Genomic DNA, 57,671 nt, shown 5'->3' on the forward strand with positions numbered 1-57,671 from the left:
AGGTGTGTAGTAGGTACGATTCTGCAAAGCTCTGTTGATCGACACCACCTGGACCGGCCTGTCACCGGTCAGGGCAGGTGCGAACCGCGCGTCATCGGGCACACGCGCGTGTAGAAGCCTACTCCAGCGGCATTGTGCTGGGCAAATGGCTCGTCGCACGAGGCCGCCAGGACGTGCGGCCCGGCGGAAAATGAGACGATCCCCACGTGGCGCACTCACTCGAACTCCTCCTCGACGACTCGTCCGACCAGCAGGTTCGGGCCGAATGGGACGCCCTCGCCGCAGCCGGACTCCCCCATCAGGGTCGCGTCGCGTCGCCGACGAATCGGCCACACGTGACGCTGGTGGCCGCGTCCCGGATCGACGGGAACGCCGATGCGGCACTGGCCGCGGTCGCCATGCGTCTGCCGGTGGGCATGCGGCTCGGCGCTCCGATCGTCTTCGGCGGTGGCCGACGATCCACGCTCGCGCGGCTCGTGGTGCCGTCGAGCGAACTACTGTCGGTCCACGCCCAGGTCTCGCGGCTGTCCGCCGAGTTCGTCGACCCCGAGCCGGCCGACACGGCGACAGCCTCGACCGATGGTCGCCGAATGCCGTTCGCGCACACCACTCCCGGGCAGTGGACCCCGCACGTCACCCTCGCGCGGCGGATGGACGCCGAACAGCTCGTCCGCGCCTTCGACATCCTCGACATACGCGCCGAGATCGTCGGCGAGTTCACCGCACTGCGACGCTGGGACCCAGATGCGGGAACCGACGTCGTGCTCGCGGGGCGGGCCTGCTGATCGCGCTGCGGAGTCAGACGGAGGAGCCGCCGTTCCCCCGTCGGCCCGGCAACGCGCCGAGTAGCCGACGAAGCCGGGAGTCCGGACGGAACCGCGGGCAGGACCGCTCGCCGCAGAGCGCGCAATCCGTACCCGTCCGGTAGTGCTCGTGAGCCGATCGGTCGTGACCGCATCGGCAAGTCTGGTCGCCCACGGCGCTCAGGTTACCCAAGCAGGGTCTTCGGACCCGGGGTCGTCGAAGGTTGTGACCCACGTCGTCGCCACGGCGACGAGCGCGTCCCACCGGCACCGGGTGAAGAACTCCGAGATCACGATGAGAGTGACTTGAGAGCCCACGGCCCGATGATCTGGGCATGACCGAAACACTGAGATCCTCCACCGACCGACCAGCACCGAGCGCCGACGAGTTCGCCGAACGACTCTTCGGTTCGACGCTCGCCACCGCCGAGACCATGAGCGTGTACCTCGGCGAGCGCCTCGGGTGGTACCGATGCCTGGCCGAATCGGGACCCCTCACCGCCGACGGGTTGGCCGAACGAACCGACACCAACGCACGCTATGCCCGGGAATGGCTGGAGATGCAGAGCGCCTTCGGCATTCTCGACGCGGACCTGACCACCCGGCCGCACACCTTCGCGATCTCGCCGGGCGTCGCCGAGGTACTCACCGACACCACCAGCCTGTCGTACCTCGGCGCCCTCCCCCGCATGTTCGCAGCGTCGGCACGCCATCTGCCGGAGTTGCTCGATGCCTACCGGAACGGTGGGGGCGTGAGCTGGGAAACCCTGGGCGCCGACGCGCGAGAGTGCCAGGCCGATCTCAACCGGCCCTGGTTCGACGCACGCCTCGCGCCCGCGCTGGCGGGTGTCGAAGCCCTGCACGAGCGGTTGTCCCGGCCCGGGGCGCGGATCGCCGACGTCGGGTTCGGAGCGGGCCACTCGACCATCGCACTCGCGCGGGCCTACCCGGAGGCCACCTTCATCGGGCTCGACGTCGACGAGGCGTCGGTACGGATGGCCCGTGCGCATGCCGAGGCGGCGGGTGTCACCGACCGCGTGACGTTCCTCGTCGCCGACGGCGACGAGGCCGCGGCGCACGGCCCGTTCGACGCCGCCTTCGCGTTCGAGTGCCTACACGACATGCCGCGGCCGGTCGAGGTCCTCGCCGCGGTCCGGCGCGCACTGGCGCCCGGAGCTTCGCTGATCGTCATGGACGAAGCCGTATCCGACGAGTTCGACGGTCCCGCAGACGATCTCGACAAGATCATGTACGGGTTCTCGTTGCTGGTGTGTCTGCCGGACTCGATGAGTTCACCACCGTCCGCGGCCACCGGCACGGTGTTCCGACCGTCGACGCTGCGTCGGTACGCGCACGACGCGGGTTACGCGGGCGTGACGGTCCTACCCATCGAGGACTTCAGCTTCTTCCGCTTCTACGAGCTGACGACCTGACCCCGCCGGTGCGCGCCCGGCCCGCAACGAGGTGACGGCGACGTCGACGACATCGGACGGAGCCGTGGCGGCACCGGTCGCGACGAGATCGTCCGTCACCGCCTCGCCCAGCGCGGCTCGGATTCGATTCTCGACGGAACCAAGTCGCCCGACGTCGTTCCCGAACGGATCGGACCCGGCCACCTCGTGTGCTCGCCGGGTGGCACCGAGGATCAGAGCGGCCTGTTCGCACCGCCCGAGATCGACCAGGACGTCGATCACCGAGCGCAGGGTCACCCACTGATTCGTCCAGTTTCCCGCTTGCCGAAAATGCTCGAGCACCTCCACGTACGACCGGGCGGCGGCGTCGGTTGCGCCGGAACGGGCCTCGATCGACGCCCGCGACGCCATCGCCACCCCGAGCAGATACCGGTCACCGTGCCGGCGCGCGGACTCGATGGCACCCTCGAGGAGTTGCCGCGCCCGCCCGGGATCGGCGTCGAGCAGACACTCGCCGGACACGTAGCGACACCAGGCCGCGACAACGTCTTCACCCGCTGTGGCACAGGCGATCTCGAGGGACCGCGCAGCCGGGTACGCGTCCTCGCCGCGGTAGGCGCGGATGAGCAGTGCACTGATGTCGGCCATGTGCGCCGCCCCCGGCATCCCGGCCGCCAGTGCGAGTTCGCGGAACGTCCGCGCGTCGTCGAGCGCAGTGTCGAGATCCCCCTGAAACAGGCCGATGTCCACGAGCATCATGTGGAGGTAGACGCGGACCGACGGGTCTGGGCCGGCGTCGAGGCCCCGGCGCGTGCACCGCCGCGCGGTCGGCAGGTCGCCATCGAAGCGGGCACCGCCGGCCGACACCGCCCACACCGCGGACCCGAGCGACGAGTCGTCGTGACGGTCGATGAGCATCCGCGCCCATGCGGTGACCTCCGGACTCATGGTCAGTTCGAGGAAGGGGATCGACCCCTGCAGGATCGTGTCGGCGAGAGCGGGATCGTGAACACTCGCATGGTCGATCGCCTGCCGCACGTCATCGAGCCGTTCATCGATCAGGCGCGCGGCGTCGAGGTGTCCGCGACCGTAGACCTCGCACCCCAACGGACCGAGCCAATCCGCGACCCACGCGGTGTGCGCACACCGCGCACCGTCGAGGGCGTCCCGACTCGCCAGTGCATCGATACCGAAGGCACGCAACGTCTCCAAGAGGAGGTAGCCCCCCGGATCGACCGACACCATGCACGCGTCGACCAGTTCGGCCATCGCATCGGCCACGTCTTCGCGGTCCAGCACTCCCGTCGCCGCGGCCAGGAACTCCGCATCGTCGAGTCCGAACCGGGAGGGGAAGATGCTGAGGACGTCGAACAGACCACGCGCCGAGTCGCTCAGCAGTCCATAGGACCAGTCGACGAGTGCGTGCAGGCTCCGGTGCCGGGGCGCGATCCCGCGCGGACCGCGCAGGACCCGGAAACGCCAGTGCAGTCGGTCGACGAGCACTGCCGGCGGTATCGCGCGCGCCTTCGTCGCCGCGAGCTCGACGCCGAGCGGCAGGCCGTCGAGCCGTCGGCAGATCTCCGCGATCGCCGGCGCCGTTGCTTCGTTCAGCTCGAAGCGTGGATCGCGTGCCCGGGCACGGACACAGAACAGCCGGACGGCATCCGACGACTCGATGGCGGCGGGCGCCGCATCCACGTCCGGCACCGGAAGTGGATCAAGGGAGATGATCTGTTCGGCGGCAATTCCCAGCGGCACCCGCGAGGTCGCGAGCACCGTGACATCTGGGCACCGATCCTGCAGCGCGACAACGAGTTCGACCGCTGCCTCGAGGACGTGCTCACAATTGTCGAGCACGAGCAGTCCGCGTCGACCGGTCAGCGCGCCGGTGAGTGCGTCCAGGGCCGCGACATCGCGACGCATCGACAGGCCCGTCGCCGAAGCCACCAGGTGCACCACCGCGTCGCGGCTCGCGACCGCTGCCAGTTCGGCGAACCAGACGGGACGGTCACTCGCCGACCGGACATGGTGCCGGACAAGCGCCGTCTTGCCGACACCACCGGGGCCGAGGACCGTGAAGACCCCGCGTCCCCGCACGGTTGCCGTCAGGCCCGTCAGGTCGGCATCCCGGCCTATCAGCTGGCCCGAATCATGGCTCGCCGCGCCGATTTCGGTATGTGGTACCGCGCCTGTTCCGGCCGGCCGCCGATCCCCGCGGACGCGGCGCGGCGGCGGGGCCCCGTCGAGGATGCGGGCATGCAGTTCGCGGACCGACGGGGCCGGGTCCGTGCCGAGGTCCTCCGCGAGGCGTCGATGCAACCGTTGGTAGGCATCGAGCGCCTCGGCCGCGCGATCCGTCCGCCACAACGCCGCCATGACCCTGAGGTGGAGCCCCTCGCGATAGGGATGATCATCGGCGAAGGGCAGCAACCGGACATAGGCGTCTTCCGGACGGCCGAGGGTGACCAGGGCATCGGCAGCTGTCTCCGCGGCCAGGACACGCCGTTCGAGGAGCGCCCCGACCTCCGGCTGCGCCCAGGCACAGTCGGCGAACTCGCCGTATGGCGTTCCATGCCACAGACTCTCGGCCTGGTCGAGCAGATCGACAGCCAGCTGGGGCTCCACATCCACGACGGCGACGGCCCGTGCCACGGTGTCGTCGAAGAGCAGTGCGTCGACATCGGTCCGATCGACGAGGAGCGTGTACCCGGGCGCGGTCGTGACGACTCGCAGACGGCCGTCGACCTGACGTCGCCGCAAGGTGGTTCGTAGTCGGAAGACGAGGTTGTGCAGGGCCGACTCCGGGGTGGCCGGCGGCGCGTCGGCCCACAGGATGTCGGTCAGCCAGTCCACATCGGCCACCGCATTCGCGCGCAATGCCAGGGCGGCGAGCAGACAGCGGAGGCGAGGGGTGCCGAACTGCGGTCGGGACACACCCGCGTCATCCGGTGTGTCCACCGGACCCAGCAGAGTGAGACAGACCATGGCCTTATCATCGCAGGATGTCCCCCAACCAGGCGGAATCCGAACAAACCACATCGAACGGCCCGGGGTCGAGCCGTCCCCCGAGGATCCTCGGCGAGGTCGACTCCGCGACCAGTGACCGTGCCAGCCGGTGGTGGTGGGATCACGACGCGGAGAACTATCACGTCGAGCACGGCGACTTCCTCGGTGCCCATGCCGCGGGCGGAGATTTCGTGTGGTGTCCGGAGGGTCTACGCGAGGCCGATGTTCGGCTCCTGGGGGACATCGAGGACCAGGACATCCTCGAGATCGGCTGCGGTTCGGCGCCCTGCGCCCGATGGCTGGCCGCGCACGGCGCGCGCGCAGTCGGCGTCGACCTGTCGCGGCGGATGCTGGGCATCGGACTCGACGCGATGGCGGCGGAAGGCGTGCGTGTCCCGCTCGTCCAGGCGACCGCCGAGACCCTGCCCTTCGCGTCCGCGTCGTTCGACGCCGCGTGTTCGGCCTTCGGCGCTGTACCGTTCGTCGCCGACTCGGCCGGCGTGATGAGCGAGGTCGCACGGGTCCTGAAACCCGGGGGGCGTTGGGTTTTCGCCGTCAACCACCCGATGCGCTGGATGTTCCTCGACGATCCCGGGCCGGAGGGCCTGACCGTACGGATCCCCTATTTCAACCGCACGCCGTACACCGAGACCGATGCCGACGGAACGTTGACCTACGTCGAGCACCACCGCACCATCGGTGACCGTGTTCGCGAACTCCGGGCCGCCGGGTTCGTTCTCGACGACATCATCGAACCCGAGTGGCCGGACGGTTTCGACCGCACCTGGGGGCAATGGAGCCCGTTGCGCGGCAGCTACTTCCCGGGAACAGCCATCTTCTGCAGCCACAAGCCCGACTAGCGGCGCTCACAGCAGCTTCGACAAGAACTCCCGGGTGCGCTGTTCTCTCGGATCGGCGAGGACCTGACGAGGGTTCCCCTTCTCCACGACGACGCCGCCGTCCATGAACACGAGCTGGTCGGCGACCTCCCGGGCAAAACCCATCTCGTGCGTGACGACCAGCATGGTCATGCCCGACGCAGCCAGCTCACGCATCACCTTCAGTACATCGCCGACGAGTTCGGGGTCGAGCGCCGAGGTGGGTTCGTCGAACAACATGAGTTTGGGGTCCATCGCGAGCGCACGCGCGATGGCGACACGCTGCTGCTGGCCACCCGACAGCTGGGCCGGATAGGCGTCGGCCCGGTCGGACAGGCCGACCCGGTCCAGCAGGTAGCGGGCTTTGTCGACCGCCTCCGAACGCGACTGACGCTTCACCTGCATCGGCGCCTCGATCACGTTCTCGAGGGCCGTGCGGTGCGGGAACAGATTGAAATGCTGGAACACCATGCCGATGTCGCGTCGCTGGGTCGCCGCGTCCTTGGCACTCATCTCGTGGAGCTTGCCGTTGCGTTCCCGGTAGCCGATCAGATCACCGTCGACGTAGAGCCGGCCGGCGTTGACGACTTCGAGGTGGTTCACACAGCGGAGAAACGTGGACTTCCCCGATCCCGACGGACCGATGAGACACAGCACCTCGCCGCGCGCCACCTCCAGCGAGATCCCCTTGAGGACCTGGACCGAACCGAAGCTCTTGCAGACCCGGTCGGCCACCACCATCGGCGGCGGCGATCCGCCGGCGGCCGGTGCGGCCGTGTCTTCTGCGGGACTCATGCCTTCTCTCCCCCTGCCGGCCCGGCGGCGCCGCCGGGCGCCGTGGCCGCGCCGTCGGCCATCGTCTTGAGTTGCCGCGCCGTGAGCTGCCGGGTCGCGCCCTTCGCGTAGTAGCGCTCCACGTAGTACTGGCCCACCATCAGGACACTGGTGATGACGAGGTACCACGTGGACGCGACGAGAAGCAGCGGGATCGGCTCGAAGATCACGCCCGAGATGTCCCGCTGTCGTCCGTAGAGGTCGAGGGTGAGCGGCACCGCCGCCACCAGGCTCGTGGTCTTGAGCATGCTGATCAGCTCGTTGCCGGTGGGCGGGATGATCACCCGCATGGCCTGGGGCAGCACCGTTCGTCGCATGGTCTGCGCCCACGACATACCCAGTGCCACCGACGCCTCGGTCTGCCCCTCACCGAAACGGCGCTCGATGAAGAGATGTCAGAGCATCTCGGGTACGACAAGCACGACCAACGTGGTCGCGGGAGTGGCAACTCGCGCAACGGGTCTCGATCGAAGACCGTGCTGACCGATGCGTGTGGGCAGGTCGAGATCGATGTCCCCCGGGACCGGGCAGGCACCTTCGATCCGCAGATCGTGAAGAAGCGCCAACGCCGCTTGACTGATGTGGATGAGGTGGTGCTGTCGCTGTATGCCCGAGGGCTCACCACCGGTGAAATCAGCGCCCATTTCGCCGACATCTACGGTGCTGCGGTCTCCAAAGACACGATCAGCCGGATCACCGACCGGGTGCTCGAAGAGATGGCCACCTGGCATGCCCGTCCGCTCGAACGCGTCTACGCCGCGGTGTTCATCGACGCCATCCATGTCAAAATCCGCGATGGGCAGGTAGGGCCCCGGCCGATCTACGCCGCGATCGGGGTGGATCTGGCCGGGCATCGTGACGTGCTCGGGATGTGGGCAGGTGAAGGCGATGGTGAGTCGGCAAAGTACTGGCTGGCGGTGCTTACCGAGCTGAAGAACCGGGGTGTAGCCGACATCTTCTTCCTCGTCTGCGACGGGCTAAAAGGCCTGCCGCAATCGGTCGGGGCGGTCTTTCCCGACACGGTGGTGCAGACGTGTGTCATCCATCTGATCCGGGGCACATTCCGCTATGCCGGCCGCCAGCACCGCGATGCTATCGCCAAGGCGATCAAACCGATCTACACCGCCCCCACCGCTGCAGCCGCGGCCGAGGCGCTGGATGCGTTCGACGCCGAGTGGGGGCACCGGTACCCGGCAGCTATCCGGTTGTGGCGCAACGCATGGCAAGAATTCATACCGTTCCTCGACTACGACATCGAGGTCCGTAAGGTGATCTGCTCGACGAATGCGATCGAGTCACTCAACGCCCGCTACCGGCGCGCAGTGCGGGCTCGTGGGCATTTCCCGAACGAGCAATCGGCGCTAAAGTGCCTGTACCTGGTGACCCGGTCGCTCGACCCGACCGGCACCGGACAGAAACGATGGACAATGCGGTGGAAACCAGCACTCAACGCATTCGCCATCACCTTCGCCGACCGCATGCCGGCCAGCGAAGACAACTAACCGAAAACGCCACTTACACCGTTAATCTGATACTCCCCTTGCGGAGGCTGCGTCACCACCTGCTCCCTGAGGAGCGGCCGGAGCTTGCGGAGGCTGCGTCACGAAGGGTCCTGGTGAGACGGGTTGCGGGACCCTTCGTGGCTCGTCGCTTGCGCTCCTCGCACCTCAGTATCTGCGGCCTGGCGGCCGTCGTGGGGGTCGAAGAGTTCGTGCTGGTCACCGGCGCGTGGGGGGTTGATAGTGGAGGGGTGGGATGCGGTGACCTTGAATTCCTCCCTTGTGCCGAAGAGCCAGTACCTCAGTGTGAGGCGCGGGGCCTGCCACGGGAATCGTGGATTGTTGCTACGAGCACGCGGATTAGACTCCTGCATTTGTTTGCCCCGTCCGCAGCCCACTTCCGAGGACTCGAAAGGAAACCGAGATGGAAGTGCTGCATCCCCGATGCGCCGGGATGGATGTCTCCAAAAAGGATGTGAAAGTCTGTGTCCGCCTGGCTAGTCCGGGCCGAAAGACCGTGCAAGATACCACGACCTGGTCGTCGATGAGCGGCGACATTCTGCGGCTGCGGGACTATCTGATCGCCGAGCAGGTGACGTGTGTGGTCATGGAAGCCACCGGCGACTACTGGAAACCGTTCTACTACCTCCTCGAAGACGCCCCGTTCGAGGTGATGCTGGTCAACGCCCACGACGCCAAGAACCTCCCGGGCCGCAAAACCGATGTGTCGGATGCGGCGTGGCTGGCGCAGCTGGCCGCCCACGGGCTGTTGCGTGCCTCGTTCGTGCCGCCCGAACCGATCCGACGGTTACGCGATCTGACCCGCACCCGCACCGCGATCACCCGCGAACGCGGCCGCGAGATTCAACGGTTGGAGAAAGTCCTCGAAGACGCCGGCATCAAACTGTCGGTGGTGGTCTCCGATATCAACGGGGTCTCGTCACGATTCATGTTGCAGGCGCTGGTCAAGGGTGAACGCGATCCCGCCGTGTTGGCGGAGTTGTCGGTGAAACAACTCCGCCGCAAAATCCCCGCGTTGACCCAGGCGTTGCAGGGCCGCTTCACCGACCACCACGCGTTCCTGGTCGAGTTGCATCTGGATTTCATCACCGAACACACCACCCGGATCGACGCGTTGACCGAGCGCATCGAGAAGGTGATGGCGCCGTTTCAAGCCAAACGCGACCTGATCTGCACGATCCCGGGTATCTCCACCACCACCGCCGATGTGATCATCGCCGAGACCGGCGGCCAGATGGCCCAGTTCCCCACACCAGGCCATTTGGCCTCGTGGGCGGGAGTCTGCCCCGGCCAGCACCAATCCGCCGGACGGGTCAAAAACGTCAAAACCCGCCCCGGTAACCGTCACCTCAAAGGTGCTCTCGGTGCTACAGCGTTATCGATCGCCAGCCACAAAGGCACGTTCCTCAACGCCAAGTACCGGCGCCTGGTCCGCTCTCGCGGCAAACCCAAAGCGATCGTCGCCCTCGAGCACACCCTGCTCACCGTGGTCTGGATCATGCTCACCGACAACGTCGTCTACGACGAACCCGGCCCCGACTACCACCAGCAACGCCACCCCGAACGCACCAAGAACCGCGCCATTTACGACCTACACAAACTCGGATACGACGTCACCATCACACCCCACGGAGCGGCCTGAGCAGCCACCTCACCTAACTCTTCGGATTAGGGAGCAACGGGGGCGTCGCTTGCGCTCCTCGCACCTCAGGGAGCAACGGGGGCGTCACTTGCGCTCCTCGCACCTCAGGGAGCAACGGGGGTCGTCACTTGCGCTCCTCGCACCTCAGGGAGCAACGGGGGTCGTCACTTGCGCTCCTCGCACCTCCGGGAGCAACGAGGTGCCTACATTCCTCGACCTCAAAGAGCACTGGGCCCACGCGCTCGCAGAGCTCACCGCTCGACGATCCGCCGGACCACCTTGTCGGCGAACTCGGCGGTCGTCGCTTCGCCGCCCAGGTCGCGGGTCGCGGTGTGCGCGAGCGTCTCGGCAACCGCCGAGTCGATCCGGGCACCGGCCGCGACGAGGGCCGCGTCGTCGGTCATCTGCCCGTACCTCTGGAAACCCATGGCCACCGAGGCGATCATCGCGACCGGGTTCGCGATGCCGCGCCCGGCGATGTCGGGTGCGGCACCGTGCGACGCCTGCGCCATCACGCGGGACTCCGAGCTGTTGACCGAACCGGCGATGCCCAGCGAACCGGCAAGCTCGCCGGCGAGGTCGGACAGCACGTCGCCGAAGAGGTTCTCGGTGACGAGGACGTCGAAGTCCGCGGGACGCCGAACCAGCAGCGCCGCCATGGCATCGACGTGTTGCTCGGACACCTCGATCTCGGGGAACCCGGCGGCGATGTCGCGGCACGCATCCCGGAACAGGCCGGTGGTCATGCGCAGGACGTTCGCCTTGTGCACGATGGTCAACCGCGGCTGCCGGTCGGAACCCGCACGCTCGATCGCGGCGGCGCATGCGACTCGCGCGATTCGCTCCGACGCCGCGCGTGTGACGAGCCCGACCGCCAGTGCGACGTCGGGTGTCGGCATGAACTCGCCGCTGCCGACCGCCATGTTGCGATCGGCGTAGAAGCCCTCGGAATTCTCCCGCACGATCAGGACATCCATGTCCGACCGGAGCGCCGGAACACCCGGAAATGCCCGGGCGGGACGGAGATTCGCGAACAGGTCGTACCGGGTTCGCAGGACCGCTCCCGGCGTGCGGTCCCCATGACCCGGCGGGTACGCCGCCGAGTCGTGGGGACCGACGATCCAGAAGCCGAGCTCGTCGAGGGCCGTCAGCGTCTCCGCGGGCACCGGATCGCCGTGCGAGGTGATCGCAGACATCCCGAAAGGTAGGTGCTGCCAACTGATCTCGATCGACTCCGCACGAGCGGCAGCCTCGGCGACCGTCAGCGCCGCCGGCACGATCTCGGGTCCGATCCCGTCCCCGACGAGGACTCCGAACTCTCTGTCCCGGTCACCCATCAGTGAGCTGCGTCGTCCCAGGAGCGTCCGAACCCGACCGACACCTCCAGCGGGACGGACAAGGTGATGGCATTGCCCATCTCCTCCCGGACAACGGCTTCGACGGCCTCCCGCTCACCCGAGGCGACCTCGATCACGAGTTCGTCGTGGACCTGGAGAAGTGTTCGCGACGTGAGCCCTTCAGCTGCGAGGCGCTTGTGGACGTTGATCATCGCGACCTTGATGATGTCGGCGGCGGTGCCCTGGATGGGAGCGTTGAGCGCCATCCGTTCGGCGGACTGCCGGCGCTGCCAGTTGTCGCTGTTCAGATCGGGCAGATACCGCCGGCGACCGAACAGTGTTGCGGTGTACTCGTTTCGACGGGCCTCGGCAACCACGTCGTGCAGATAATCGCGCGCCCCGCCGAACCGCGCGAAGTACGCCTCCATCTGCTCCTTGGCCTCGTCGCGGCTGATCTTGAGCTGGGCGGCGAGCCCGAATGCGCTGAGCCCGTACGCGAGTCCGTACGACATGGCCTTCACCCGGTGACGCATCTCGGTGGTGACCTCGTCGATCGGCACCCCGAAGGCCCGTGACCCGACGAAGTTGTGGAGGTCTTCCCCGGTGTTGAAGGCCTCGATGAGGCCGGCGTCCTCCGACAGGTGTGCCATGATCCGCATCTCGATCTGGCTGTAGTCGGCGGTCATGAGGCAGTCGTAGGGCACACCGGTCGCGGTGTCGGCGCCGACGATGAAGCCCCGCCTGATCTCGCGGCCCGCCTCGGTACGCACCGGGATGTTCTGCAGATTCGGTTCGGTGGACGAGAGGCGTCCCGTCGCGGCGATCGTCTGATTGAACGTCGTGTGAATACGTCCGTCGTCCGCGACCGACTTCAGCAGCCCGTCGACAGTGACCTTCAGCCGCGTCGCGTCGCGGTGCTCGAGGAGGTGTGCGAGAAAGGGATGCTCGGTCTTCTCGTACAACGACTGCAACGCGTCGGCGTCGGTGGTGTAGCCGGTCTTGGTCTTCTTCGTCTTCGGCATGTCCAGCTTGTCGAAGAGAATGGTCTGCAACTGCTTCGGCGAACCGAGGTTGATCTGTTCTCCGATGACCTCGTAGGCCGCCTCGGCCGCGGCGCGGATCCGGTCGGCGAACATCCGCTCGAGGGCACCGAAATGGTCGACGTCGACGGCGATGCCCGCGGCCTCGGCATCGGCGAGCACGAACGACAGCGGCAGTTCCATCTCGGTGAGCAGCGGTTTGGAGTCGATCCGGTCCAGTTCCGTGTCGAGCGTGTCGGCGAGTTCCTGGACCGCCCGCGCCTCGAGCATGTGCTGTTCGGCCACCCGCCCGTCCGAATCGTCGTCGAGCAACGACATCTGGCCGTCGCCCGGGCCGCCGTCGGCGCGCAGTTCACGACGCAGGTAGCGCAGCGCGAGGTCGTCGAGGTTGAACGTCCGTTGTCCCGGTCGGACCAGGTAGGCCGCGAGCGAGGTGTCGCTGGTGACACCGTCGAGCTTCCAGCCGCGTGAGCGCAGCGCGTGTACGGCCCACTTCGCCTCGTGAACCGCCTTCGGCGCGGACGGGTCGGCGAACCAATCCCCCAGTGCCGCCTCGTCTTCGGGATTCAGCGCGGTCACATCGACATAGGCGGAGGTCCCATCGGCGGCCGCGATCGCCACCCCGGTCGGGTCCGCCCCGACCACGACATGCGGGGCGGTGACGGCGAGACCGACGCGACCGGTGCGCGCATGCTCGGTCAGCCATCCGGCGACCTCACCGGCACCCAGGACCGCGCCGTCGAGATCGAAACCTGCTTCCGCCTCGGGTTCGACCGAACTCAACGTCGAGAAGAGACGGTCCCGCAACACCCGGAATTCCAGGTCGTCGAACAGCTGGTGGATACGGTCCCGGTCCCACCCGACCATGGCCAGGTCGTCGGGGGACGTCGGCAGCTGCATGTCCCGGACGAGTTCGGTGAGCTGTCGGTTGGTCTGTACCGACGCCAGATGAGCGCGTAATGCGTCGCCGACCTTGCCCTTGACCTCGTCGACGTGATCGACGAGGGCCGCGAGCGACCCGTACTCGCGGATCCACTTCGAGGCGGTCTTCTCCCCGACTCCGGGGATACCCGGCAGGTTGTCGCTGGGGTCGCCGCGCAGCGCGGCGTAATCGGGGTACTGGGTGGGGGTGAGACCGTACTTCTTCTCGACCTCCTCTGGCGTGAACCGCGTGAGGTCCGAGACACCTTTGCGCGGATAGAGCACCGTGGTGGAGGCGTCGACGAGCTGCAGCGAGTCGCGGTCGCCGGTGACGATCAGGACCTTGTATCCGTCCTCCCGGGCCCGCGTCGCCAGGGTCGCGATGATGTCGTCGGCCTCGTAACCCTCGATGGCCAGCACCGAGACACCCAGCGCGTCCAGAACCTCTTTGGTGAGATCGACCTGGCCGTTGAACTCGTCCGGGGATTTGGACCGCTGCGCCTTGTACTCGGGATACATCTCCGACCGGAACGTCTTGCGTGAGACGTCGAAGGCCGCGGCGATGTGCGTGGGCTCCTCGTCGCGCAGCAGGTTGATCAGCATCGAGGTGAAGCCGTAGACGGCGTTGGTCGTCTGGCCCGAATGGGTTTTGAAGTTCTCCGCCGGGAGCGCGAAGAACGCCCGGTACGCCAGGGAGTGCCCGTCGAGCAGCATCAACACCGGCTGCTTGGTCTTGCCCTTGGCTCCGGGTGCCGCCTTGCCCGTCGATCCGGTGGCCTTGGCTGGGGTCGTTGCCGGGGAACTCTGCGCTGGACTCACAATCGCCGAGTCTAGTGACCGCCCCTGACACAGCCTGCCGGACTCCTCACACTCGGCCTCTCACGGGAGGGGCCGGTACATGGACCACACCTTGGGGCCGTCGAGCGGCAGTTCGAACTCCTCGGTCACGCCGAACCCGAATCGCTCGTAGAGGGGCACGTTGCGGACGTTCGAGCACTCGAGATAGGCGGGCCCGTCGATCTGCTCGAGTCGGTGCCCCAGCAGGGAGGTGCCCACTCCTATCCCGTGCACCGGCGCCCCGATCTGACCGAGGTACCAGTGCGGCTCCTTGGGACGTCGTTTGCCGAACTCCTCCTCGAGCTTCATCCCGCGGCTCATCCGCGAGCCCATCGCCCGGAAGAAGCCGACCATCGACACCATCTGCGACAGGGCCGAGACCTTGTGGCCCGGGGGATCCCAGGCGGCGGCACCGACCGGTTGCCCGTCACGCATCGCGAGATCGAGCGTCGAATTCGGGCCGTGGCTGTACTTGAGCAGGGTGCGGAACATGATGAGATGCCGCGCCGTGTCGGGCTGCATCCAGACCGTCACCGGGTCGTCGGCGAAGGCCTGTGCCAGCAACGAAGCGGCGAGTTCGACGTCTGTGGTGGTGGACACGCTGACCGGGACCATCGGACCAGCGTACGACCCGGATCGGGTCTCCGACAGCACATCGCGACTTCCCGACTGGGCAGCGTCGAGGAGAAGTTACCTCCGGGAAACGTCGTTGTCGCCACGTGGTGACGACGCTGGCGCTAATGTCCCGCAGGGTGACATCGCAACGCGCCGGCACCGCGCCGCAGACGCCGCCACGATGCGCTCTCGACGACCGTCCCGATCGCGAGAGCCATCCGCCTGGCCACCTTCCACCGATGCGCCGGTCGGCGATCGCGATGCTGGTGTTTCTCGCCGCGTCGATGCTGTTCGGGCTGTTCGGCGCCTCCCCGGCCGCGGCCGCGCCCGGCGACTCGGTCCGCGTCTTCGGCGTGCTGCGCAACGGTACGGACAAGGTCGCCGGCGTCGAACTCGAGGCCAAGGACGCATCCGGAACCGTTGTCGGCACCGCGACCTCGTCGGCCACGGGTGCGTGGTCCATCAACGTGCCACCCGGCCAGTACACGATCGTCATCAACACCGACTCACTCCCCGACGGCGTCGAGGTCCAGAAGGCGGAGCTGCCCGTCGACGTCAGCGGTGGCACCGCGCGACCGGTCATCTTCTCCTTCGGCGACGTCCGCACCGGCACCGAGGTGTCGGCGGTCTCCGAGCTGACACGGCTGGCCATCGACGGCATACGGTTCGGCCTGATCATCGCGATCACCGGCGTCGGTCTCAGCCTCATCTTCGGCACGACCGGGCTGACGAACTTCGCGCACGGCGAGTTGGTGACACTCGGCGCGGTGACCGCATGGGTGATCAACGTCAAGCTCGGCGTCCAGCTGATCCCGGCGACGATCCTGGCGGTGATCGTCGGTATCGGTATCGGCATCCTCAACGAGCTCGGTCTGTGGAGACCGTTGCGAAGACGACGAACCGGGCTGATCGCCATGCTCGTCGTGTCGATCGGCCTGTCGCTGGTGCTTCGCTACCTGATCCTGATCTTCTTCTCCGATCGCGCCGAACCGTTCGACGACTATCAGGCGCAGACCCAGATCGGCTCGGGCCCCTTCGCGATCACACCGGTCAACCTGGCCTGCATCATCATCAGCATCGTGGTCCTGCTCGGCGTCGCACTGCTGTTGCAGCGCACCAGGATCGGCAAGGCCATGCGAGCGGTCGCCGACAACAAGGACCTCGCCGAGTCGTCGGGTATCGACGTCGACCGGGTCATCTTGTTCGTGTGGGCCCTGGCCGGCGGTCTGGCGACGCTCGGCGGCGTGATGTTCGCGCTCTCCGAGCTCGGCGGCCGGGTGCAGTGGGAGATGGGCTTCAAACTGCTCCTGCTGATGTTCGCCGGCATCACACTCGGCGGCCTCGGCACGGCCTACGGCGCACTGCTCGGGTGTGTCATCGTCGGTCTGCTGGTCCAGTTGTCGACCTACATCCTCAGTCCGGACCTGAAATACATCGGCGGGCTGCTGATCCTGATCATCATCCTGACCATCCGGCCCCAGGGCATTCTCGGATCTCGAGCGAGGATCGGCTGACCCATGGACATCATCTCAGCGCTCCAGATAGCGATCGCCCAGCTGATCGGCCCGTCGGCGATCTTCTACGCCCTGCTGGCCATCGGCCTGAACCTGCACTTCGGCTACGCCGGCCTGCTCAACTTCGGCCAGATCGCCTTCGCACTGCTCGGCGGATACGGCGTCGGCATCATGGCGGTGAACTACGACCAGCCGTTGTGGCTCGGCGCCATCATCGGCATCGCCGCGGCCGGGATGCTGGCCGTGGTGCTCGGCCTGCCGACCCTGCGTCTGCGCGCGGACTATCTGGCGATCGTCACCATCGCCGCATCGGAGATCCTGCGCCTGGTCTTCCGTTCGACGTCGACCGACGAATTCACCCGGTCCACCAACGGCATCTACGGATACGCGGGCAGCTTCTTCACCATCAGCCCGTTCGACAACGGCAAGCAGTACTCGTTCCTCGGGGTCAAGTTCCTCGGCGGCGACCTGTGGTCGATGGTGGTCGGCTGGATCGTCGTCGGCTTGCTGTGTGTGATGGTGTACCTGCTCGTCCGCAGTCCGTGGGGCCGCGTCCTCAAGGCGGTGCGCGAAGACGAGGACGCCGCCCGCTCGCTGGGTAAGAACGCCTACTTCTACAAGATGCAGGCCCTGGTACTCGGCGGTTGCATCGGCGGCCTCGCGGGTGTCTTCAATGCCTTTGCGACGCAGTCGATCAATCCCGACTTCTATTCGACCGCACAGACCTTCTTCGCCTACGGCGCGCTGATCCTCGGCGGGGCGGCGACGGTGTTCGGTCCGGTGCTCGGTGCCATGCTGTTCTGGTTCCTCCTCGCGGTCCCCGACGCACTGCTGCGGCAGGCCACGTCCGGCGACGACCCGCTGTTGAATCTGTCCGCGCAGCAGGTCGGCGCATTCCGCTACGTTCTGCTCGGTCTGGCGATCATCCTGATGATGGTGTTCAGACCTCAGGGCCTGCTCGGGAACAAGAGGGAGGTGCAGCTCGATGCCTGACGACCCCACCTACACGGGTACTGCGGCCATCCGGGCGACGCGCCGGGACCTCACCGCGTTGTCGGCCGCGGAGCGTGCCCAGCTGTTCGCCGGCGTTGCCGCCGAGTCGGGTTCGCCCAAACCCGATCCGATCATCATGGTGGACAACATCTCCCGTACTTTCGGCGGCATCAAGGCGGTGCAGGTCGATCATCTCGAGGTGCAGCGCGGCGCCATCACCGGCCTGATCGGCCCCAACGGCGCGGGCAAGACCACCTTCTTCAACCTGATCACCGGCTTCGACAAGCCCGACTCCGGCACGTGGTCGCTCAACGGCGACTCCCTGGGCCGGATGGTTCCGCATCAGGTGGCACGCCGCGGCATGGTGCGTACCTTCCAGCTCACCAAGGCGCTCGCGAAACTGACTGTGCTGGACAATGTCCGGCTCGGCGCGACCGGGCAGCGGGGTGAGCATTTCCTCGCCGCACTCGCACCCTGGGTGTGGCGCAGACAGGAGGCCGAGGTCACCGAACGCGCACACGAGTTGCTCCGGCGCTTCAAGCTCGACGCCAAGGCCGACGACTTCGCCGGCTCCCTGTCGGGCGGGCAGCGCAAGCTGCTGGAGATGGCGCGCGCGCTGATGACCGACCCCGAGATCGTGATGCTCGACGAGCCCATGGCCGGCGTCAACCCGGCCCTCACCCAGAGTCTGCTCGAACACATCAAGTCGTTGCGGGACGAAGGGGTCACGGTCGTCTTCGTCGAACACGACATGGACGTCATCCGCGACATCAGCGACTGGGTCGTCGTGATGGCCCAGGGTCAGATCATCGCCGAGTCGCTCCCGGATCGGTTGGGCGACAACGACGCCGTCGTCGACGCGTACCTCGGCGGGCATCACGACCAGGCCCTCGAGTTCGACGACCAGGGTCGGCCGGTGGGCGCCACCGCCGTACTCGCGGAGAAGGTCGAGGCGGCCATCGAGGCGACGCTGGAGGACGGCGGGGATCTCTCGGAGGTCACCGAACTGCCCCCCACGACCCCGGACACGAAGAAGGACGGACGATGAGCACCGACCCCGGTCCCGGACAGCTGACGCCCGCGCAACTCGCGGCCACCGCCGAGGAGCACCGCAAGCTGGCCGGCAACGCCCTGATGCGGGCCGACGACATCACCGCCGGCTACCTGCCCGGCATCAACATCCTCGAGGAATGCAACTTCTACCTCGGTGACGGGGAGATCGTCGGGATCATCGGTCCCAACGGTGCCGGGAAGTCGACGCTGTTGAAGACCCTGTTCGGACTGATCCCGGTGCGCAAGGGTTCGGTGACCCTCCGTGGCGACGACATCACCTCGGCCAAGGCCCACGTTCTCGTCGACAAGGGTGTCGGTTACGTCCCGCAGACACAGAATGTGTTCCCCGCGTTGACGATCGAGGAGAATCTCGAGATGGGCGTCTATCTGCGGCCCAAGACCTTCGCCAAGCGGTTCGACTTCGTGTCCGAACTCTTCCCGCTGCTCTCGGAACGGCGAAAGATCAAGGCGGGTGCGCTGTCCGGCGGCGAACGGCAGATGGTCGCGATGGGCCGTGCGCTGATGATGGACCCGGCGGTACTGCTACTCGACGAGCCGTCGGCCGGTCTGTCCCCGATGTTCCAGGACGAGGTGTTCATCCGCTGCAAGGCGATCAACGCCACCGGCGTCTCGATCATCATGGTCGAGCAGAACGCCCGGCGGTGCCTGCAGATCTGCGACCGCGGGTATGTCCTCGACCAGGGCCGCAACGCCTACACCGACACCGGCCGCAACCTGGCCACCGACCCCAAGATCATCGAGCTCTACCTCGGCACGCTCGCGGGCAGCTCCGAGAAGAACTGAGGTCATGAGGCCGTCACGACGGCACTTCCCCCGCCGACCGCACCGACGACGAGACCCCCGGCCGAAGCCGGGGGTCTCGTCGTGTGCGGGTCTTACTGCGCCGCGACCGAGACGTACTTGCGCGTCGGGGTGAGCAGCTTGTTGGCGTCGTCGAACTCCAACACACCGTACGAGCCGACACTCGGCTCACCGGCTGCGTTGAACGCCAGGTTGCCGGTCTTGCCGACGTAGGCGACCGTCTTGCCACCGTTCAGCAGGTCCAGGCAGGCCTGGTAGGAGTCGCAGTTCTCCTCGCCGTTGGTCACCCCGATGATGTTGGCCGCGATCGCGCGGCCGTCGGTCGACTTGGCCGCGGTGGCGGCGAGTGCACTCAGCACCGTGGCGTCGTAACTCTCACCCGAGTAGTTGAAGTCGATGAGGTCGCCGTCGACCTCCTTCAGGGCCGCCTGGAAGTCACCGCTGGTCTGGGTGAGTGGCGTGGTGCCCTTCATACCGGCGAGCAGGCCCGGACCGACGGCCTCACCGAGGGCGTTGCCCATGTTGCCGTCGACACCGTAGACGAGCTTTCCGTCGCTCGGGCCGATGCCCACCTCGTGCATACGGGTGATGATCTTGGCGCTTTCCTCGAAACCGATGACCGCGATGCCGTCCGGGTTGAAGTTCTTCACCTGATCGACCTCGGCGTTGAACGACTGGGCGTTCGGGTCGTAGATGATCTTCTGGATCTGGTCGGCCGGAACACCCGCGGCCTCGAGATCGCGAACGGTGTTGTCGGCCAGTCCGGTTCCGTACGGGTCGTTGAGTGCGAGGATCGACACGCGCTGCACGCCGTCTTCGGCCATCGTCTGCGAGAGCGCCTGCGCCTGGAGGGTATCCGCCGGTGCGGTGCGGAAGTACTGCCCCTTGTCCTCATAGCAGGTGAATTCGTCGGAGGTGTTGGCGGGCGAGAACATGACCGCACCCGCGTTGGCGACCTTGTCGATCACCTTCAACGACACCGAGGACGACGCGGCACCGATGATCACCTGCGTTCCGGCGCTGAGTTCGCGGTCGACGGTGGCATTGGCCGTGTCTGTCGTGGTGTCTCCGGAGTCACCGGTGACGAGCTCGACGGGTTGGTCGAGGACCCCGCCGGCGGCATTGATGTCCTTGATCGCGAGCTCCACGCCCGCCTCCATGGGCGGTCCGAGGAAGGCCAGCGAACCGGTCGCCGGAAGCAGGGTGCCGACCTTGAGTGCGGCCGTGCTCGCCGGGCCGGGGACGGCCTTGGGCGGGTTGCACGCCAGCTTCTGTGCGAGGCCGAGGCCCGGAGGTGCGGGCGTGGACTCGACGGCGGCGCTCGACGACGCCTCGGAACCGCCGTCGGAACCCGAATCTGAATTGCTACAGCCCGCGACCACCAGCGTCGCCGCCGCGGTCACGACCACTGCTCCGCTCCTCAAAAAGCGTACGGACATCGATGCTCTCCTTGCGTCTGGCCTGCGCGCTCGGCAGTCGGCCGGTGCGGTCGGCGTTTGTCACGAAGGCGGCGCATCGCCGTACGGCGAACCGCGCCTCGCAGGAGAAAGCTAGCGCGATCTTGTTGCGGCTGCGTAAAGACAGTGAAACTGGTTTGCGCGCACAGGCATTGCACCGTCCAGGGGTTCTGGGTCAGTCGCTGCCGAGCGTCTCGACGACAACCTGCGCAACGGCTTTCATGGTGGTCCGGCGGTCCATGGCCGCACGCTGTATCCATTTGAAGGCATCCGGTTCGGACAGAGCCTGCTTCTCCATGAGCAGGCCCTTGGCCCGCTCCACGAGCTTGCGAGTCTCCAGCCGCTCGTTCATGGTCGCGACCTCGCGCTCGAGCTGTTTGAGCTCCTGGTAGCGACTCACAGCCACCTCGATGGCCGGCACCAGATCGGCCTTCGTGAACGGCTTGACGAGATAGGCCATGGCGCCGGCGTCGCGTGCCTTGTCGATGAAGTCGCGCTGGCTGAATGCGGTCAGCATGACGACCGGGGCGAGGCGCTTCGCGGCGATCTCGGTCGCGGCATCGATACCGTCGCGCACCGGCATCTTGATGTCCATGATCACGAGGTCGGGGGCCAGCGACTCGGTCAACTCCACGGCGACCTGCCCGTTCGGCGCCTCGCCGACGACGTCGTAGCCCTCTTCACGCAGCATCTCGATCAGATCCATCCGGATCAGCGAATCGTCCTCGGCCACCAGCACGCGGTGTGTTGTCGTGGTCTCACCGGCTGCGGTCGTCGCACTGTCGGTCACCGTCACCATCCCCTCCTCCGCGTCGCTGACGCCACGTCTGTGTGCACGCAGAGTACCGGTTGGCAGGCCGCTCGGCCGATCATCTAGAGTTGGTTCCCGGCGCGGGCAACCCGCGCACTGGCCCCCGTAGCCCAATTGGCAGAGGCAACGGATTCAAAACCCGTCCAGTGTCAGTTCGAGTCTGACCGGGGGCACCAGAAACGACCTGATCACCGCCCGCTTTGCGGCGGCTCGGCACACTCACCAGGCCAACGCCGGTTCGCAGCCGCCGACGCCGATCCCGACATCGTCGCAACGCACTGTCCGGACCCCGAACAGACGCCTCAGGAGCTCATCGGCACCCAGGTCGGTGTGCTCCGCCCAGCGTCGGACACGGTGTCGTGCACGCGACGCCGTGAGCGTGACCGACGCCGGCCGCAACCCGCCGAAGTCCACCGTCACCTGGCCACCCTCCCCCGGTGCGACGCGCGTCGCGAGGAGCGCGAGCGAATCAGCGGAGAAGACCACGGGCCCGGCAACCTCGACGACGAACCTGCACCGCGACAGCGTCGACGCGTCCGGGCCACCGATCCGGATTCGCGAATCACGGACTCCGAGCTGAGCAACCAGCGTTTCGGCGTCGTCCCCGACAAGCCAGGCGGCGGCATCGGACCCGCGCAGGGCGCTGCCGACGGTGTGCAGCAGCGAAGCCGCGGTGTGGCCGTCCGTCGACACCAGCACGACGATGTCCGGGATCGGATACAGCAGCCCGGCGGTCCGGGCCGCCGGATCGGTGATGAGGGGCGCGAGAGCGAGCGCTTCGGCGTTCTTCTCCGAGATCCGTTCGGGCACCGCACGCTCGGCCCAGTCGGGTCCGTCGTGCCAGGCGACGGCGTCGGGTTCGTGAACGAACACCGCACCCATCATGAAAGCCCGGTTCGCGAATTCCCAGTCCTCTCCCCCGTACCCGACGAAGGACGGGTCGAATCCTCCTACATCGTCGAACAGCTCCCGGCTACAGCTCATCACCGCGCTGATCATGTACTTGTAGCCGTCCCAGCCCGGGAGCAGGAGGTTGGCTGTGCGGTCATAGGCGTTGACCAGCCACTCGGGTTCATGGTCGTGCGCGACCTCGAGATGCCGCTGGGCGGACAGCCATTCGACCACCGAGCGGGGCTCGACCTGACTCAGGTCCCCGTGCTTGCGTCGGCCGACCACGAGTACGTCGGGCGCCGCGGCGGCCAGTCGGACCATGTGCGAGATGTAGCCGGCGGTCGGAACCGTATCCGCGTCGAGGAAACACAGAACCGAGCCGTTCGACGCCGCGACTCCCAGGTTGCGGGCGGCGGCGGCCCGAAATCCCCTGTCCTCCTGCCTGACCACGGTGATGGTCAACCGGGAGGTCCACGCGCTCACATCCGGGGGAACTCTCGATCCGTCGTCGGCGACCACCACCTCCAGTCGATCCGGCGGGTAGGTCTGCGCCGTCAACGCCTCGAGGACCAATGAGAGTTGATGTGTCTGCTCGTAATACGGGATCACGACGCTCACCAATGGTCTCGACGAAAGATTTCCGACCAGGTCCCAGCGATTGTCGGGCACGATGGTCCGGCCATCGTCGAGTCCGACGACCGTCACGCACTCCACCGCCGCAGCAACATCTCGTGGCTTCGACCGACGTCGGCGGCGGTCGGCGACGGCGACACCGCCGCATCGATCCACGTGGATTCCGGATCCGCGAACGCACTCTCGATGGCGGCCCGAAGCGCCGCGTCGTTGTTGTCGTGCATCGTGAGCACGCCCGGCGACCGAGCGGCGAGTTCCTCGGTGTAGGCGGTCCGCGGAACCAGTGGACGACGTCCGGCCGAGATCCAGGAATTGATGGAGCCGGATGCCGACATGTGCCGGTGGTATGCGACCGGAACCGTGACGTCCGCCGACGCCCGGCGGAGTTCGTCGTCGGTCAGGTAGCCGGTGATCGTGCATCGCCTCCCCGTGTCCGCGGCGAGCTTCGCGAGGTCGTCGGCGAGATCGTCGTGGCCGGGCGACGGAGTTCCGAGCGCCACGAAGCCGACCGACGGATCGAGACCGGCCATCGCTCTGAGCGTCTCGATGTGACCCTTCCCCGGATACAGGTAGCCGAGCACACCGACGGTCAATTCGTCTGAGTCCGAGGGCTTGTGGGCACGGACGGCATCGAACATCAGCGGCACGACCTCCACCTCGATCGACGCGTCCACATACTTGGCGAAGAGCGACGCCTCGTGTCGGCTGGACACGATCACGCCCGCCGAAGACCGGGCCACCGCTCGGAAGAACTCGATGCGGGCCGGCATCGCCCGTCCATCCGAGGGCTGCGGCAGATCGTGAAACGTCACCGAGACCGGGCGTCGGAGCCCCGCAATCATGGCGAGCAGGTTGTCCCGCGCTCGCAACGGAGTGTGTCCGAACAGACGGTCGGTCACGTGCATGTGCACGTGTGCGCACTCGGTCAGAATCGAGGACACGCCGGCACACCGCGTGCGGAGGTGTACCAGCCGATGATCGCCACCCTCGGCCGTCACCGCGTCGAAGACAGACTGGGCATACCGAACCACACCGTGCGAGCGGGGGCCGACGAGGAGGTGCCCCACTGGGCTCGTCATGACATTCCCAGGATCTCGATGAGATCGCCGTACCGGTCCAGCACGGCGTCGATGAACTCGGGACGCTCTGCGTACCACTGCATCTGACTGCGGTGCACCTCTTCCTCGGTCAGCACCGCACCGCCGACGTCCCAGGACGCTCGCGGGGTCGCCTGGATACCGAGCGCGTCGATCACCCGTCGTTCCAGCGGCGCCCGGATGTTGCCGAGCAGGTCGCGTGACGGCGGGACCGGCGCCGACGCCCCGAGCGCCTCGAGAATCCGACCGCCGAGGGTCAGTAGTACCCGGTTGCCGGGATGGTTGATCGTATGTGCGGCGTCGGCCCCGACGTCGAGCAGGATGTCGGAGATCCCGACGTCGCAGTGCCGCCGCTCGCGGACCTCGAGCTGGGCCACACTCCACTGTGCGGCCTCCCGGAAGCGGTCGGCGGAGACCTCGACATCCCATTCGTCGAAGCGGGTCCGGCCGGCTCTGACCGCCAGGACGGTCCGGAGATCGTGGTAGGGAACAGCAGCGGGTACCGCGGACGGTTGCGCGGGATGTCGGGCGATGACCTGAAACGGGAACAACCCGCTGTAGCGGATGACCGGCCACACCACGACGGTCGCGGCCGGTGCTATCTCCGCGAGGTCGGGTCCACCGATCGGGAGCCCCCGGTATCGGGCACGTACCGGCTGAGAGACGATGACCGCGGCCCGGCGGACGAGGCGTTCGACATGAGCGATGTCGGTGGACTCGAGTTCGTGGACCGGTGGGACTCGAATGGTGCGGAACGGAAGGTCCGGGGAGCTGGACAGCACGATCCGCAGCGCTTCGGCCTGGCAGTTTCCCCAGACGACGAGCAGCTGCTCGTCATCGTTCATCTGCGCCTCGGTGACGCCGTAGAACTCGCCGTAGTGTCGGGTCCGCCCGTCCACCAGCACGGTGTCACTCGACGTCATACGCACTTCGCTGTGGTCGAGCGACCTGGTGGTGTGCTGTCATCGTGTGTATCGACTCCCCTCGCGGACAACCGGCCGACCCCAGCTCCTGGTATATCCGTTCGTCTCGCTGACGAATCATCGGCTTGGTCACACTGCCCCGGTCCCCAGACATTCGGAACGAACCGGAAACCGGACGGGTGAGCGACGGCCCCGGTGATCAGATCACCGGGGCCGTCTGCCGTACAAGAGGTGACGTCACAACGTCCGGGCGATGATCTCCTTCATGATCTCGTTGGTGCCCGCGTAGATCTTCTGGACGCGGTTGTCGGCCCACAGACGCGCGATCGGGTACTCGTTCATGTAGCCGTACCCGCCGAACAGCTGCAGGCACTCGTCGGCGACCACCATGGCCCGGTCACTGGTCCACCACTTCGCCATGGCGACGGTCGGGATGTCGAGCTCGCCCTTGATGTGCTTGTTGATGCAGTCGTCGACGAACACGCGCGCGATCCGTGCCTCGGTCGCCGCCTCGGCGAGTTTGAATTTCGTGTTCTGGAAGCTGAAGATCGGCCGGCCGAATGCCGTGCGGTCCTTGGTGTAGGCGATGGTCTCGGAGACGGCCTTCTCCATGCCGGCCACCGAGGCCAGCGCGATGATCAGCCGTTCCTGCGGGAGCTGCATCATCAGCTGGACGAAGCCCTGGCCCTCTTCGGGGCCGAGGAGGTTCGAGGTGGGGACGCGCACACCATCGAAGAACAGCTCCGAGGTGTCCTGCCCTCGCTGGCCGATCTTGTCGAGTACCCGGCCGCGTCGGAAACCTTCGCGCTCGGCCTCGACCAGGATGAGCGAGATGCCCTTGGCTCCCTCGGAGACGTCGGTCTTGGCGACGACGATGATGATGTCGGCCTGACCACCGTTGGTGATGAAGGTCTTGGAGCCGTCGATGACGTACTCGTCGCCCTGCTTGATCGCCTTCGTCTTCACATTCTGCAGATCCGATCCGGTACCCGGTTCGGTCATCGCGATGGCGCCCACCGCCTCGCCACTGGCCATCTTGGGCAACCAGGTCTTCTTCTGCTCCTCCGAGCCGTACTCGAGGATGTAGTGCGCGACGATGCCGTTGTGCAGGCTGACGCCCCACGAGCTGTCGGCGACGCGCGCCTGCTCCTCGATGAGCACGGCCTCGTGCGCAAAGGTGCCACCGCCGCCGCCGTACTCTTCGGGAATCGACATGCAGAGCAGGCCGAGGTCACCGGCTTTGTTCCACAGGTCGCGGTCGACATGGTGCTGCTCGATGAACTTCTCGGTGTTCGGCTGGATCTCCTTCTCACAGAAGCTACGTGCGAGATCCCGCAGCGCGGTGAGATCGTCGTCTTCCCAGGAGGACCGTTCGGTCATGGTGTGCGTACCTATCCACGATTGACAGTGTCAACGGTGACCGTAACAGTCACCATTGGCACTATCATGGCGGCGTCGTCATCCCTGACTGCGGAGCACGTTCTTCTGGATCTTGCCCGTCGAGGTCTTGGGGAGCTCGGCGAACACGATCTCCTTCGGCACCTTGAACCGGGCGAGAGTGCTCCGCGCGAACTCGATCAGGTCGTCGGCGGACACTGCGGAACCGGGCCGCACCGAGACGTAGGCGATCGGGACCCAACCCACCGTTCGTCGGTGCGGCCGACCACCACCGACTCGACGACGTCGGGGTGGCTGTCCAGGACCCGCTCCACCTCGACCGACGCGATGTTCTCACCGCCGGAGATGATGACGTCCTTGCTGCGGTCCCGGATCTCGACGTACCCGTCGGCGTGCATGACCGCGAGATCACCGGTTCGCAACCAGCCGTCGACGGTGGCCGCGGCCGTCGCCGCAGGGTCGCGGTAGTAGCCGAGCATCACGTTGTTGCCGCGGACCACCAATTCACCGATGGTCTCGCCGTCGGACGGGACATCTCGTCCCTCGTCGGACACCACCCGAACCCGCCCTGCCACGATGTTCCCGATCCCCTGCCGTGCCTTGCGTACGGCGCGTTCGTCGTCCGTGGCGTCGTCCCACTGAGGCTACCACTCGTTCACGACGATCGGGCCGAACGTCTCGGTCATCCCGTAAAGATGGGTGATCTCGATGCCGAGCCCGGCCATCCGCGAGAGCAGCGCGGGAGATGGCGGTGCACCTCCCGTCGCAGCCCGGACGACGCGGTCGAGCCGTGCCGCGGACGGGTCCTCCGCGATCATGGTGAGCACCGTGGGAGCCGCGCTGAAGTGAGTCACCCCTTCCTCGGTGAGGTGGCGCCAGATCCGTCCGGTGTCGATGCTGCGCAGGCAGAGGTTCGTACCACCCGCGGCGATGACGGCCCAGGTGAAACACCAACCGTCGCAATGGAACATGGGTAGGGTCCACAGGTATGTCGAGCCCGGTCCGAGACCGGAGTGGTACGCCATCGCCAAGGACTGCAGGTACGCGCCGCGGTGGTGGTACATCACGCCCTTCGGACGGCCCGTCGTCCCCGAGGTGTAGTTGATCGCCAGCAACCCCCGCTCGTCGGTCTCCCGCCGAACCGGCGCCCCGGCCTGCGCGAGCAGCGACTCGTACTCGTCCGCGCCGTCCGCTGAACCACCCACGACGACCCGGATCCCCACCGATTCGGCGACCGCCCGTGCACGGTCGGCGAACTCGACGGTCGCGACAAGGAGCGTCGCACCGCTGTGCTCCAGGATGTAGACGAGCTCGGGTTCGGACAGCCGGATGTTCAGCGGCACCAACACCGAACCGTGCGCGGGCACGGCGCTGTGCAGTTCGAGCATGACCGCACTGTTCGCACAGAGGGCGGCCACGCGGTCACCCGGCCTGACGCCGAGCGCCTCCAGCGCGGCGGTGACGTGCCCGACCCGCCGATACAGGTCGGCGTAGGTGAGGCGGAGCGCACCGTCGATGACGGCGGTGCGGTCACCCCTGTAGATGTAGTGAGTCGTTGCTCTGGGCGCAACGTTGTGCGACATCTGGCCTCGAGCGGGTGGCCCGCGCGCGCCGCGCACCGGGGAACGGGAGTTCGTCGAAGACGATACTGCGTATGGGTCCGTTAACGTCGGAAGAGCTTGTTGCCCAACCACACCAGCGGGTCGTAGGTGCGGTCGACAACTCGCTCCTTCATGGGGATCAGCGCATTGTCGGTGATCTTGATCTGCTCGGGACAGACGTCGGTACAGCACTTGGTGATGTTGCAGAGGCCCAGTCCGTGCTCGGTGCGCGCCGAGTCGCGGCGTTCGGCCACGTCCAGGGGGTGCATGTCGAGTTCGGCGACGCGCATCAGGAAACGCGGCCCGGAGAAGTTCTGTTTGTTGTCCTCGTGATCGCGCACGACATGGCAGGTGTCCTGGCACAGGAAGCACTCGATGCACTTGCGGAACTCCTGCGAACGCTGCACGTCGACCTGCTTCATCCGGTACTCCCCCGGCGCCAGACCCGGCGGCGGTGTGAACGATTGCACTTCACGGGCTTTGGCGTAGTTGAACGAGACATCGGTGACCAGGTCGCGGATCACCGGGAACGTGCGCATCGGGGTCACCGTCACGACCTCGTCCTCGGTGAACGTTGACATCCTGGTCATGCACAGCAGTTTGGGACGCCCGTTCACCTCCGCCGAACACGATCCGCACTTGCCCGCCTTGCAGTTCCAGCGCACCGCGAGATCCGGGGCCTGCGTCGCCTGTAGGCGGTGGATGATGTCCAGCACCACCTCGCCCTCGTTGACGATCACCGTGTAGTCCTCGAGACCGCCGGCGTCGGTGTCGCCGCGCCAGATCCGGAACTTCGCGTCGTATCCCATGTCAGTCCTCCGAATGCCCCTCGGCTCGCTCGCCACCGGCGCCGGGATGACCGGCTATCTCGGCCGCCGTGTAGTACTTCTCGATCTCGGGGAACTCGAACAGCTCCAGGAGGTCCGGCCGCATCGGCGTCTGTTCCGTGCGCACGACGCTGACCTCCGGCACCGCGGCGTCGTCCCCGTCGAGGTCCGCGGTGCACACCAGCAGCGCATTGCGCCAGTTCGAGTCCATGGACGGATGGTCATCGCGGGTGTGACCACCACGGCTCTCGGTGCGCATGAGTGCGGCCTTCGCGACGCACTCGCAGACCAGCAGCATGTTGCGTAGGTCGACCGCGAGATGCCAGCCCGGATTGAACTGACGATGTCCCTCGACCTGCATGCCGCCCAGGCGCTTTCGCAGGTCCGCGAGCACGCCGATCGCTTCCTGCATCTCGTCCTCTTTGCGGATGATCCCGACCAGATCGTTCATGGCCTGCTGGAGGTCGGTGTGCAGCGTGTAGGGGTTCTCCGGTTTGCCCTCGGCCGGCGGATCGAAGGGCGCCAGCACGGACGCAGCCGCCCGGTCGATGTCTTCGGCGGAGACCGCGGGACGGGTCGTCAGCGATTCGACGTACGCCGCCGCGCCGAGGCCGGCCCGCCGTCCGAAGACCAGCAGGTCCGACAACGAGTTTCCGCCGAGCCGGTTCGAACCGTGCATCCCGCCGGAACACTCGCCGGCCGCGAACAGGCCCGGAACCCGTGACGCGGCCGTGTCCGGATCCACCTCGATCCCGCCCATCACGTAGTGACAGGTCGGCCCCACCTCCATCGGTTCGGCGGTGATGTCGACGTCGGCGAGCTCCTTGAACTGGTGGTGCATCGACGGCAGCCTGCGCATGATCTCCTCGGCGGGCATGCGGGACGCGATGTCGAGGTAGACGCCGCCGTGCTCGGTGCCGCGTCCGGCCTTGACCTCCTCGTTGATCGCCCGCGCGACCTCATCGCGCGGTAACAGGTCCGGCGTTCGCCGGGCGCTGTCGTTGTCCGCCAGCCATTCATCGGCCTCCTCTTCGGTCTCGGCGTACTGACCTTTGAAGACCGGTGGGATGTAATCGAACATGAAGCGCTTGCCCTCGGTGTTCTTGAGAACTCCACCGTCGCCGCGAACACCCTCGGTCACGAGGATGCCCTTGACGCTGGGCGGCCACACCATCCCGGTCGGATGGAACTGGACGAACTCCATGTTGATCAGGCTCGCGCCGGCTCGCAGTGCCAAAGCGTGCCCGTCGCCGGTGTATTCCCACGAATTCGACGTCACCTTGAACGACTTGCCGATCCCGCCGGTGGCGACGACCACCGCGGGCGCCTCGAACACGATGAACCGGCCGGACTCGCGCCAATACCCGAACGCACCGGCGATCGCGTCGCCGTCCTTCAGCAGTTCGGTGATAGTGCATTCGGCGAACACCTTGATGCGCGACTCGTAGTCACCGGTGGCGGCGTAGTCCTCCTGCTGCAGCGAGACGATCTTCTGTTGCATCGTCCGGATGAGCTCCAGCCCGGTGCGGTCGCCGACATGAGCGAGTCGAGGATAGGTGTGGCCGCCGAAGATGCGTTGTGAAATCCGCCCGTCCGCGGTTCGATCGAACAGGGCGCCATAGGTTTCGAGCTCCCAGACGCGATCCGGGGCCTCCTTGGCGTGCAACTCGGCCATGCGCCAGTTGTTCAGGAACTTGCCGCCTCGCATCGTGTCCTGGAAGTGCGTCTGCCAGTTGTCTTTCGAGTTGGCGTTGCCCATCGAGGCGGCACATCCGCCTTCGGCCATGACCGTGTGGGCCTTGCCGAACAGCGATTTGCACACCACGGCCACCGAGTAGCCGCGCTCGCGGGCCTCGATGACCGCCCGCAACCCGGCACCGCCCGCACCGATGACAACGACGTCGTACTCGTAGCGTTCCGGCTCGGTCATCTATCGGGACTCCCAACGTTGAGAACGGCTGCACCACAGGCGTTGTGTTGTCACTCGGTCAACCCACGAACCTCAGGTCCGAGATGGTGTTGCTGGCGACGAGCATGATGTAGAAGTCGGTGAGCACCAAAGTCCCGAGCGTGATCCAGGCGAATTGCATGTGCCGGGTGTTGAGCTTCGACACCTGACTCCAGACCCAGTACCGCACCGGATGTTTCGAGAAGTGCTTGAGCCGGCCGCCGGTCACGTGGCGACACGAGTGGCACGACACCGTGTAGGTCCAGAGCAGGAGCACGTTCACGACGAGAATGACGTTGCCGAGCCCGAAGCCGAAACCGCCGCCTTCACCGTGGAAGGCGACGATCGCGTCGTAGGTGTTGATCACCGAGATGATTACGGCCACGTAGAAGAAGTACCGGTGCGAATTCTGGATGATGAGCGGCAGTCGCGTCTCGCCGGTGTACCGACTGTGGGGTTCGGCGACGGCGCAGGCAGGCGGCGACAGCCAGACCGACCGGTAATAGGCCTTGCGGTAGTAGTAGCAGGTCAGTCGGAACCCGAGCAGGAACGGCAGGGAGAGGAAAGCCAGCGGAATCCACATCGGGAGTTCGGGGAAGGGGGTACCGAAATGACTCGCTCCGGGCACACACGACTCGCTGAGGCACGGCGAATAGAACGGCGAGAGGTAGTGATAGTCCGCGGCGTAATAGGCGGTGCGCACGAAAGACCGTATCGTCGCGTAGATGACGAAGGCCGCGAGACCCACGACTGTCAGCAGCGGCGACAGCCACCACCTGTCCTGGCGGAGAGTTCGGGCCAGGATTCGCGCGCGGCCCGGAGAGAAGACCCCGACTGTGTCCCGCTCAGTCGCGGGGGCGCTCACTTCGTGCGCTCACGCGAATGAAAGCCCAGCCCTTCGTCTTGCGCACCCAGCCAGGCCGACTCGTCCGACTTGCAGTCAGGCACATAGATAACCTGGTCTCGCCCGACTTTCGTCTGCAGCAGCGGTGGCGGTGCGTGCTCGAAGTCGTGAAGGTCGATCTCCAGCCGATCCAGATCGTTGGACATTCGCCGAACCGCGTCTACATCGCCGTACTGCGTCTGCAGCGTGGTCATGTGATGCCGTAGCGCACCTATACTCCGATGCAGCTCCTTCATCTCGGTCGGTATCATGGCACATCCCTTCCTGCCTATGTGATGAATAACACAGTACCGGCCGGGCCCGCTGAGTCAACGATGTTGGCGGAACGTGTCGGCTCCCCCGACCGGAGGCCGCCAGATGAACGACGACGACCACGTTCCCGCGCAGAACCTGCCCCGAGCTGAGCAGCGATGGACCGCATCGGCGTTCGTACTGGTCGCGATGGCGATCCCGTTCCTCTTGCCCGCGCGTTACGCCGCCGGTACCGCTTGGCTGCTACCCGCGATCGAGGGGCTGGTCCTGCTGACACTGATCGTGGTCGACCCCCGTCGCATCGACCGGCCCGGCCGGTGGGTCCGCGGCCTCTCCGTGGGGCTGGTCGTCGCCATCGCCGCAGGTGCGGCGTGGGCCGCGGCGCGGCTCGTGTGGGACCTGCTGCACGGAGATCCGCAGACCGCGGCGGCGAACCAGTTGCTGGTCGCCGGGGCTCTCGTCTGGCTGCAGACCGTCATCGCGTTCGCATTCCTCTACTGGGAGCTCGACGGCGGCGGTCCAGTGAACCGGCACCTGCGTCCGGCCGCATACCCGGACCTCGCCTTTCCGCAACACCTCGAGCCCCGACTGGCACCGCCGGGATGGCGTCCCGTGTTCTTCGACTACCTCTATCTGGCACTGACCAACGCGACTGCCTTCAGCCCCACCGACGTGATGCCGCTGTCGCGTCGTGCGAAGCTGGCGATGGCGTCGCAGTCGCTGTTGTCGATCGTCATCCTCAGCCTGGTGGTGGCCAACGCGGTCAACCTTCTCGATTGACGACCGCGGCACGATCGCACACCGGAATAGGGTCGGCGACGTGACGGTTGTGCCGGCGGGGTCCAGAGGACCAGATCGGAGTCACGATGAGCGAGCCATCTATCAGGACCGTGCCGTCGCGGCAGGTCATCCCGGGTACCGAGCGGCACATCTTCCGGAGCGGGTGGCTCGATTCCCGCCAGTCCTTCCCCGTCACGGGCAACTTCGATCTCGCGGCGAACGCCCACGGAGTCCTGCTGGTGCACAACGACGATCGCGTCGACGCCGGTGAAGGTTTCGACGCCCACTTCCACCGGGACGCCGAAATCGTCACTTGGGTACTCGAAGGTGCTGTCACTCATCGTGATTCGTTCGGCAACACCGGCGTGATCACGCCGGGCGTCGCGCAGCGGATGAGCGCGGGCCGCGGGATCACCCACACTGAGGCGAATGCGTCACGGCGCAGCGAGAACCGGGACCTGCGCGTCGTGCAGATGTGGTTGGCGCCCGAGCACGGTGGAGGTGAACCCGGCTACGCCGAACGCGACTTCAGCGCCGATCTCGCGACCGGCGGGCTGGTCACGGTGGTCTCCGGCAGGCCCGAACACGCGGGCACAGATGCGATCTCGATCGGCAACCCGTTCGCGGCGCTGCACGTGGCCCGGATCGGTTCCGGACAGTCGGTCGCCCTTCCCCCGGCACCGTACGGACATCTCTACGTTGCGCGAGGCGGTGTCGAGCTGGACGACGGCATCCGACTCGTCGAGGGCGACGCGCTGCGCACCATCGATGAGGGCGCGGTCGGTGTCACCGCGACGTCCGAGGCCGAGATCCTGTTCTGGGAGATGCACACGACGTTCAACCGTGACCTCTGACCACCCGTCGGGCCGAACTGGACGCGGAAAGGAAGCCCAACATTCGTCAACCGGCGATGACGGCGACTGCGAATGCGAGGTCACCCGACGATGGCGCCCCGGAGGTACTGGTCCAGAATGCGCCGGATGTCGACTGCCGGGTTGATGGCGGTGCGGTAGAACACCAGTGAATCCGTGATCGCGAGTAGATCTTCGACCTCGACGCCCGAATTCGGCAGGCCGGCACCGGCGAGCGAACGCGTCGCCACCAGTCGTGCCACGTCCTCGACGTCGGACCGACCCGTCAACCTTTGGCGAATGGCGGGCAGATCGTCGAGTTCGAGGATGAGCGCGTAACGGGCGCGCATGTCGTCGTGTCTGGCAGCGAGGGTGTCGACCAATTCCGACAGCGATCCGGCCAGTTCGTCGACCGGAACCCGTCCGTCGTGGTCGACCCCTTCATCTGTCATCACCAATGCCTCGGTGTCGATCCGGGTGCGGGCCGCCAGTGCGTCGACGATGAGCTCGATCAGCGCGATCCGGGTCCTCGCATGGTAGGAGGTCGACCCCAGCGGCAACCGCGCCTCCCGATCGACAGCCCGATGGGTGAGTGCGCGGACACCGTCGCGGGCGATGATTCGGATGCCGGCATCGGCGATGACATCCCGACGCCCGCCTCCACTGGTCGAATCCGCAGACATGCGCGAGATACTACAGATGTAGCGGATCGTCCCGTAGTCTCTACATGTGTAGAGCCCGATGCATCGCGGTGGACGGAGACGCCAGTGGAAATCGATTTCGTACCCGACCCAACACTGTATCCCTTCGAGTCACGATGGTTCGAATCGTCGGTCGGACGGCTTCATTACATCGACGAAGGCGTCGGGCGACCTGTCCTGATGTGTCACGGCTCCCCCACCTGGAGCTTCCTCTACCGGCACATCGTGACCGGGCTGCGCGATCGTTTTCGCTGCGTCGCCCTGGACCTCCCCGGCTTCGGGCTGTCCACTCGCCCCGACGGGTTCGGCTACACCATCGCCGAGCTGACGGTTGTCCTCGGCGAGCTGATCGACCACCTCTCCTTGGACGACTTCGTCCTGGTGGGTCACGACTGGGGTGGACCCATCGGACTCGGTGCGGCAGTCCCCCGCGCCGAACGCGTGGGCGGGATCGTTCTCGCGAACACCGCGTTCTGGCCGATCGATCTGCTACCGAATCGATTGTTCAGCGCGGTCATGAGCAGTCGTCCGTTGCGACAGTGCATCCTCGAACAGAATCTGCTCGTCGAAGGCGTACTGCTCGGCAGGTTCGGGCCGACCTTGACCAACGCGGAGGCCGAGCACTATCGGCGGGTGCAACCGAGTCCCGACGCCCGATATGGACTCTTGGTCATGCCCGGCGAGATCCGCTCGGCGAGACCACTCCTCGAGCAGTTGGCCGCGGATGTCCCGCTCCGTCTGGGCGATAGGCCGGCACTCGCCGTATGGGGGATGAGGGACATCGTTTTCCGGCCGCGACGCTGCATCCCCAAGATTCGCGCGGCCTTCTCCGACCTGGAGGTCGTCGAGCTCCCGGACGCCAAGCACTTCGTGTCCGAAGACGCTCCCGAGACGATGAGCGCGGCAATCGCCGCGCGATTCCGCGATCGGTGACGAGCTTCGACGACCATTTCTTCGTTGAACTGCACACGATTTGCCATAATGCTGCCAGTTTCCGGCGGCACGGCTACTGTGTGAGCCACTCGAAGGGCAAGGCACTTGGCGCGCCTCGCCGGCCAAGTCGCCAGCGAAAGGACGTTCATGCCTTCCCCGTCGCCCGCAGCACGACTCGCGGCTGAGTTCTTCGGAACATTCTGGTTGGTCTTCGGCGGATGCGGCAGCGCGATCTACGCCGCCAAGCAGATCGCCCAGTCCGAGGACGGCCAGGACACCTTCCAGGTCGGAATCGGGTTCCTCGGTGTCTCTCTGGCTTTCGGTCTCACCGTCGTGACGATGGCCTACGCGGTGGGGCACGTCTCCGGCGCACACTTCAATCCCGCGATCACGCTGGGCGCCGCCGTCAGCGGCCGGCTCTCCTGGAAAGAGCTGCCCACCTTTTGGGTGGCGCAGGTCGTGGGTGGCCTGTTGGCCGGCCTCATGCTCTTCCTCATCGCCAAGGGCCAACCCGGGTTCGAGGCCGAGGGCAATATGGCCGCCAACGGGTTCGGAGAACACTCCCCCAGCAACTACTCGCTCACCGCGGTCCTCATCGCGGAGATCCTGCTGACGGCGTTTTTCCTCATCGTGGTCCTCGGCGCGACCGACGGACGCGCTCCCGCGGGCTTCGGTCCGCTCGCCATAGGCTTGTGCCTCACGCTCATCCACCTGATCTCGATCCCGATCAGCAACACATCGGTCAACCCGGCGCGTTCGACGGCGGTCGCCTTCTTCAACGGCAACGGCGCACCCGGTCAGTTGTGGGCCTTCTGGCTGGCGCCGCTGATCGGCGGACTGATCGGCGGTCTCCTCTACCCGCTGCTGTTCCAGAACGGGAAGCGCGCAGCAGCCGAACCGGCACGGACCGAGACCGCCGACGCCTGATCGTGGCGATGGGCCGGATCGAGGACGGACATGCCGTGCGACTGGTGAACCCGAACTCGACTGATGGACTTCGATCGAAGTCCATCAGTCGAGTTGGGGTTCATCAGTCAGAGTAGGACGCGGTCTCGCGGCCGACGGAGGACCACGAAAGAACTCGTTGTGCTCGGAGCGGGCCCAACTACTGCTCCCTGAGGAGGCCGGAGCTTGCGGAGGCCGTCACGAAGGGTCATGGTGAGATGCGTCGCAAACCCCTCGAGGCTCGTCGATCTCGACGCGCTCCTTCGTCGCTTGCTCGGCCCGGCGGTTAACGCTCCTCGCACCTCAGTACCTGCGGCCTGGCGGCCGTCGTGGACTACGAAAGAACACTCTTGAGCGTCCCCATCTCTGCTCCCTGAGGTGCGAGCGAAGCGAGCCACGAAGGGCTCCGCAACCTGTCACACCAGGCCCTTCGTGGCTCGTCGCTGGCGCTCCTCGCACCTCAGGGAGCAGAGGGAGGGCATCGCTTGCACCCCACAGACCAGCGGTGTTGAGGCTCTTTCGGATTAGGGAGCAAATGGTGGGTCGATCTTTCGGATCGGGGACCGGGGTCCCTCCGCAAGCTCCGGGCGCGCCTCGAAAAGCATTGAGAGGCGCTCCTTTCGGAGTAGGAGCATGCCGCGCGTCGCGATCAGGACGGCGCGACCACCCGCAGGACCTCTCGCCCCGAGTGCAGCCGGGAGATGTTGTCGGTGATGTCGCGCACCCGCCCCACGAACGTGTCACGGGTGACCCCCGAGATGTGCGGGGTCATCAGCACGTTGGGCAATTCGCCGAACGGCAGGCCCGACGGGTCCGCTCGATCGCTGCCCGTCGGATAGCGATACCAGACGTCGAGCGCTGCTCCGCCGACCAACCCGTCTCGGAGGGACTCGTACAGATCCTGCTCGACGACGAGCGGGCCGCGGCCCACGTTGACCAGCACACCCACGGGCCCGAGCCGCCGCAGGTGGCCGGCGTCGATCATCCCGGTGGTACTCGCGGTCAGCGGCGCGGAGACCACCACGACATCGGATTCGTCCATCAGACGATCGAGATCAGTGGTGTCGCCGTACCATTCGAGCCCGGTGTCGTCGGCGACCCGGCCGGACCCGGTCACCGCACAGGCCCGCGCGCCGAAGGCACCCATCAGGTCTGCGGTTCGTCGACCGATGTGGCCGAAACCCACGTAGCCGATCATCGCGCCACGCAGAGTCCGCGGCTGTTCCACCCCGTCGCGGTACACCGCCGAGGCCCACAACCCCTGGCGTAGCGCGGCGTCCTGGCCGAGGAGACCTCGGCGCACCGTGACCACCGCGGCGGCGATGTACTCGGCGATCGAATCCTCGTGGTGAAAGGTGTTGGCCACCTCGGTGTTCGCCGCGAGGTCACCGAAACTGACCTTGTCGGTGCCGGCGCCACCGGTCAGCACCAGCCGCAGACCGGATCCCGCGCGAGCCATCGCCGGGGTCACCCGACCGCCCACGTAGACGTCGGCGTCGGCCAGATCGGCCACGAGCGCGGCCTCGTCGAAGGCCGCGTGCCAGGACGTGTCCACACTCGCGGGCAACAGGCTCTCGAACAACTCGCGGTGCGGTACGAAGTTCCGTTCACCCACCACGACTTTCAGATCGTCGCCGCGCGTTTCCGCCACGACCTCAGCTCCGCACGAGCGCGGGTCGTTTGCTGTCGAACGTCCAGTCCGGGATGAGGAATTGCATTCCGACCGCGTCGTCCCGCGCCCCGAGCCCTTCGGAGCGGTACAGCTGATGGGCGGCTTCCACCTGCTCCATGTCGAGTTCGACGCCGAGACCCGGCCGGTCGGGAACCGTGAGGTGACCGTCGACGATCTCGTACGGCTCGGTGGTGAGACGTTGTCCGTCCTGCCAGATCCAGTGCGTGTCGATCGCGGTGATCTCGCCCGGCGCAGCGGCCGCGACGTGCGTGAACATGGCCAGAGACACGTCGAAGTGGTTGTTGGAGTGCGATCCCCAGGTGAGCCCCCAGGCATCACACAGTTGCGCGACGCGCACCGAGCCGGCCATGGTCCAGAAGTGTGGGTCGGCCAGCGGGATGTCGACCGCATTCGTGCGGATCGTGTGCCCGAGCTCGCGCCAGTCGGTCGCGATCATGTTGGTCGCGGTAGGCAACCCGGTCGCGCGCTTGAATTCGGCCATCACCTCACGGCCGGAGAACCGGCCCTCCGGTCCCACCGGGTCCTCGGCGTAGGCGACGACATCGCGCAAGCGTCCGCCGATCCGAATCGCCTCCTCGAGCAACCAGCCGCCGTTGGGATCAAGCGTCACCCGGGCCGTCGGGAAGCGTTCCGCCAGCGCGGTGACGACGTCGGCCTCCTCGTCGGGCGACAGAACCCCGCCCTTCAGCTTGAAATCGGCGAAGCCGTAACGCTTCTGGGCCGCCTCGGCGAGTGCGACGACACCGTCGGCATCAAGGGCCTCCTGATGGCGCAAACGCATCCAGTCATCGGTCTCGCCGGCACCGTCGGCGTAGTCCAGCGTTGTCCTGGTGCGATCCCCCACGAAGAACAGATAACCGAGCGCAGCAACCCGATCACGCTGCTGTCCCTCGCCGAGCAGCGCCGTCACCGGCACACGGAGGTGCTGGCCGAGGAGATCCAACAGTGCCGATTCGACGGCGGTCACCGCGTGGATCGTGATGCGTTGATCGAAAGTCTGATCCCCGCGGCCACCACGGTCACGATCGGCGAACGTGCGCCGGATGTCCTGCAGGACCGCGTTGTACTCGCCGATACCGCGTCCTTCGACGATCGGCCGCGCATCGTCGAGCGTGGTGCGGATCGGTTCGCCGCCCGGGACCTCACCGACCCCCTGGTTGCCTTCGGAGTCGGTCAGCACGACCAGGTTCCGGGTGAAGAACGGGGCGTGTGCGCCGGACAGGTTGAGCAGCATGCTGTCTCGTCCCGCGACGGGGATCACCCGCATCTCGGTGACCACCGGGGTCGTCGTGGACGTCGATGTGGCTGTCGTCATGGTGATTCCTTTCAGAAGTGTCAGAAGAAGATCTGCTGGCCGATGAGCAGTGCCGCGCCGACGGCCGACACCGTGATCGACACGGTGCGGAGCCGATCCCGGTCGAGTACCCGGTTGACGGCGCGGGAGGCGATGAAGCCGAGGACGACGACCGGTGTCAGGGCGAGGAACGCCCAGAGGATCTCGGCGCTCACGCTGCCGGTCGCGGCGAGCGCTGCCATCGACATCAGGCTGCCGACGAGGAAGAACGCACTCATGTTGCTACGCACGTGCGCGTTCTCCTCGCCGGAGTACACCAGCGCCATCGGTGGGCCGCCGATCGACGTGGCCGTGCCGAGCAATCCGGAGGCCGCGCCCGCGGTCGCCAGGTTGCGGCGTACCGGTGCAGGCCGCCAGCCGACGGAGGCGATCACGACACCGCCGAGCACGACCGCCGCCAACAGCAATGACAGACCGCGGGTGGGCAACCAGACCAGCAGCAGGGCCCCGGCGATGGTCCCGGGGACCCGACCGGCCAGAGCCCACCCGGTACCGCGGAAGTCCAGGCTTCCCCGCTCGCGGATCACCACCAGCAGCGTGACTGTCGTCGCTGAAGCGATCAGCATGCCGGGAAGCAGTGTCGGCGCCACCAGGGCGACCACCGGCGCGGCGAGCATGCCCATCCCGAAACCGATGGATGCCTGCATGCAGGACGCGAGGAACACGGCCACCGCGATGGTCACGCATGCCACGACGCTCACGCCAGTACGGCCTTCGTACCGCCGGGCGTGTTCACGCCGCCGGGGCGGGCATGCCCAGGCCGACCCGTCCGCGGGGGTGATAGCACTCGGCGATGTGTCCGGCCTCCTGCCGATCGGTGACGGCCGGCGGCAGCGCGGTCGCGCAGACGTCGGTGGCGTGTGCGCAGCGCGTCCGGAACCGGCAGCCCGACGGCGGATTGAGAGGCGAGGGCACCTCGCCGCTCAACAGGATTCGCTCGCGGCGGTTGTCGGCGTCGAGCGTCGGTGCCGCGGACATCAGCGCCTCGGTGTACGGATGCGCAGGATGGTCGAACACGGCTTCGGTACTGCCTGTTTCGACGATCCGGCCCAGGTACATCACCGCGACCCGGTCGGCCACATGACGCACCACCGACAGATCGTGCGAGATGAAGATGTAGGAGATGTCGAGCTCCTGCTGGAGTTCGTTCAGCAGGTTCAGCACCTGCGCCTGTACCGAGAGGTCCAGCGCCGACACCGGCTCGTCGCAGATGATCACCTCGGGATCGAGCGCGAGCGCACGGGCGATTCCCAGGCGCTGACGCTGACCGCCCGAGAACTCCTGCGGGCTGCGGTGTTCGTCGCTCGGCCGCAACCCGACGAGATGCAGCAGTTCACGGACGCGGGCGGCCCGGTCACGCTTGCGCGGGTACAGGTCCTTGTGGGTACGCCACGGCTCGCCGATGATCTCGGCCGCGGTCATCCGATTGTTCAGCGAGGCATACGGATCCTGAAAGACCATCTGCACCTTGCGACGCAGGGCGAGCAGGTCCTTGCCCTTGAGCCGGTACGGGTCGGTGCCGTCCCATCGGACGGTGCCGGTGTCGGGCCGCTCGAGCATCATCAGCGTTCGGGCGAGAGTGGACTTGCCGCAGCCGGATTCGCCGACCAGACCGAGTGTCTCGCCGCGGCGGAGATCGAGATCGATCCCGTCGAGCGCCCGGAGTTGTTTGCGGCCGCCCTTGCCGGAAACCGCGAAGGTCTTTCCGACGTCGCGTACTTCGAGGACCCGACTCGAGTCGAGCGGGGCCGCGGCACCGCGCGCCTTGTCGCGGCCGGGCGTCGTGGCGAGGCTGGTCGTCTCAGGCATTGTCGATCTCCTCCGAGAAGTGGCAGGCCGCGGCCCGGTTGGTGCCGGTGGTCGTCAGCGTCGGCCGTTGCTGCACGCACTGCGCGCGGGCCAGCGGACACCGCGCCTGGTACACACAGCCCGTCGGGATCGAGTGCAGGTCGGGCGGCGTACCGCCGATCGACTTGAGATCGGCCCCGCGTTCGGCGCTGACGGGAACGGAATCGAGCAGTCCTTTGGTGTACGGATGCCTCGGACTGCGGAAGACCTCGGCCACCGGCCCGGTCTCGACGACGTTGCCCGCGTACATGATCGCGACGCGGTCGGCCTGCTCGGCGACGAGCGCGAGGTCGTGGGTGATCAGGACGACCGCCATGTCGTGTTCGGCCCGGAGGCGCCCCAGCAGCGCCATGATCTGAGCCTGCACCGTCACGTCGAGCGCGGTGGTGGGTTCGTCGGCGAGCAGCACCTTGGGGCTCAACGCCACCGCCATCGCGATCAGCAGACGTTGCCGCATCCCGCCGGAGAACTGGTGCGGGTAGGAGTCGACCCGTGACTCCGGTTCCGGGATGCCCACGTGCCGCATCAGTTCGATCGCCTCGAGACGGGCCTTCTTCTTCGACATCCCACGATGGATGCGGAACGGTTCGGCGAGCTGGGTCCCGACCGGGTACACCGGATTGAGCGCAGTCAGCGCGTCCTGGAACACGATCGCGAGTTCGGTGCCGGCCATCTCGCGTCGCTTCGACGCCGAGGCGGAGACGAGGTCGACGGAGTCCAGGACGATCGATCCGTCCGAGACCGAGGCGATCGGGTCGAGCAACCCGACGAGCGCCTGTGCGGTCATCGACTTGCCACACCCGGATTCGCCGAGCAGCGCCAGCGTTTCGCCACGACGGGCGCGGAAGGACACGTGGTCGACCGCCCGCACGGTACCGGTGGGCGTTCGCAGATCCACGGTCAGGTCGACGACGTCGAGTGCGACCCGATCGTCGGTGCCGGCGTCGGGCCGGTCGAGGGCAGGAGCACTCATCGCAGCGCCTTTCGTGAGGAGAAGAACCGCTTCCGGGCGTTCGGGGTGGTCAGTCGCCACCGCTGACCGGGGTCGGTCGCGATGCGCGCCCACGCGGCCAGCATCGTGGCCGACACGGTCGTGATGACGATCGCCAGGCCCGGGAAGAACGACAGCCACCATGCGGTCTGCAGGTAGGTCCGGCCTTGCGACACCATCAGGCCCCAGCTGACGTCGGGCGGCTGGATACCGATGCCGAGGAACGACAGCGACGACTCCGCGAGCATCACGTAGCAGAAGTCGAGGGTGGCCACGGTGAGCAGCGTGGGGAGCAGGATCGGCAGGACGTGCCCGCGGAGTATCGCACCGCTGCTCGCACCGAAGGTCCGTGCCGCGTCCACGAACACGCGACTCTGCAACTCGGCGGATTCGGCCCGCGCGGTCCGTAGGTAGATCGGGATCCGGGTGATCGCCAGCACCGCGATGATGTTGGCGGCGCTCGGCGAGAACACGTACAGGATCACGACTGCGAGCAGCAGCGACGGGAAGCTCATGATGACGTCGGCGATGCGCATCGCGGTGGTCTCACGCCAGCCGCGGTGGTATCCCGCCCACATGCCGATCGCCGAGCCCACGACGCACGAGATGATCACCGCGGGCAGGGAGACCATGAGCGTGGTCTGGCAGGCGACGATGAGCCGGGCGAGCATGCTGCGACCCAGCGGGTCGGTGCCCAGCACGTTCATCCAGCCCGTGTCGAGGTTGAACGGCGGGAGGTTCGACTCGTCCAGGTTCTGGTCGGTGGCGGCGTCCCCGACCAGCCACGGACCGAAGATCGCGGTGAGCAGGATGAAGGTCAGGATGCCGGCGGCGACGGTCGCGAACTTGTCGCGGAGCAGCAGCCGCCACAGCGGCAGTTGCCCGCCGGGCACCTTCTTGGCGGCGACGGAGTCGCCGGTGATGTCGGTCGAGGCGACGGGACTCGTCGTGTCGACGGGATCGGTGACGATGGACATGTGTCAGTACTCCTCGATGTGTCCGGCGACTAGACCGTGGCCTTGTCACGAACGCGTGGGTCCAGGAGGGCGAGACCCGCGTCGATGACGATGTTCAGGATGAAGATGCTGAGAGCGGTGAGGAGCACCGCGGCCTGCAGGACCGCGAAGTCGCGTTGCAGGATCGAATCGATCATCAGCTTGCCGATGCCGGGCCAGCCGAAGATGGCTTCGACGATGACCGCGCCGTTGATCAGGCCGACCGCGAGATCGCCGGCGACGGTGAGGGCGGGGGCGGCCGCATTGCGCAGTGCGTGGTGGGTGACGATCCGGAAGTCTCCGGCCCCTTTGCTTCTCGCCACCTTGACGTAGGGGGCCGACAGGGCCGAGACCATGGCGCCGCGCACCACCTGGGTGAGAACGCCCAGCGGTCGGATCATCAGTGTCGCGATCGGCAGGACCCAGGCCAGCACCCCGCCGGTCCCGGACGTCGGCAGCCAGCCGAAGACAACCGCGAAGATCCAGATACCGGTGATCGCGAACCAGAAGTCGGGGACGCTGGCCGCGGTCATCGACAGCAGGCTCGAGAAGCGGTCGGCGAGTGAGTTCGGTCGGTAGGCCGCCCAGCAACCGATCATGATCGAGCCGAGGACCGACAGCACGAGCGTGACGAAAGCGAGCTGCAGAGTCGCCGGGAACGCTGCGAGCGCCATGCTCGCCGCCTGCTGACCGGTCTTCAGTGACTCACCGAAGTCGAGGTGGAAGACGCCGGCGAGGTAGTCGGTCATCTGTTGCCAGATCGGTTTGTCGAGCCCGTTCGCGGCGGCGAACTCGGCGCGCTGCTCCGGGGTCGCGGAGACCGGGAGGTAGAGATTGGTGGGGTCGCCGGTGAGCCGGGCCATGAAGAACACGCCGAACAAGACGATGATCAGCGGGATCAGGCTGGTGAACATCCGGCGCCGGAGGAAGGTGAGCATCGGTCATCGCCTCTGTTTCAGTCGTTCTGGGCTGGCGCGTGGGTCATCTCGGCGAGACGCATCTCGTCACCGGTGGCCGAATTGGGCCGGTAGGCAACACGATTCGCTTTCGCGAGAACTGCTTGCATGTGTGCGATATACGCGTATTGGCGGATCTCGCGCGGCTCGGCGGCCAGGACCGCGGCGAGTGCGTTCTGACGGGCCGGGCCGGTGAGGGCCTCGGCGGCGCGGATCTGTTCGTCGTAGGCGGCTGTGCCGTAAGTGCTCTGGTATCCGTCGGACAGCATGTACTGGTCGAGGGTGAACTGGGTGTCACCGGCCTGGTTGCCGTGCATGATCATCAGCAGCACCGGCCCCGACCCGGGTACGAAAGGCCTTGTCTGATACTGCATCTGACCTGATGTGTCCATCATCTCGATCTTGACGTCCAGCCCGATCTTGCTGAGCGTGAATTGCAGGTTCTCGATGGTCTCGTTGATCTTCGGGAACTGACCGGTACGGCCGATGAGGCGGATGGTCCGGTCGACCGGTACCCCGTCCGCACGGGCTTCGTCGACCAGGCGCTTGGCGCGGTCGAGGTCGTACGGCGTCGGGGTCAGCTGGTCGTTGTAGCCGACGATGCCCTCCGCGACCAGCTGGGCCGCGGGTGTACCGAGACCCTGGAACAGTGCGTCGACGATGCCGACGCGGTTGACGGAGAGATCGATGGCCTCGCGCACCCGGTAGTCGGTCAGGGGCGCATCGGTGGCCTGCATGCGCAGGGCGGTCGTCTCGTTGTTGGTGTAGGCGATGCCGAGATCACCCGCTCCGTCTTCGGGGCCGAGTGAGGTGGCGATGTCCGCTTCGTCGTTGGAGACCATCGCGGCACGGACACTGCCCTCGGAGCGCCATTGGTAGACGGCGCGGGTGAATGCAGGGGCGTCGCCGTGATAGTTCGGATTGGCTGTCAACGCCACGCGCTGGCCCGAATCCCAGAAGTCGACCATGTAGGGGCCGGTCCCGATCGGCACGCGCACCTTGTCGTCGGCGACGGTGGTGCGCGGAACGATCTCGATGAACGACAGGCGCAGCGGGAGAATCGGGTCGGGGGTCTCCGTGCGGACCTCGATGGTGATGGGGTCGATCACAGTCACCTCGCGGGTGCTGTCGTCGAAGACGTAGCCGTTGACGTCGCAGCCGATCGCCCCGTTGAACGTGCGGCGGATGGAGAACGCGGCGTCCTCGGCGTCGAACGGCTGGCCGTTGCTGAATCGAATGCCCGAGGCCGTGGTGAAACGCCAGACGTTCGGCTCCACCTGGGTCCACGCCGTAGCGAGACCGGGCTGCAGTTCGCCACTGTTCGGATCCCGTTCGATGAGCGGTTCGGTGATGTTGGACCGGACCACGACACCGGTGGCCGTAAGGGAAGCGTCGCAGGGTTCCAGCGTCGGCGGCTCCTGAGGCAGGACGATGCGCAGGGTGTCCGGAGAGGCGCTCTCGCTCGCGGTCGTGTTCGCGACGCTGCAACCACTGGCCGCGAGCACGGCCACCGCGGACAGTGCCAGCAGACACCCGGCGGGGCGCTTCCGGGATCGCAGAGCTGCGATCTGCATGGGGACCTCCGATGAAAGAAAGACTGCGAGTGATCTCGCGGTGGGCTCGACCGCGTTTGTGACGGTAGACACACGCTATGAGCGTCGCGATGACGGCGTCAACAGAGCAAAAGCCCAGCAAACGGCCATTTCGGCGGGTTTGGAGGGCTTTCGAAAGGCCTCTGAACCGGCGACTCCGCGAGTCGAAACCACCGCTGACCTGACGGTTCATCGCTGCTCTCTTGCGCTGGACGAATCGACAACCCCGTATCAATACAGTTTGAGTATCGGTCCATGTTATTTGCGTGTTGGACAGGTATCCGTGGCACTTCTAGCGTTGACCACATCCACCGAAGGACCGGTCTGTGTCCTGCACTCCTGGAGGTCAAGCATGACGAGCAGTTCGGCCGGCACCGCGACGGCAACGGAAACCATTGGGCTGAAGGACCTTTCGTCGTTCCACGGCTCTGTCCTCCGCGTCGGCCCGCTGAAGCCCTCGCTCGAGGAGCGTCTCGAAGGTACCTACGGCGCCCAGCGACTGCCCGATGACCGGGAGGCGCGGAAGGCCTTCCTCGCGCGCAACGCCGACGCGGTGACCGCGGTCGTGACCTCGGGACGAACTGGGGTGGACGCCGGCTTGATGGCCGAGCTCCCGAACCTCGGCGCCATCGTCCACTTCGGCGTCGGTTACGACACCACCGACGTCGCCCGTGCCGCCGAGCTCGGCATCGGCGTCAGCAACACCCCGGACGTCCTCACCGACTGCGTCGCCGACACCGCAGTCGGACTACTCCTCGACACGATGCGCGGTCTCGCCGCGGCCGATCGGTTCGTCCGAGCCGGTCGCTGGCCCGTGGAAGGGAACGTTCCGCTCACCCGGAAGGTCTCCGGCACCGACGTCGGCATCCTCGGGCTGGGCCGTATCGGCTCGGCGATCGCCCACCGCCTGACCGCCTTCGGGTGCCGGATCACCTACCACAACCGCCGCCCGGTCGACGGCTCACCGTATCGCTACGCGGCGTCGCCGGCCGAGCTCGCCACCCAGGTCGACGTGCTGATCGTGGCCGCCGCCGGCGGTGCCGACACGCGCCATCTCGTCGACCGGGACGTCCTCGAGGCGCTGGGCGCCGACGGCTTCCTCATCAATGTGGCGCGCGGCAGCGTCGTCAACGAGGACGCCCTCGTCGACCTGCTGCGGCGCGGCCGACTGGCCGGCGCCGGGCTCGACGTGTTCGCGCACGAGCCGGAGGTGCCCGAGGCGCTGCTGTCCATGGACAACGTCGTACTTCTCCCCCACCTCGCGAGCGGAACGGTCGAGACACGTGCCGCCATGGAGGAACTCACCCTCGCCAACCTCGCGACCTTCCTGCGGACCGGCGACCTGTCGACACCGGTCGTCGCACCGAATCACGCTCTGCGAAAGGACATCTGATGTCTGTCGTCCTCAGCTACCTACCGACACCCGAGGGGCGCGGCGCACTCCCGTTCGGCTTCGCCGAGGCCCGCATGCGCGGCACCGACGTCGTGATCGTGGCCGATGGCGACAACGCCTCGTCACCGGAGTTCCTGGTCGACCTGGAGAACGCGCGTGAGGTGGCTCAGGCCGGTGACGTCGAATACCGCGTCGCCGAGAACGATCCAGGCCTCTCGCACGCCGACCAGCTCATCGACGCATCGTACGACGACGCAGCCGAGCTCCTGGTGATCGGCCAGCGCAGGCGTTCACCGGTCGGAAAACTACTGACCGGCAGCGTCGTCCAGCGTGTGCTGCTCGACGCACAGTGCCCGGTGGTCGCGGTCAAACCGCCCGTGCGCGCCGCGGTCTGATCGGGCTTTTCCACCGCAACCCCTGCTGGTCGAGCAGCGTCGAACGAGCGAAGCGAGTCCGCCGCTGCCCGTCGAGGCCGCCGAGGTGGGGTCGTCAACGGGATCCGGTGCACAGTCGACGAACTCGTCCGAGGTCGCCGTCAGATCCATTCCCGTTCGGGGAGAACGTCTCTCATCAACCGCGCAAGAGCCGGGTTGGTATTGTCGGCGCGCCAGGCGATGTTCATCTGCACGGGACGATCGCGGATTGCGGTCACCTCTTTGAACACCACCCCGTCGGGATGCATGGTCATGGCCGACTCCGGAACCAGCGCCATGCCCAGCCCGGAGTGCACCAGGACGAGCATGGTGTGCACCTGCGTGACGTATTGAACATATCGAGGCGACGCCCCGACCGCGGTGAAGGTGCTGATCAGCAATTCATTGAAATACCGCGCATCGGTGGGCGAGTACATGATGACCGCCTGACCGTCGAAGTCCTCGATCGCGAGGTGCTCGACGTCGGCGAACTCATGATCGGCGGGCAGGGCGGCGACCAGGCGCTCATGGTGCAGCGGACGGGAGTTCACACCTGGGCGAGAGATCGGCGGGCGGACGATGCCGAGGTCGAGATCACCGCGGACCAGTGCCTCGACCTGCGCGATGGTGACCATCTCCCGCAAGACGAGCCGAACGTCGGGTAGCTTCTCGCGGGCCGTCTGCATGAGCCGGGGCAACACCGCACGCGCCGACGCCCCCGTGAAACCGATGTTCACGGTGCCCAGATCACCCGCAGGCACGCGGCGGACCGTCAGAGCCGCCCCCTCCGCGAGCGCGACGATGCGTCGTGCGTCGGGTAGGAAGGCCGCGCCGGCCGCCGTCAGCGACACCGCCCGACTGCTGCGTTCGATCAACTGGACGCCGAGTTCGTGCTCCAGTTGCTGGATCTGCCTGCTGAGCGGGGGCTGCGTCATGTGGAGCCGCTCGGCCGCTCGGCCGAAGTGCAGCTCCTCGGCGACCGCGATGAAGCAAGTGAGGCGCGAGAGAGAGAACATCGATCCACTTTCGGCATCGTTACCCCGCGATCTGCGGAGTGGCGTGGATGACGCTAACCCACTTCAAGGGTGACGGTCGAGGGTTCGCCCACGCTCACCACCGCGGGCTGGAGTTCACCCAACCGCCGCGGCGGTGCTCGTGCAAACGCTCACCACCGCGGGCTGGAGTTCACCCAACCGCCGCGGCGGTGCTCGTGCAAACGCTCACCACCGCGGGCTGGAGTTCACGAAGCCCGGATCGATGGACTGCATGTAGCCGGTGTCGTCCCGGTCGCGGATGCCGCAGTCGAGGTACTGCTGGTGCAGGGCCTCCAGCGACTCGTCGTCGAGTTCGACGCCCAGACCTGGGCCGGTCGGGACCGGCACTGCACCGTCGACGATGCCCAGGACGCCGGGCTTCACCACATCCTCGGTCTTCCACGGCCAGTGGGTGTCGCAGGCGTAGGTGAGGTTGGGTGTCGCAGCCGCGAGATGCACCATCGCGGCGAGGCTGATGCCCAGGTGCGAATTGGAGTGCATCGACAGGCCGAGTCCGAAGGTCTCACAGATACCGCCGAGGAGACGCGACCGCTGCAGGCCGCCCCAGTAGTGGTGATCGGACAGGACGACCGAGACCGACCGCTTGCGCACCGCCGGTTCGAGGTGATCGAAGGCGACCACGCACATGTTCGTCGCGAGCGGCATGGACGCCTGCTCGGCGACGCGCGCCATACCGTGGAGGCCCGGGGTCGGGTCCTCCAGGTACTCGACGACGCCCTCGAGTTCCGCCGCGACGCGCAGCGAGGTCTCCACGGTCCACGCCGCATTGGGGTCCAGGCGCAACGGGATCCCGGGGAACTCGGCGTGCAGCGCCTTGATCGCGGCGATCTCCTCGTCGGGGGCGAACACGCCGCCCTTCAGTTTGATCGCGGTGAAGCCGTAGCGGTCGATCATCCGGTGCGCCTGCCGGATCAGGCCGCTCGGATCGACGGCCTCGCCCCACTCGTCCGGCAGTCCGTTGGTCCCGGCCGCGCCGGGGTGGGCCGCCCACTTGTAGAACAGGTAGGCGCTGAACGGCACCCGGTCCCGCACGCGGCCGCCGAGCAGATCACTGACCGGCCGACCGAGGACCTTGCCCTGGATGTCGAGGCACGCTACTTCGAACGGCGAGAAGACACGATCGGTGGTGCTGGCCGTGGTGATCATGCCGGCCACTCCGTCGCCCCCGGTCACCGACAGGGTCGAGACCCGCAGGTCGATGGCATCGCGCAGGTTGTGGAGCGCGAAGGCGTCGAGTCCGATGATCGCCTCGGCGGCGGCCTCCATCCGCGCGAGATGAGCGGTGTCGGCGTAGGTCTCGCCGAGCCCGCGGATTCCGCCGGCCGTCTCGATCACGATGATCGCCCGCAGTGCGTAGGGCTGGTGCACACCCACCGTGTTGAGCAGCGGCGGGTCGACGAAGGCGACCGGGGTGACCGTGACCTCGGTGATCGTGGTGTCGGTCTTAGGACTCGACACGGTTCGGGTCCCGACCGGCACCGACTGGAAGGTGTTCGTCGACATGAGTTCTTAGACCGTGGCCTGCGCGGCGAGCGTCGTCGCGAGGACGGCGCGCCCGGCGGCGGTGATCCGCTCGAGCTCGGCCTGGTGCTCAGGTGTCGGCTGAACCAGCGGCGCGCGCACCGGACCCGCTTCGATGCCCTCCATCGTCACACCGTGCTTCACGAGTGCGACCGCATATCCCGGCACCCTGTTGCGCAGCCGGACCAAGGGGTGGAAGAAGTCTCGTAGCAACGCCTCGGTCAGCTCGACGTCGCCGTTCTCCAACGAGTTGTAGAAGGCCAGGGCCAGCTCCGGGGCGAACGCGAACGTCGCCGACGAGTACAACGTGACACCGATGGCCCGGTAGGCCTGCTGGGTGATCTCGGCGGTGGGCAGGCCGTTGAAGAACAGGAACTCCTTGCTGTCCCCGAGTGCTTCCTTGACCGCGATCACGATGCGCGACACGTTGTCGAGGTCACCGGTGCCGTCCTTGAACCCGATGACCGTCGGCAGCTTGGCGACCTCGATGGCCGACGCCTCGTCGAACACGGCGTTGCCGCGGTTGTAGACGATGAGCGGCAGATCGGTGGAGGCCGCGACCGACCGCGTGTACTCGGCGAGGCCGGCAGGCGGCATCGTCACCAGATACGGGGGCAGGAGCAGGATGCCGTCGGCCCCATTGGCCTTCGCACTCACCGCGAACTCGCGGGCCTGGACGAGGGAGCCGCCGGCACCGGCGAACACCGGGACGCGACCAGCGACGGTCTCGACCGCACAGCGGACGATCCGCCCGAACTCCTCGAGTCCGAGGGCGTGGAATTCGCCGGTGCCGCAGGCGACGAACACGCCGCCGGGACCGGCGGCAACCCCGCGGTCGATGTGTTCGGCGAGGCGACGGTAGTCCACCTCTCCGCTGCTGTCGAAGGGTGTGACGGGAAAGAACAAGACGCCGTTGAGCATTGGGACTCCTTGGATGGGGTGAGGATCAGTCGCGGATGAGTTCGCCGTCGACACGGCGCCAGATCTGTTCGGGGTTTCCGTCGGCAATGGGGTCCGGCAACAGCGTCGTCGGAACGTCCTGATAGGCCACCGGCCGCAGGAAACGCTCGATGGCGAGCGACCCGACGCTGGTGCTACGGCTGTCGGAAGTGGACGGATACGGTCCGCCGTGGACCATCGCGTGTCCGACCTCGACGCCGGTTGGCCACCCGTTGAAGAGGATTCGCCCGGCCTTGAGTTCGAGTGCCTCGAGAAGCACCCGGGCGTCGTCGAGGTCGGAGTCCGCGGCATGCACGGTCGCGGTGAGCTGACCTTCGAGCTCGGCGGTCACCTCCCGCACCTGCTTGAGGTCGCGACACCGCACCACGAGGCTCGACGACCCGAAGATCTCCTGCTGCAACGTCTCCGAAGCGAGAAAGGTCTCGGCCCGCGTGCCGAAGAGCGCGGCGGCGCAGGTGTTCGGACCCGTCGCTTCCGCCGATCGGGCGAGAACCTCCGCGGCCGAACCGAACTCCTCCACGCCGGAGGCGTAGCTCGCGGCGATCCCCGGGGTCAGCATCGGCGTCGGCGTCGAGGCGGCGATCGCCTCCGCGGCAGCGGCGATGAATGCATCGAGATCGGGACCGTCGACCGCGATGACCAGGCCGGGATTGGTGCAGAACTGTCCCGAACCCATCGTCAGCGAGCCGACGAATGCGCGGCCGAGGCCGGCGGCATCGGCACGCAGCGCCCCCTCCAGCGGGTAGACCGGATTGATCGAGCTCATCTCTGCGTACACCGGGATGGGTTCGGCTCGCGACGCCGCAGCGGCGACGAGAGCCGTTCCGCCCGAACGCGACCCGGTGAAGCCCACCGCCTTGATGCGCGGGTCGGTCACGAGGGCGATACCCAGGTCGGGCCCGCTGCCGTAGAGCAGGGAGAAGGTGCCGGCAGGCATTCCGGTGGCGGCCACCGCCTCGGTGATCAGACGTCCCACCAGTTCCGATGTGCCGGGATGGGCGTCGTGGGCCTTCACCACCACGGGACATCCGGCGGCCAATGCCGACGCGGTGTCGCCGCCGGCGACCGAGAACGCGAGCGGGAAGTTACTGGCGCCGAACACGGCGACGGGTCCGAGCGGCACCTTGCGCTGCCGGATGTCGGCGCGCGGCAGCGGCGTCCGATCCGGCCGTGCGGGATCGATACGGGCGCCGTGCCAGCTGCCCTCGCGCAGCACCGAGGCGAACAACCGGAGCTGACCCGACGTCCGTCCCACCTCACCGGTGATCCGCGCCGCCGGGAGTCCGGTCTCGGCCACGGCACGCTCGACGAGGACCTCGGTCGCCGCATCGAGGTTGTCCGCGATCGTCGAGAGGAACCGCGCCCGTTCTTCGGACGAGGTGGCGCGATACGGTCCGAACGCTTCCGCGGCCGCAGCGGTGGCACGGACGACGTCGGCTGGGGTTCCGTGTGTGTACGCGGGCAGGAGACGAGTGCCTGTCGTCGGGTCCACGCCGTGGACGGCCTTCCCCGCGCCGGTCACCCGCTCACCCGCGATGATCAGTTGTCCGGTGAGGTCCTGCGTCGTCAGCGGTGCGGGGTGCTGCGCAATGGTCATCGTGGTCCCATCCGTTGTGCGTTGGCATTCCGCCGAGGTAGCCCGGCCGCGGCGGCGCCACGAGAGAGGTGTCATCTGCTCTCGATGGCGGGTCGCCGTCGGCGCGGCTGTGCGGTGAGCTCGGCCTTGCCCCGACCGTAGAACCCACGATCCATACATGTCCAAGTCAAATATGGACGTCTTCAATGCTCAGAGTGAATCGACCCAGGTGTCCGGTTCAGTCGGGACGCGCTCGCTTGTCAGCCGATACGTCATCCGGCCGGCCCACGCCGCGCCGCGTACCGGACCAACAGCAGTCGACAGTGGGACAATCACTGCGCCGAATCCGACATACCGCACATCGCCGAGCCACGGCGAGCGGCGGCTGTCGGAGCGGGCACACCACCCATTCGACGAAAGCGGAATCCAGAACCGATGAAGCGCATTCGCCTCCTCGCCGTCATGGCCCTGGCCATCTCGGCACTCACCGTCTCCTACGGCACCGCACACGGCGCTCCCGCGCCCGCGGCGCCGTCCCACTTCTCCAGCGCATCCGCCGACGGGACCTCCATCACCTCCCAGCTCCGCAACGCGACGTTCGTCGCAGGCGAGCAGGAACTCCGGGTCGTCGACTCACACGGACGGACCATCGAGCGGATCGGACTGGTGCTGCCGTTCGACGGCGCCGCTGTCCCGATGCGCGCGAAGGTCTCCGCCGACCGCACCCAGGCGACGTTCACCCCGATCCTCACCCCCGAAGCCCGCGCGGCGATCGCTGCCGGCGTCCGCCCGGCCTCGGCCAAGAAGGACCGCGCCTACCAGCAGATGATCTGGCACATCACCAACGGGTGGAACCGCGGCGGCAACGTCACCACCGCCATCGGCGCTCTCGCCGGCCTCATCATCGGCTGCATCATCATCGTCGGCTGTGTCTGGGGTGCGGGCGTCGGCGCGGCCATCGGAGCGGTCATCGGCATCAACAACGGCGACCCCCGCGCCGGGCAGTCGATCCTGAACTGGATCAACACTCCGTAAGACCAGCGAGCAGGGCCTCGCTAGTCGGGTCCCAGATGCTGCAGAATCCCCAACTCCGCGTGCGGGGTTGGGGATTTTCTGCTTCTTCCGGCTTGCGGACGCGCGTTCGGCGGTGGGCCCGGCATGCACCGTGCCCTAGAAGGTCGGCTGCCGTCAGTGACCGTGTCGGCAATCGGCGCCGAACGCCCGACCCGGTCAAGCGCGCTTCTCGACAATGCGGAGCGCGTGTCCAGTCCGGTGGCGACGTCGCTACCTGGCCGCTGAGATGCAGCAAACCAATGAGTTCTCACGTCGCCGAGCCCCTCGATGACCCGCCGAACCTGACCGGCCGGGGCCCAATGATGGGTTGATCGATGTACGTCACGGCTCGTTCCATCAACGAGTTCACCGCCGCGCACACTGGTGGAGGTCGGTGCGGACTCTCTCCACGCACTTGCTCCCGCCGACGACTCGTCGTCGAAAGACCCCTCCGCGAATCGAGTTCGACGCCCCCGAGACTGGGGCCGCCCGGACCGGACATCGGCCGACGTCTATCGACTTCCACCGACCCGAACCGCCGGCGACGACCGCCGGCATCGGATCGTATGGAGACCGCCGGATACCAGTCCGACCACGGCCTCACCACCCCGGACCCGGAGGGTCACCGCGACCGGAAGACACCGGGTCGTAGCCCCGCCGCGCACCCACCCACGGGGCGCCACAAGAATGCCTCACTGGACCAGGCCGAGACTCGCCGGCCGGCCACACCCGAGGGATACGCCCTCAACAGCCAACGCGCCCACATCGCTACCTGAACAGACGCGTCTTCACCGCAAAGTTGCGGTAGGCGACGTCGCGGTGGCACAGCTTCTCCACCTCGAAGGACTGCCGACCTTGGGCCCCGGTTAGGCGGCACGACGGCTCCGCCGGTCTTAAGTATTGCCCACGCTATTGAGGCGACGGTTTCGACGACCGGTCAGGATCTCGGCGACAGCCATTTCCGCATACTGGGCGGCATCCGAAGATCGTTGATCGCCGATCCGGACGATAACCCCTCGCCCCCAACATCTATCGCCGTTCCGGCCACGCCAGTCCGCTCGGCGCCTGGATTTGGAAACAACCCCGCTCCGAAATGCGTCCCAGGTTCGGGCGTAATCCAAACTGGAGTGACTCGATCCAACCACTGGCCACGACATGCGCACAGCCAACGGAATGGACGCACAGTGGACGAAAAACACTGCACAGTCGATGAATTCACGGTTCTCGGCTTGTGGAATTCCCTCGAAATCGAACGCATGTTCCGGTATCTTGGAGTCATGCCAGAGCTTGCCACTCTCCTCGATCAGCTCATCGACACCACACCGCCCGCCGACGACCCAACCGGCACAGCGACATTCGACGCGTTGAACACACTGCGGCTTATGCGTAACACCATCGACCATCAGATCGTTACGCACACAGCACAACTCGACGACCTTGGCGTCGCTCGGAAAGCCGGCAGTACCACCAAGAAGATGCTGATCGAGTCAGGCCATGCGCCGACCGCCGCCGACCGCACCATGCGAAGTGTCGACGCCCTGCGGGCGTTGCCAACACTGGCGCGTCACGCCGCCGACGGGCGACTATCCAGTGAGCTGGTCGACGCCATCGTGCGCGGCATGAACGTGATCGAGAAGCGCTGTCACGACAGCCTTTCCGATGACGATCGCTCGCGATACGAACTCGAACTCATCGCCCAAGCACTGTCGGGCGCGACACCGACAGAAGTGCTCAAGCATGCCCGAGCCACCGGCAACACGCTGGTCGAAGACACCGAGGCCGGCCTCCCCGCCGCCGATGACCCATCTCTGAACTCGGTCAACGCCTACACCACCGACGACGGCCGCGTCGAAGTCCGTGCCGACCTCACCCAGGTGGTCGGTGAGAAGTTCATGGCGATGATCGACGAACGGTCCTGTCCGCGGCGCGAACCCGACGGCACCGAGGATCGACGCACCGCCGAGCAACGCCGCGCCGACGCTTTCGAGTTGATCCTCGATCAAGCAGCGATCGGCGCGACCATCGACACCGTCGGAAGCCCACGCACGCAACTGATGCTGACGATCCCCGCGACCGGAGACCTGGCGTCGCTGCCGTGGACCGGGCCGGTCAGCCATGCCACCGCGAAACAAGCGTCGTGCGACGGCTCGCTGACGGAGATCATTCTCGACGCTGAGGGCGTACCGCTACAGATGGGCCACACCCACCGCTTGTTCCCGGCGCACCTGCGCAAAGCAATGCTCGTCCGCGACGCCTGCTGCATCAAATGCGGTGCGCCACCGTCACATACACAGGTCCACCACGTCACCCATTGGGCCGACGGCGGCGCCACCGACCTCGACAACGGGTGTCTGCTGTGCCAGCGCTGCCACACCCAGGTCCACCACCACGGCTGGGACATCGTCATGGGATTCGACCGGCACCCCTGGCTCGTCCCACCCACCTCGATCGACCCGCACCGCCGACCACTACCCGCCTACAACCGCCGCACCATGCGCCTCGACGACGCCGCCTGACCGGCCGTCCGACAACCACTTTCGCGTAGCACCCTCCGCACCCGGGCCATACCCGGGACCGCATCCGTACTTTGACAACTCCACAGCGGAACACGACCGACCCGCTCCCACTCGGCCATTCGAGCGGGAGCGGGTTCCGGGCAGCCGAACCCGACGTCGACGTTGATCACTGAACAGACCTCGGTCGAGCACCATGACGGCGGCAGTCGCACAGGCAACAGCCTCACGGCGCGGTTCGTGACCACGTAGGCATGCGCGAACCCGCGCCGAACTCCAGAACACAAGAACTGCCGCACGCGTCGGCGAGCAACCTTCCTGCCGCCCAGGTCCTCGTCGTGCGTCCCCGCAGCGTTGCTTCTTTACAAATCGACGTCACTGTCTAGACAACGGACATTGTCGCAGTTAATGTCTAGTGGCGTAGAACACAGCCCGCCCAGACAGGAGCGCGTATGAGTACCGCACCGACCCCGTTCACCGCGGATGACTCCGCCGCCGAGTGGAAGGACCGCAAACGCCATCTTTGGCTGCTCGGCCTGATCCCACCGACGTCGATCTTTCTCGCAATGGGTCTCGTCGCCGGCTTCAATGCGATCGGCCATGGTTTCGACGTCGTGTCGCCGGTGTGGTGGTGGATCGGGCCGCTACTCGTCTACGTCCTGCTCCCGATCCTCGACGTGTTCTTCGGGCCCGACGGATCGAATCCGCCCGAAGAGCTGATGGAGCAGCTGGAGAACGACAAGTACTACCGCTACTGCACGTACGTGTACATCCCGTTCCAGCTCGCGAGTCTCGTGATGGCCTGCTACCTGTGGACGGCCGACGACCTCAGTTGGCTCGGCATCGACGGCGGGCTCGGGCTCGCGTCGAAGATCGGGCTGGCGCTGTCGATCGGCGCGATGGGCGGGATCGGAATCAACACCGCTCACGAACTGGGGCACAAGAAGGACGATCTGGAACGCTGGTTGTCGAAGATCACTCTCGCCCAGACGTTTTACGGTCACTTTTACATCGAGCACAACCGTGGGCACCACGTGCGGGTCGCGACGCCCGAAGATCCGGCCAGCTCCCGTTTCGGAGAGTCGTTCTGGCGCTTCCTCCCCCGTAGCGTCTGCGGAAGCCTCACGTCCTCCGTCGAACTCGAGCGCAAACGCCTCGAGCGGGCGGGCAAGCCCTTCTGGCATCCGAGCAACGACGTCCTCAACGCATGGGCGATGTCGATCGTGCTGTGGGGGGCGCTCACCGCGATCTTCGGCTGGGAGATCCTCCCCTTCCTCGTGATCCAGGCCGTCTACGGTTTCTCACTGCTGGAGACCGTGAACTACCTCGAGCACTACGGTCTACTCCGCCAGAAGACGCGGACCGGCCGCTACGAGCGGTGCACGCCCGAGCACAGCTGGAACTCCGACCACATCTGCACCAACATCTTCCTGTACCACCTCCAGCGCCACAGCGATCACCATGCGAACCCCACCCGGAGGTACCAGACGCTGCGCAGCTTCGACGGCGCGCCCAACCTGCCGAGCGGATACGCGAGCATGATCACGCTCGCCTACTTCCCGCCGATCTGGCGGCGGGT

At 66.7% G+C, this 57,671-nt stretch carries 48 protein-coding genes, 1 tRNA gene and 2 pseudogenes (1 of these 51 only partly in view); 19 read left to right on the forward strand and 32 right to left on the reverse strand.

Annotated elements, in window-relative coordinates; all coding sequences use genetic code 11:
* The first annotated feature begins 206 nt into the window (after positions 1–206).
* Both GR168_RS13795 and GR168_RS13800 read left to right on the forward strand, forming a co-directional pair.
* The gene (locus tag GR168_RS13795) at positions 207–785 is read left to right on the forward strand and encodes a 2'-5' RNA ligase family protein (RefSeq protein ID WP_137810688.1); all 579 of its coding nucleotides are present in this window, start codon (positions 207–209) and stop codon (positions 783–785) included.
* A gap of 353 nt (positions 786–1,138) precedes the next feature.
* The gene (locus GR168_RS13800; RefSeq protein WP_065632389.1) at positions 1,139–2,236 is read left to right on the forward strand and encodes a class I SAM-dependent methyltransferase; all 1,098 of its coding nucleotides are present in this window, start codon (positions 1,139–1,141) and stop codon (positions 2,234–2,236) included.
* Here GR168_RS13800 and GR168_RS13805 read toward each other — a convergent pair.
* Positions 2,186–5,200 carry a BTAD domain-containing putative transcriptional regulator gene (locus tag GR168_RS13805; protein ID WP_238994901.1) on the reverse strand — a complete coding sequence of 1,005 codons (3,015 nt, stop codon included), beginning with the start codon at positions 5,198–5,200 and terminating at the stop codon, positions 2,186–2,188. The genes GR168_RS13800 and GR168_RS13805 overlap by 51 nt on opposite strands.
* 17 nt (positions 5,201–5,217) lie before the next feature.
* Here GR168_RS13805 and GR168_RS13810 point away from each other — a divergent pair, with 17 nt between their 5' ends.
* A complete protein-coding gene (locus GR168_RS13810) occupies positions 5,218–6,081 on the forward strand; it encodes a class I SAM-dependent methyltransferase (protein WP_068971358.1) in 864 nt (287 codons plus the stop codon).
* A 6-nt stretch (positions 6,082–6,087) separates the two neighbouring features.
* Here the strand turns inward: GR168_RS13810 and GR168_RS13815 are convergent, their stop codons facing one another.
* Positions 6,088–6,894: an amino acid ABC transporter ATP-binding protein gene (locus GR168_RS13815; RefSeq protein WP_272498183.1), complete on the reverse strand. Its 807-nt coding sequence runs from the start codon at positions 6,892–6,894 to the stop codon at positions 6,088–6,090.
* Positions 6,891–7,304, reverse strand: a pseudogene (locus tag GR168_RS13820) (ABC transporter permease subunit); the annotation flags it as partial. The gene GR168_RS13815 and the pseudogene GR168_RS13820, both read right to left, overlap by 4 nt.
* On the opposite strand from GR168_RS13820, the pseudogene GR168_RS13825 reads away from it, so the two are divergent.
* Together GR168_RS13825 and GR168_RS13830 are read left to right on the forward strand one after the other, a co-directional pair.
* A pseudogene (locus tag GR168_RS13825) lies at positions 7,299–8,435 on the forward strand (IS256 family transposase); the annotation flags it as partial. The pseudogenes GR168_RS13820 and GR168_RS13825 sit on opposite strands and share 6 nt — an antisense overlap.
* A gap of 421 nt (positions 8,436–8,856) precedes the next feature.
* Positions 8,857–10,095: an IS110 family transposase gene (locus tag GR168_RS13830; RefSeq protein ID WP_137808541.1), complete on the forward strand. Its 1,239-nt coding sequence runs from the start codon at positions 8,857–8,859 to the stop codon at positions 10,093–10,095.
* A 251-nt stretch (positions 10,096–10,346) separates the two neighbouring features.
* On the opposite strand, the gene GR168_RS13835 is transcribed toward GR168_RS13830, so the two are convergent.
* Genes GR168_RS13835 through GR168_RS13845 form a run of 3 tightly spaced genes read right to left on the reverse strand, consistent with a single transcriptional unit; the run spans position 10,347 to position 14,845 of the window.
* Complete coding sequence (locus tag GR168_RS13835) at positions 10,347–11,432, reverse strand: isocitrate/isopropylmalate family dehydrogenase (protein ID WP_159370976.1); 1,086 nt, start codon at positions 11,430–11,432, stop codon at positions 10,347–10,349.
* A complete protein-coding gene (polA, locus tag GR168_RS13840) occupies positions 11,432–14,212 on the reverse strand; it encodes a DNA polymerase I (protein ID WP_159370977.1) in 2,781 nt (926 codons plus the stop codon). Before polA ends, GR168_RS13835 begins: the two co-directional genes overlap by 1 nt.
* 60 nt (positions 14,213–14,272) lie before the next feature.
* Positions 14,273–14,845 carry a GNAT family N-acetyltransferase gene (locus GR168_RS13845; RefSeq protein WP_159370978.1) on the reverse strand — a complete coding sequence of 191 codons (573 nt, stop codon included), beginning with the start codon at positions 14,843–14,845 and terminating at the stop codon, positions 14,273–14,275.
* 239 nt (positions 14,846–15,084) lie between these two features.
* Here GR168_RS13845 and GR168_RS13850 point away from each other — a divergent pair, with 239 nt between their 5' ends.
* The 4 genes from GR168_RS13850 to GR168_RS13865 are packed head-to-tail and all read left to right on the forward strand — an operon-like array spanning position 15,085 to position 19,209.
* Complete coding sequence (locus tag GR168_RS13850; RefSeq protein WP_238995093.1) at positions 15,085–16,359, forward strand: branched-chain amino acid ABC transporter permease; 1,275 nt, start codon at positions 15,085–15,087, stop codon at positions 16,357–16,359.
* Between the two features lie 3 nt (positions 16,360–16,362).
* Positions 16,363–17,352: a branched-chain amino acid ABC transporter permease gene (locus tag GR168_RS13855; protein WP_137808538.1), complete on the forward strand. Its 990-nt coding sequence runs from the start codon at positions 16,363–16,365 to the stop codon at positions 17,350–17,352.
* A complete protein-coding gene (locus GR168_RS13860) occupies positions 17,345–18,400 on the forward strand; it encodes an ABC transporter ATP-binding protein (RefSeq protein WP_137808537.1) in 1,056 nt (351 codons plus the stop codon). Before GR168_RS13855 ends, GR168_RS13860 begins: the two co-directional genes overlap by 8 nt.
* Complete coding sequence (locus GR168_RS13865; protein WP_058251840.1) at positions 18,397–19,209, forward strand: ABC transporter ATP-binding protein; 813 nt, start codon at positions 18,397–18,399, stop codon at positions 19,207–19,209. The genes GR168_RS13860 and GR168_RS13865 overlap by 4 nt, the downstream gene beginning before the upstream one ends.
* A 92-nt stretch (positions 19,210–19,301) precedes the next feature.
* Here GR168_RS13865 and GR168_RS13870 read toward each other — a convergent pair whose 3' ends face one another.
* Both GR168_RS13870 and GR168_RS13875 read right to left on the reverse strand, forming a co-directional pair.
* The gene (locus GR168_RS13870; protein WP_159370979.1) at positions 19,302–20,666 is read right to left on the reverse strand and encodes an ABC transporter substrate-binding protein; all 1,365 of its coding nucleotides are present in this window, start codon (positions 20,664–20,666) and stop codon (positions 19,302–19,304) included.
* A 193-nt stretch (positions 20,667–20,859) separates the two neighbouring features.
* A complete protein-coding gene (locus GR168_RS13875) occupies positions 20,860–21,483 on the reverse strand; it encodes a response regulator (protein WP_159371932.1) in 624 nt (207 codons plus the stop codon).
* Positions 21,484–21,594: 111 nt separating this feature from the next.
* On the opposite strand from GR168_RS13875, the gene GR168_RS13880 reads away from it, so the two are divergent.
* Positions 21,595–21,671: transfer RNA gene (locus GR168_RS13880), tRNA-Leu, on the forward strand.
* A gap of 43 nt (positions 21,672–21,714) precedes the next feature.
* Here the strand turns inward: GR168_RS13880 and GR168_RS13885 are convergent.
* The 11 genes from GR168_RS13885 to GR168_RS13920 all read right to left on the reverse strand — a co-directional run bounded on the left by GR168_RS13885 (position 21,715) and on the right by GR168_RS13920 (position 31,968).
* Positions 21,715–23,091, reverse strand: coding sequence for a glycosyltransferase (locus GR168_RS13885; RefSeq protein ID WP_203235855.1), 1,377 nt, complete (start codon positions 23,089–23,091; stop codon positions 21,715–21,717).
* Positions 23,088–24,098: a hypothetical protein gene (locus GR168_RS23750; RefSeq protein WP_203235856.1), complete on the reverse strand. Its 1,011-nt coding sequence runs from the start codon at positions 24,096–24,098 to the stop codon at positions 23,088–23,090. Before GR168_RS23750 ends, GR168_RS13885 begins: the two co-directional genes overlap by 4 nt.
* Complete coding sequence (locus GR168_RS13890) at positions 24,095–25,039, reverse strand: WcbI family polysaccharide biosynthesis putative acetyltransferase (RefSeq protein WP_137808535.1); 945 nt, start codon at positions 25,037–25,039, stop codon at positions 24,095–24,097. Before GR168_RS13890 ends, GR168_RS23750 begins: the two co-directional genes overlap by 4 nt.
* 237 nt (positions 25,040–25,276) lie before the next feature.
* Positions 25,277–26,419 (reverse strand): acyl-CoA dehydrogenase family protein, encoded by a 1,143-nt coding sequence (locus GR168_RS13895; RefSeq protein WP_065632378.1) that lies wholly within the window; start codon positions 26,417–26,419, stop codon positions 25,277–25,279.
* 78 nt (positions 26,420–26,497) lie between these two features.
* Positions 26,498–26,683 (reverse strand): hypothetical protein, encoded by a 186-nt coding sequence (locus GR168_RS24270; RefSeq protein ID WP_343213000.1) that lies wholly within the window; start codon positions 26,681–26,683, stop codon positions 26,498–26,500.
* Complete coding sequence (locus GR168_RS24275; RefSeq protein ID WP_343213001.1) at positions 26,617–27,012, reverse strand: hypothetical protein; 396 nt, start codon at positions 27,010–27,012, stop codon at positions 26,617–26,619. The genes GR168_RS24270 and GR168_RS24275 overlap by 67 nt, the downstream gene beginning before the upstream one ends.
* Before the next feature lie 69 nt (positions 27,013–27,081).
* The gene (locus GR168_RS24280) at positions 27,082–28,020 is read right to left on the reverse strand and encodes an AMP-binding protein (RefSeq protein ID WP_343213002.1); all 939 of its coding nucleotides are present in this window, start codon (positions 28,018–28,020) and stop codon (positions 27,082–27,084) included.
* 80 nt (positions 28,021–28,100) lie between these two features.
* Positions 28,101–28,847 carry a succinate dehydrogenase/fumarate reductase iron-sulfur subunit gene (locus tag GR168_RS13905; RefSeq protein ID WP_159370981.1) on the reverse strand — a complete coding sequence of 249 codons (747 nt, stop codon included), beginning with the start codon at positions 28,845–28,847 and terminating at the stop codon, positions 28,101–28,103.
* Position 28,848: 1 nt separating this feature from the next.
* Positions 28,849–30,795, reverse strand: coding sequence for a fumarate reductase/succinate dehydrogenase flavoprotein subunit (locus GR168_RS13910; protein ID WP_159370982.1), 1,947 nt, complete (start codon positions 30,793–30,795; stop codon positions 28,849–28,851).
* Between the two features lie 58 nt (positions 30,796–30,853).
* Entirely contained in the window at positions 30,854–31,678 is an 825-nt protein-coding gene (locus GR168_RS13915) for a hypothetical protein (RefSeq protein ID WP_078113200.1), read from the reverse strand.
* Entirely contained in the window at positions 31,675–31,968 is a 294-nt protein-coding gene (locus GR168_RS13920; RefSeq protein WP_078113201.1) for a hypothetical protein, read from the reverse strand. The genes GR168_RS13915 and GR168_RS13920 overlap by 4 nt, the downstream gene beginning before the upstream one ends.
* Positions 31,969–32,074: 106 nt before the next feature.
* Here GR168_RS13920 and GR168_RS13925 point away from each other — a divergent pair, with 106 nt between their 5' ends.
* Positions 32,075–32,749 (forward strand): DUF1345 domain-containing protein, encoded by a 675-nt coding sequence (locus GR168_RS13925; RefSeq protein WP_159370983.1) that lies wholly within the window; start codon positions 32,075–32,077, stop codon positions 32,747–32,749.
* A gap of 86 nt (positions 32,750–32,835) precedes the next feature.
* Positions 32,836–33,603: a pirin family protein gene (locus tag GR168_RS13930; RefSeq protein WP_159370984.1), complete on the forward strand. Its 768-nt coding sequence runs from the start codon at positions 32,836–32,838 to the stop codon at positions 33,601–33,603.
* Positions 33,604–33,683: 80 nt separating this feature from the next.
* Here the strand turns inward: GR168_RS13930 and GR168_RS13935 are convergent, their stop codons facing one another.
* Positions 33,684–34,283, reverse strand: coding sequence for a TetR/AcrR family transcriptional regulator (locus GR168_RS13935; RefSeq protein WP_068972542.1), 600 nt, complete (start codon positions 34,281–34,283; stop codon positions 33,684–33,686).
* 84 nt (positions 34,284–34,367) lie between these two features.
* Here GR168_RS13935 and GR168_RS13940 point away from each other — a divergent pair, with 84 nt between their 5' ends.
* Positions 34,368–35,234 carry an alpha/beta fold hydrolase gene (locus GR168_RS13940; protein WP_159370985.1) on the forward strand — a complete coding sequence of 289 codons (867 nt, stop codon included), beginning with the start codon at positions 34,368–34,370 and terminating at the stop codon, positions 35,232–35,234.
* A 147-nt stretch (positions 35,235–35,381) separates the two neighbouring features.
* Positions 35,382–36,161, forward strand: a complete 780-nt coding sequence (aqpZ, locus tag GR168_RS13945; RefSeq protein WP_068972549.1) for an aquaporin Z — start codon at positions 35,382–35,384, stop codon at positions 36,159–36,161.
* 667 nt (positions 36,162–36,828) lie between these two features.
* Here the strand turns inward: aqpZ and GR168_RS13950 are convergent.
* From GR168_RS13950 to GR168_RS13985, 8 genes are read right to left on the reverse strand one after another with little or no spacing between them, the layout of a single operon-like run.
* Positions 36,829–37,830, reverse strand: a complete 1,002-nt coding sequence (locus GR168_RS13950; RefSeq protein ID WP_137808534.1) for a 2-hydroxyacid dehydrogenase — start codon at positions 37,828–37,830, stop codon at positions 36,829–36,831.
* 4 nt (positions 37,831–37,834) lie between these two features.
* Entirely contained in the window at positions 37,835–39,187 is a 1,353-nt protein-coding gene (locus tag GR168_RS13955) for an enolase C-terminal domain-like protein (RefSeq protein ID WP_159370986.1), read from the reverse strand.
* Between the two features lie 20 nt (positions 39,188–39,207).
* Entirely contained in the window at positions 39,208–39,927 is a 720-nt protein-coding gene (locus GR168_RS13960; RefSeq protein ID WP_159370987.1) for a sulfite exporter TauE/SafE family protein, read from the reverse strand.
* Between the two features lie 31 nt (positions 39,928–39,958).
* Complete coding sequence (locus tag GR168_RS13965; RefSeq protein ID WP_159370988.1) at positions 39,959–41,035, reverse strand: oligopeptide/dipeptide ABC transporter ATP-binding protein; 1,077 nt, start codon at positions 41,033–41,035, stop codon at positions 39,959–39,961.
* Complete coding sequence (locus GR168_RS13970; RefSeq protein ID WP_159370989.1) at positions 41,028–42,047, reverse strand: ABC transporter ATP-binding protein; 1,020 nt, start codon at positions 42,045–42,047, stop codon at positions 41,028–41,030. Before GR168_RS13970 ends, GR168_RS13965 begins: the two co-directional genes overlap by 8 nt.
* Entirely contained in the window at positions 42,044–43,042 is a 999-nt protein-coding gene (locus tag GR168_RS13975) for an ABC transporter permease (RefSeq protein ID WP_137808531.1), read from the reverse strand. The genes GR168_RS13970 and GR168_RS13975 overlap by 4 nt, the downstream gene beginning before the upstream one ends.
* 29 nt (positions 43,043–43,071) lie before the next feature.
* A complete protein-coding gene (locus tag GR168_RS13980) occupies positions 43,072–43,998 on the reverse strand; it encodes an ABC transporter permease (protein WP_159370990.1) in 927 nt (308 codons plus the stop codon).
* A 17-nt stretch (positions 43,999–44,015) separates the two neighbouring features.
* Positions 44,016–45,590 (reverse strand): ABC transporter substrate-binding protein, encoded by a 1,575-nt coding sequence (locus tag GR168_RS13985; protein ID WP_159370991.1) that lies wholly within the window; start codon positions 45,588–45,590, stop codon positions 44,016–44,018.
* 370 nt (positions 45,591–45,960) lie between these two features.
* Here GR168_RS13985 and GR168_RS13990 point away from each other — a divergent pair, with 370 nt between their 5' ends.
* Together GR168_RS13990 and GR168_RS13995 are read left to right on the forward strand one after the other, a co-directional pair.
* Positions 45,961–47,001 (forward strand): 2-hydroxyacid dehydrogenase, encoded by a 1,041-nt coding sequence (locus tag GR168_RS13990; RefSeq protein ID WP_159370992.1) that lies wholly within the window; start codon positions 45,961–45,963, stop codon positions 46,999–47,001.
* Complete coding sequence (locus GR168_RS13995; protein WP_159370993.1) at positions 47,001–47,396, forward strand: universal stress protein; 396 nt, start codon at positions 47,001–47,003, stop codon at positions 47,394–47,396. Before GR168_RS13990 ends, GR168_RS13995 begins: the two co-directional genes overlap by 1 nt.
* A 140-nt stretch (positions 47,397–47,536) precedes the next feature.
* Here GR168_RS13995 and GR168_RS14000 read toward each other — a convergent pair whose 3' ends face one another.
* The 4 genes from GR168_RS14000 to GR168_RS14015 all read right to left on the reverse strand — a co-directional run bounded on the left by GR168_RS14000 (position 47,537) and on the right by GR168_RS14015 (position 52,547).
* A complete protein-coding gene (locus tag GR168_RS14000; RefSeq protein ID WP_159370994.1) occupies positions 47,537–48,430 on the reverse strand; it encodes a LysR substrate-binding domain-containing protein in 894 nt (297 codons plus the stop codon).
* A gap of 204 nt (positions 48,431–48,634) precedes the next feature.
* Positions 48,635–49,972, reverse strand: a complete 1,338-nt coding sequence (locus tag GR168_RS14005; protein WP_238994902.1) for a glucarate dehydratase family protein — start codon at positions 49,970–49,972, stop codon at positions 48,635–48,637.
* A gap of 6 nt (positions 49,973–49,978) precedes the next feature.
* Positions 49,979–50,911, reverse strand: a complete 933-nt coding sequence (locus GR168_RS14010) for a 5-dehydro-4-deoxyglucarate dehydratase (protein WP_159370995.1) — start codon at positions 50,909–50,911, stop codon at positions 49,979–49,981.
* 25 nt (positions 50,912–50,936) lie between these two features.
* Positions 50,937–52,547 carry an aldehyde dehydrogenase (NADP(+)) gene (locus tag GR168_RS14015; RefSeq protein ID WP_159370996.1) on the reverse strand — a complete coding sequence of 537 codons (1,611 nt, stop codon included), beginning with the start codon at positions 52,545–52,547 and terminating at the stop codon, positions 50,937–50,939.
* Positions 52,548–52,961: 414 nt separating this feature from the next.
* On the opposite strand from GR168_RS14015, the gene GR168_RS14020 reads away from it, so the two are divergent.
* The 3 genes from GR168_RS14020 to GR168_RS14030 all read left to right on the forward strand — a co-directional run.
* Positions 52,962–53,561 (forward strand): hypothetical protein, encoded by a 600-nt coding sequence (locus GR168_RS14020; protein ID WP_159370997.1) that lies wholly within the window; start codon positions 52,962–52,964, stop codon positions 53,559–53,561.
* A 1,274-nt stretch (positions 53,562–54,835) separates the two neighbouring features.
* Positions 54,836–56,095 carry an HNH endonuclease signature motif containing protein gene (locus GR168_RS14025; RefSeq protein ID WP_159370998.1) on the forward strand — a complete coding sequence of 420 codons (1,260 nt, stop codon included), beginning with the start codon at positions 54,836–54,838 and terminating at the stop codon, positions 56,093–56,095.
* Between the two features lie 449 nt (positions 56,096–56,544).
* A protein-coding gene (locus tag GR168_RS14030; RefSeq protein WP_159370999.1) for an alkane 1-monooxygenase crosses the window boundary here: on the forward strand, positions 56,545–57,671 show its 5' portion. The gene runs 109 nt beyond the window's last position; only the first 1,127 of its 1,236 coding nucleotides appear in the window; it begins with the start codon at positions 56,545–56,547; its stop codon lies off the right edge, out of view.

Origin of the sequence: Gordonia sp. JH63 (assembly GCF_009856645.1) — a bacterium.
Lineage (GTDB): Bacteria > Actinomycetota > Actinomycetes > Mycobacteriales > Mycobacteriaceae > Gordonia > Gordonia hongkongensis.

Coding starts and splice junctions, on each gene's coding strand:
- GR168_RS13800 (WP_065632389.1), top strand. CDS start 1,139: ATGACCGAAACACTGAGATCCTCCACCGACCGACCAGCACCGAGCGCC.
- GR168_RS13805 (WP_238994901.1), bottom strand. CDS start 5,200: ATGGTCTGTCTCACTCTGCTGGGTCCGGTGGACACACCGGATGACGCG.
- GR168_RS13810 (WP_068971358.1), top strand. CDS start 5,218: ATGTCCCCCAACCAGGCGGAATCCGAACAAACCACATCGAACGGCCCG.
- GR168_RS13815 (WP_272498183.1), bottom strand. CDS start 6,894: ATGAGTCCCGCAGAAGACACGGCCGCACCGGCCGCCGGCGGATCGCCG.
- GR168_RS13830 (WP_137808541.1), top strand. CDS start 8,857: ATGGAAGTGCTGCATCCCCGATGCGCCGGGATGGATGTCTCCAAAAAG.
- GR168_RS13835 (WP_159370976.1), bottom strand. CDS start 11,432: ATGGGTGACCGGGACAGAGAGTTCGGAGTCCTCGTCGGGGACGGGATC.
- GR168_RS13845 (WP_159370978.1), bottom strand. CDS start 14,845: ATGGTCCCGGTCAGCGTGTCCACCACCACAGACGTCGAACTCGCCGCT.
- GR168_RS13850 (WP_238995093.1), top strand. CDS start 15,085: ATGCGCCGGTCGGCGATCGCGATGCTGGTGTTTCTCGCCGCGTCGATG.
- GR168_RS13855 (WP_137808538.1), top strand. CDS start 16,363: ATGGACATCATCTCAGCGCTCCAGATAGCGATCGCCCAGCTGATCGGC.
- GR168_RS13860 (WP_137808537.1), top strand. CDS start 17,345: ATGCCTGACGACCCCACCTACACGGGTACTGCGGCCATCCGGGCGACG.
- GR168_RS13865 (WP_058251840.1), top strand. CDS start 18,397: ATGAGCACCGACCCCGGTCCCGGACAGCTGACGCCCGCGCAACTCGCG.
- GR168_RS13870 (WP_159370979.1), bottom strand. CDS start 20,666: ATGTCCGTACGCTTTTTGAGGAGCGGAGCAGTGGTCGTGACCGCGGCG.
- GR168_RS13875 (WP_159371932.1), bottom strand. CDS start 21,483: ATGGTGACGGTGACCGACAGTGCGACGACCGCAGCCGGTGAGACCACG.
- GR168_RS23750 (WP_203235856.1), bottom strand. CDS start 24,098: ATGACGAGCCCAGTGGGGCACCTCCTCGTCGGCCCCCGCTCGCACGGT.
- GR168_RS13890 (WP_137808535.1), bottom strand. CDS start 25,039: ATGACGTCGAGTGACACCGTGCTGGTGGACGGGCGGACCCGACACTAC.
- GR168_RS13895 (WP_065632378.1), bottom strand. CDS start 26,419: ATGACCGAACGGTCCTCCTGGGAAGACGACGATCTCACCGCGCTGCGG.
- GR168_RS24280 (WP_343213002.1), bottom strand. CDS start 28,020: ATGTCGCACAACGTTGCGCCCAGAGCAACGACTCACTACATCTACAGG.
- GR168_RS13905 (WP_159370981.1), bottom strand. CDS start 28,847: ATGGGATACGACGCGAAGTTCCGGATCTGGCGCGGCGACACCGACGCC.
- GR168_RS13910 (WP_159370982.1), bottom strand. CDS start 30,795: ATGACCGAGCCGGAACGCTACGAGTACGACGTCGTTGTCATCGGTGCG.
- GR168_RS13920 (WP_078113201.1), bottom strand. CDS start 31,968: ATGATACCGACCGAGATGAAGGAGCTGCATCGGAGTATAGGTGCGCTA.
- GR168_RS13925 (WP_159370983.1), top strand. CDS start 32,075: ATGAACGACGACGACCACGTTCCCGCGCAGAACCTGCCCCGAGCTGAG.
- GR168_RS13930 (WP_159370984.1), top strand. CDS start 32,836: ATGAGCGAGCCATCTATCAGGACCGTGCCGTCGCGGCAGGTCATCCCG.
- GR168_RS13935 (WP_068972542.1), bottom strand. CDS start 34,283: ATGTCTGCGGATTCGACCAGTGGAGGCGGGCGTCGGGATGTCATCGCC.
- aqpZ (WP_068972549.1), top strand. CDS start 35,382: ATGCCTTCCCCGTCGCCCGCAGCACGACTCGCGGCTGAGTTCTTCGGA.
- GR168_RS13955 (WP_159370986.1), bottom strand. CDS start 39,187: ATGACGACAGCCACATCGACGTCCACGACGACCCCGGTGGTCACCGAG.
- GR168_RS13965 (WP_159370988.1), bottom strand. CDS start 41,035: ATGCCTGAGACGACCAGCCTCGCCACGACGCCCGGCCGCGACAAGGCG.
- GR168_RS13970 (WP_159370989.1), bottom strand. CDS start 42,047: ATGAGTGCTCCTGCCCTCGACCGGCCCGACGCCGGCACCGACGATCGG.
- GR168_RS13975 (WP_137808531.1), bottom strand. CDS start 43,042: ATGTCCATCGTCACCGATCCCGTCGACACGACGAGTCCCGTCGCCTCG.
- GR168_RS13980 (WP_159370990.1), bottom strand. CDS start 43,998: ATGCTCACCTTCCTCCGGCGCCGGATGTTCACCAGCCTGATCCCGCTG.
- GR168_RS13985 (WP_159370991.1), bottom strand. CDS start 45,590: ATGCAGATCGCAGCTCTGCGATCCCGGAAGCGCCCCGCCGGGTGTCTG.
- GR168_RS13990 (WP_159370992.1), top strand. CDS start 45,961: ATGACGAGCAGTTCGGCCGGCACCGCGACGGCAACGGAAACCATTGGG.
- GR168_RS13995 (WP_159370993.1), top strand. CDS start 47,001: ATGTCTGTCGTCCTCAGCTACCTACCGACACCCGAGGGGCGCGGCGCA.
- GR168_RS14000 (WP_159370994.1), bottom strand. CDS start 48,430: ATGTTCTCTCTCTCGCGCCTCACTTGCTTCATCGCGGTCGCCGAGGAG.
- GR168_RS14005 (WP_238994902.1), bottom strand. CDS start 49,972: ATGTCGACGAACACCTTCCAGTCGGTGCCGGTCGGGACCCGAACCGTG.
- GR168_RS14010 (WP_159370995.1), bottom strand. CDS start 50,911: ATGCTCAACGGCGTCTTGTTCTTTCCCGTCACACCCTTCGACAGCAGC.
- GR168_RS14015 (WP_159370996.1), bottom strand. CDS start 52,547: ATGACCATTGCGCAGCACCCCGCACCGCTGACGACGCAGGACCTCACC.
- GR168_RS14020 (WP_159370997.1), top strand. CDS start 52,962: ATGAAGCGCATTCGCCTCCTCGCCGTCATGGCCCTGGCCATCTCGGCA.
- GR168_RS14025 (WP_159370998.1), top strand. CDS start 54,836: ATGTTCCGGTATCTTGGAGTCATGCCAGAGCTTGCCACTCTCCTCGAT.